The sequence below is a fragment of the Bacteroides sp. DH3716P genome (assembly GCF_025914115.1).
Classification (GTDB): domain Bacteria; phylum Bacteroidota; class Bacteroidia; order Bacteroidales; family Bacteroidaceae; genus Bacteroides; species Bacteroides ovatus.
Window position 1 is genome coordinate 4,951,296 of record NZ_CP083673.1, and the last position, 57,671, is coordinate 5,008,966.

Annotated in this window: 35 protein-coding genes and 1 pseudogene (1 of these 36 only partly in view); 4 read left to right on the top strand and 32 right to left on the bottom strand. The window is 41.4% G+C overall.

All coding sequences use genetic code 11. The annotated features are described in order from the left end of the window. Positions 1 to 64 precede the first annotated feature (64 nt). The 6 genes from KQP79_RS18670 to KQP79_RS18695 form a co-directional block, all read right to left on the bottom strand. The gene (locus tag KQP79_RS18670) at positions 65 to 1,138 is read right to left on the bottom strand and encodes a DUF1735 and LamG domain-containing protein (RefSeq protein WP_264386543.1); all 1,074 of its coding nucleotides are present in this window, start codon (positions 1,136 to 1,138) and stop codon (positions 65 to 67) included. Between the two features lie 17 nt (positions 1,139 to 1,155). Next, positions 1,156 to 2,274: a glycoside hydrolase family 18 gene (locus KQP79_RS18675; RefSeq protein ID WP_061447594.1), complete on the bottom strand. Its 1,119-nt coding sequence runs from the start codon at positions 2,272 to 2,274 to the stop codon at positions 1,156 to 1,158. 27 nt (positions 2,275 to 2,301) lie between these two features. Beyond that, positions 2,302 to 3,861, bottom strand: a complete 1,560-nt coding sequence (locus KQP79_RS18680; protein ID WP_004313866.1) for a SusD/RagB family nutrient-binding outer membrane lipoprotein — start codon at positions 3,859 to 3,861, stop codon at positions 2,302 to 2,304. A 25-nt stretch (positions 3,862 to 3,886) separates the two neighbouring features. Then, positions 3,887 to 7,168: a SusC/RagA family TonB-linked outer membrane protein gene (locus KQP79_RS18685; protein WP_004309566.1), complete on the bottom strand. Its 3,282-nt coding sequence runs from the start codon at positions 7,166 to 7,168 to the stop codon at positions 3,887 to 3,889. 183 nt (positions 7,169 to 7,351) lie between these two features. Beyond that, the gene (locus KQP79_RS18690; RefSeq protein ID WP_004309565.1) at positions 7,352 to 8,341 is read right to left on the bottom strand and encodes a FecR family protein; all 990 of its coding nucleotides are present in this window, start codon (positions 8,339 to 8,341) and stop codon (positions 7,352 to 7,354) included. A gap of 52 nt (positions 8,342 to 8,393) precedes the next feature. Beyond that, on the bottom strand, positions 8,394 to 8,939 hold the full coding sequence (locus KQP79_RS18695) for an RNA polymerase sigma-70 factor (protein ID WP_008642840.1): 546 nt from the start codon (positions 8,937 to 8,939) through the stop codon (positions 8,394 to 8,396). A gap of 244 nt (positions 8,940 to 9,183) precedes the next feature. On the opposite strand from KQP79_RS18695, the gene KQP79_RS18700 reads away from it, so the two are divergent. After that, complete coding sequence (locus KQP79_RS18700; protein WP_008642838.1) at positions 9,184 to 10,251, top strand: M20 family metallo-hydrolase; 1,068 nt, start codon at positions 9,184 to 9,186, stop codon at positions 10,249 to 10,251. Between the two features lie 120 nt (positions 10,252 to 10,371). Here KQP79_RS18700 and KQP79_RS18705 read toward each other — a convergent pair whose 3' ends face one another. Next, complete coding sequence (locus KQP79_RS18705) at positions 10,372 to 11,565, bottom strand: TlpA disulfide reductase family protein (RefSeq protein ID WP_008642836.1); 1,194 nt, start codon at positions 11,563 to 11,565, stop codon at positions 10,372 to 10,374. An 83-nt stretch (positions 11,566 to 11,648) separates the two neighbouring features. After that, positions 11,649 to 12,668: a DUF2059 domain-containing protein gene (locus tag KQP79_RS18710; RefSeq protein ID WP_015532198.1), complete on the bottom strand. Its 1,020-nt coding sequence runs from the start codon at positions 12,666 to 12,668 to the stop codon at positions 11,649 to 11,651. 337 nt (positions 12,669 to 13,005) lie between these two features. Between KQP79_RS18710 and KQP79_RS18715 the strand changes: the two genes are divergently transcribed. Further along, the gene (locus KQP79_RS18715; protein WP_015532197.1) at positions 13,006 to 13,473 is read left to right on the top strand and encodes a hypothetical protein; all 468 of its coding nucleotides are present in this window, start codon (positions 13,006 to 13,008) and stop codon (positions 13,471 to 13,473) included. A gap of 239 nt (positions 13,474 to 13,712) precedes the next feature. Here the strand turns inward: KQP79_RS18715 and KQP79_RS18720 are convergent, their stop codons facing one another. Further along, positions 13,713 to 14,348 (bottom strand): HU family DNA-binding protein, encoded by a 636-nt coding sequence (locus tag KQP79_RS18720; RefSeq protein ID WP_015532195.1) that lies wholly within the window; start codon positions 14,346 to 14,348, stop codon positions 13,713 to 13,715. 333 nt (positions 14,349 to 14,681) lie between these two features. Here KQP79_RS18720 and KQP79_RS18725 point away from each other — a divergent pair, with 333 nt between their 5' ends. Next, a complete protein-coding gene (locus tag KQP79_RS18725; RefSeq protein WP_009039179.1) occupies positions 14,682 to 16,025 on the top strand; it encodes a VapE domain-containing protein in 1,344 nt (447 codons plus the stop codon). A 182-nt stretch (positions 16,026 to 16,207) separates the two neighbouring features. On the opposite strand, the gene KQP79_RS18730 is transcribed toward KQP79_RS18725, so the two are convergent. The 15 genes and pseudogenes from KQP79_RS18730 to KQP79_RS18800 all read right to left on the bottom strand — a co-directional run bounded on the left by KQP79_RS18730 (position 16,208) and on the right by KQP79_RS18800 (position 41,095). Then, positions 16,208 to 17,296, bottom strand: a complete 1,089-nt coding sequence (locus tag KQP79_RS18730) for an acyltransferase (RefSeq protein ID WP_015532194.1) — start codon at positions 17,294 to 17,296, stop codon at positions 16,208 to 16,210. A 26-nt stretch (positions 17,297 to 17,322) separates the two neighbouring features. Continuing rightward, complete coding sequence (locus KQP79_RS18735; protein ID WP_032851060.1) at positions 17,323 to 19,377, bottom strand: beta-L-arabinofuranosidase domain-containing protein; 2,055 nt, start codon at positions 19,375 to 19,377, stop codon at positions 17,323 to 17,325. A 141-nt stretch (positions 19,378 to 19,518) separates the two neighbouring features. Continuing rightward, positions 19,519 to 20,649 carry an aldose epimerase family protein gene (locus tag KQP79_RS18740; protein WP_015532192.1) on the bottom strand — a complete coding sequence of 377 codons (1,131 nt, stop codon included), beginning with the start codon at positions 20,647 to 20,649 and terminating at the stop codon, positions 19,519 to 19,521. A 143-nt stretch (positions 20,650 to 20,792) separates the two neighbouring features. Next, positions 20,793 to 22,154: pseudogene (locus KQP79_RS18745) on the bottom strand (glycoside hydrolase family 125 protein); the annotation flags it as partial. A gap of 104 nt (positions 22,155 to 22,258) precedes the next feature. Beyond that, a complete protein-coding gene (locus KQP79_RS18750; RefSeq protein WP_055235146.1) occupies positions 22,259 to 24,550 on the bottom strand; it encodes a GH92 family glycosyl hydrolase in 2,292 nt (763 codons plus the stop codon). Positions 24,551 to 24,562: 12 nt separating this feature from the next. Then, on the bottom strand, positions 24,563 to 27,040 hold the full coding sequence (locus tag KQP79_RS18755; RefSeq protein WP_055235144.1) for a glutaminase domain-containing protein: 2,478 nt from the start codon (positions 27,038 to 27,040) through the stop codon (positions 24,563 to 24,565). 55 nt (positions 27,041 to 27,095) lie between these two features. Continuing rightward, entirely contained in the window at positions 27,096 to 28,355 is a 1,260-nt protein-coding gene (locus KQP79_RS18760; RefSeq protein ID WP_004309550.1) for a glycoside hydrolase family 76 protein, read from the bottom strand. Positions 28,356 to 28,587: 232 nt separating this feature from the next. After that, positions 28,588 to 30,054 (bottom strand): DUF4972 domain-containing protein, encoded by a 1,467-nt coding sequence (locus KQP79_RS18765; RefSeq protein ID WP_055235270.1) that lies wholly within the window; start codon positions 30,052 to 30,054, stop codon positions 28,588 to 28,590. Between the two features lie 22 nt (positions 30,055 to 30,076). Continuing rightward, positions 30,077 to 31,219 carry a DUF4972 domain-containing protein gene (locus tag KQP79_RS18770; protein ID WP_008642816.1) on the bottom strand — a complete coding sequence of 381 codons (1,143 nt, stop codon included), beginning with the start codon at positions 31,217 to 31,219 and terminating at the stop codon, positions 30,077 to 30,079. A gap of 25 nt (positions 31,220 to 31,244) precedes the next feature. Beyond that, the gene (locus KQP79_RS18775; protein WP_055235142.1) at positions 31,245 to 32,567 is read right to left on the bottom strand and encodes a glycoside hydrolase family 76 protein; all 1,323 of its coding nucleotides are present in this window, start codon (positions 32,565 to 32,567) and stop codon (positions 31,245 to 31,247) included. Positions 32,568 to 32,590: 23 nt separating this feature from the next. Next, on the bottom strand, positions 32,591 to 34,510 hold the full coding sequence (locus KQP79_RS18780; protein ID WP_055235139.1) for a RagB/SusD family nutrient uptake outer membrane protein: 1,920 nt from the start codon (positions 34,508 to 34,510) through the stop codon (positions 32,591 to 32,593). An 11-nt stretch (positions 34,511 to 34,521) separates the two neighbouring features. After that, positions 34,522 to 37,953, bottom strand: a complete 3,432-nt coding sequence (locus KQP79_RS18785; RefSeq protein WP_032849544.1) for a TonB-dependent receptor — start codon at positions 37,951 to 37,953, stop codon at positions 34,522 to 34,524. Positions 37,954 to 38,111: 158 nt separating this feature from the next. Then, complete coding sequence (locus KQP79_RS18790; protein WP_055235268.1) at positions 38,112 to 39,314, bottom strand: FecR family protein; 1,203 nt, start codon at positions 39,312 to 39,314, stop codon at positions 38,112 to 38,114. A 113-nt stretch (positions 39,315 to 39,427) separates the two neighbouring features. Beyond that, entirely contained in the window at positions 39,428 to 40,000 is a 573-nt protein-coding gene (locus KQP79_RS18795; RefSeq protein ID WP_055235137.1) for an RNA polymerase sigma factor, read from the bottom strand. A 105-nt stretch (positions 40,001 to 40,105) separates the two neighbouring features. Next, complete coding sequence (locus tag KQP79_RS18800) at positions 40,106 to 41,095, bottom strand: glycoside hydrolase family 43 protein (RefSeq protein ID WP_061447597.1); 990 nt, start codon at positions 41,093 to 41,095, stop codon at positions 40,106 to 40,108. A gap of 165 nt (positions 41,096 to 41,260) precedes the next feature. On the opposite strand from KQP79_RS18800, the gene KQP79_RS18805 reads away from it, so the two are divergent. Next, on the top strand, positions 41,261 to 42,364 hold the full coding sequence (locus tag KQP79_RS18805; RefSeq protein WP_061447598.1) for a family 43 glycosylhydrolase: 1,104 nt from the start codon (positions 41,261 to 41,263) through the stop codon (positions 42,362 to 42,364). A gap of 1 nt (position 42,365) precedes the next feature. Here KQP79_RS18805 and KQP79_RS18810 read toward each other — a convergent pair whose 3' ends face one another. The 8 genes from KQP79_RS18810 to KQP79_RS18845 form a co-directional block, all read right to left on the bottom strand. After that, positions 42,366 to 45,314, bottom strand: a complete 2,949-nt coding sequence (locus KQP79_RS18810; RefSeq protein WP_061447599.1) for a glycosyl hydrolase 115 family protein — start codon at positions 45,312 to 45,314, stop codon at positions 42,366 to 42,368. Between the two features lie 27 nt (positions 45,315 to 45,341). Continuing rightward, positions 45,342 to 46,907 carry a sulfatase gene (locus KQP79_RS18815; RefSeq protein ID WP_061447600.1) on the bottom strand — a complete coding sequence of 522 codons (1,566 nt, stop codon included), beginning with the start codon at positions 46,905 to 46,907 and terminating at the stop codon, positions 45,342 to 45,344. 150 nt (positions 46,908 to 47,057) lie between these two features. Then, a complete protein-coding gene (locus KQP79_RS18820; RefSeq protein ID WP_061447601.1) occupies positions 47,058 to 49,115 on the bottom strand; it encodes an alpha-glucuronidase family glycosyl hydrolase in 2,058 nt (685 codons plus the stop codon). A 37-nt stretch (positions 49,116 to 49,152) separates the two neighbouring features. Beyond that, positions 49,153 to 50,325, bottom strand: coding sequence for a glycoside hydrolase family 76 protein (locus KQP79_RS18825; RefSeq protein WP_061447602.1), 1,173 nt, complete (start codon positions 50,323 to 50,325; stop codon positions 49,153 to 49,155). A 39-nt stretch (positions 50,326 to 50,364) separates the two neighbouring features. Then, positions 50,365 to 51,285, bottom strand: a complete 921-nt coding sequence (locus KQP79_RS18830; protein WP_004322406.1) for a DUF1735 domain-containing protein — start codon at positions 51,283 to 51,285, stop codon at positions 50,365 to 50,367. 26 nt (positions 51,286 to 51,311) lie between these two features. After that, a complete protein-coding gene (locus KQP79_RS18835; protein WP_061447603.1) occupies positions 51,312 to 53,096 on the bottom strand; it encodes a RagB/SusD family nutrient uptake outer membrane protein in 1,785 nt (594 codons plus the stop codon). A 13-nt stretch (positions 53,097 to 53,109) separates the two neighbouring features. After that, positions 53,110 to 55,872, bottom strand: coding sequence for a SusC/RagA family TonB-linked outer membrane protein (locus KQP79_RS18840; protein WP_128858241.1), 2,763 nt, complete (start codon positions 55,870 to 55,872; stop codon positions 53,110 to 53,112). A 26-nt stretch (positions 55,873 to 55,898) separates the two neighbouring features. Beyond that, on the bottom strand, positions 55,899 to 57,671 hold the 3' portion of the coding sequence (locus KQP79_RS18845; protein ID WP_061447609.1) for a RagB/SusD family nutrient uptake outer membrane protein. 117 nt of this gene lie beyond the right edge of the window; only the last 1,773 of its 1,890 coding nucleotides appear in the window; the start codon falls outside the window, past its right edge; its stop codon occupies positions 55,899 to 55,901.

A 57,671-nucleotide genomic window follows, 5' to 3' on the forward strand; every position in this document is an offset into this window, starting at 1 on the left:
TTGCTAACTCGTTACCACTGTTTCTCAAATACTCAGTTAAATGTTTATTCTTCAAACGGTTATATTAAACCGTTGAAAATCTAAAATAAGCAAACAAGGCATTGGAGTGAGGATCGGTCGCATACAAGTTGTTGGCTATTTCCCGCTGAGATAAAGCCCGCTTCCATAAGCGGAATTCACTCATCTGAACATCTGCTTTCAAATATTCGGTATTTCCGATTTTACATTTCGTTTTACTGAGATTCGTCACTTTACCCGGTACATCTATCGAATTATCCAATTTTCCGTCAACATACAGATACAACTTGCTGCTTGTACATACCCAAGCTATCTGATACCATTTATCCTCTTCAAACAACGTTGCACTGTTCATCTGTAAGCCTTGCGTCTTTATCTGCAAACGGTTTCCTTCAATGGGGGCATCACCAAAACGAGTATAAATCTGCCCGTCCGATTCGCCCAAACTGCTTGAACCATCAAAAAGGGCCTGATTATTCAATTCCCCAACCTTCTTCCCAAGTTTGCTCATATTGACACAGAACTCTAAAGTCCATTCGCTTAAAGATAAATCTTCAATCAAACTGAAAGCAACATTATGTCTAGAGTTGAAAACCGGGACTGAAGTCACAATGGCCGGGTCAAGCAAATAAAGTATAGTACTTCCGGGTTTCAAGACCTCTGTTGTACCATCTTTACTCTGAAGTGTCAAAGCAATGGCGTATTTATTTCCGCTATCTTTCATTTCCTGCGTCAAGGGAAGAATTTCCAACCCTGACGATTCCGAAAGAACCTCCCCCTGCTTTATCACAGCCTCTTTCCCCTTAAAATTATACTGTTCGGCAGGAAGAAATTTATAGGATGTATAATTAACTTCATTATACTTTGCCAATAATTCAGCATCTTCCACAAACTCAAAGTTATAGTCTTTCTCTGCCGGATCGGAAAGACGCACATTCAAATTGGCTGTCACCAAATCTTGATCAATAAACACTTTTAATGCAGTATTCGGATTCGTACCAGTTTGTGAAATATAGGCCTGATTATGTAACACCGAATATTCGGCATTATCACAACCGACAAACAGACATGTAAAGAATAATAGTCCGATTATATTTTGTTTTAATAAATATCTGTTCATTTTTTATTCGTTTTTATTTACTTAATACTTGGATTCTGAATTTGTATGGCTTTACGCAACGCCGGATAAGTTTCGCTCCCTTGTGCATTCACTTTATACTCATATTCCATATGGTAAGTTCCTACACCGCCTTTGCGATATTGTATGCCACCAACCGACGGATTCCAATAAGCAAAACCACTAAGTGAATTTATCTCCGTGCCGTCAGGAAGTATAAAAGCCGCCCCACCAGTCTTGGCATGATCCTCAAAATTCTCACAGATAATAATCTTTTTCGCAATCTCTCCAGCTGTCGCCACATCTTTAAAGTGGGCATACTGTTTGTCGAAGCGAGCATCCAGCCGACTGTTGTCTTGCTTATAATAAGTTGTATACGTTTGCAGAATCAGATAATCAAAATGGTGAAACAGCTCAGCAGGCAGTGCATCCGGTTCACCATCCACAACCAGCATTTTTCCCGTACCAGACTTCGGGCCGACTCTCTTCGACATCGTTTCCACAAACTTCGCGATTACTTGACCGTTATTTTGCCAAAGTTCCTTATTGGTAGGAAACGGATGCTGTACATTCGGTTCAGCATCGAAATCGAACCCATCATAATTATACTTTTCGATCGTATCACACAAGGCGTTCGCATATTTCTCCACTGCAACCAACCGATTCTCCAGTGAATAGTCCCACCCCCAGAACTTATGTCTCCAGTCTTCTATAGATGTACCATTGTTTATTTCCTCCTGTGGCATCGGCGGTGTAATCTGGTCGCCAATATCAAGCACCAAGAAACAGAACAATACCTTCGTTCCCTTTTTTTCTTGCACATAACGTAAATCTTCCATCATAGCAGGTGACGGATTCTTCCAGTTTCCCCACAATGACACAAAATCTACACTATCCGGCAATCCTTTTAAGGAATTCTCATAAGAAGCACCGGTTCCCGTCCAGTTACCATACCATCCGAACGCAACCGGATGGTCACTCTTTTTATATTCACGCAGACGGGCATAATAAGCCTCATCCTTATTAGATATAGTCAGATTCGCAGGATCTTTAATTTCCGTATCCAACCAATCATCACAGGCCGTCAAAGCAAATGATATTCCTAAAATTCCAAAGAAATATTTATATAATCGTTTCATTTTTATAGTTTTTTACATTTAGATTTCTTACTTGTTACCGCCATTTTGCCACCACATCCTTGCAGCATAATCATCTTTCCCGCCTAACATTTCAACAGCTTTCCGATAATTTTCCTGATTATTGCCATTCATCTCTCTCGGATCAAACGGAATACGATTCGGCACATCCAGATCGTATCCATTGGTGGACTGAGCCACAGGAAATACGCAAGGATAACCGGTACGACGTATTTCATTCCATCCTTCCTGACCATCAGGAAACAAAGCAATCCATTTCTGTACAATCAGCCTTTCCATTTTTCTTTCGGGGGAATCATTATCATCCCACTTCACCGTGATTGTACTGACAGGTGCATGATTGCCTCCATATCCATCCGCAGCATCATAATAATACTCTTGTGTGTTTTCCGAATTTTCCAAGTAGTAATATTCCTGGCCGGCCACCCCCCATTGTTCAAACGACAAACGAACCGCCTGATTATAAAGCGCACCGGGAGTTCCTCCCATATCCCAACCTAACATCGCACCTTCAGCCCGGCAAAATGTCATCTCGGCAGCCGTCATCCACATTCCCCTTGAGTCTTCCTCAATATTGGCAGCAGAATATTTTTTCATAGCAAGGTCCTTATTGGTCACGTTGGCACCTGCACGGCAACCCACAACCGAACGTCTACCATATTCTTCCGTATTTTTAAAATACTGATAAATACGCGGGTCGCCAAAACCATTCATATAACTTTCCAAATCGGCACAGGCACGACTGTCTCCCCAGTCGACAGAAGTCTTATACTGTCCATTGGGAATATATGTTATAGCGCAATTGTCCTCGTTCTGTTCAATAACTCCCGCTTTATACGCTTCCACAGCAATTCGCTGAGCTTCATCCTGATTGACAAATCGCATGCGGATGGCCATACGCAACTTCAACGAGTTTGCAAATTTACACCATTGATTCATTTTACCTCCATACACCTTATCCGCATCCGCTTTCAAAACCAATCCCGGATTCGTCTCCACCAAAGGAGTTATGATGGAAATTGCTTTATCCAGAGTCTCTATGAGATGGCTATACACTTTCTCTTGAGAAGAATAAGCATTGGCATCTTCTTCCACCCCAATAGGAAGAGGACCGTATGTATCAGTAAAACGCAACATTAACTGCGCACGTAAAATTAATGCCAATGCATACATGGGGCCCTCTTCTTGTGTGAGGACAGCCACAGCATTAAATGAAGACGTCGCTTTGGCAAACACATCCCGCCACGGTACGATTTTCCAATCGTCCGATGCATTAAAACAAGTATAATTCTTCACCGAAAAATCCGGCTTCACATAAGTCATGTAACGCCCCAAATAATTACCAATAAGATCTTCCGTATTTTGATAAGTATTCTCCTGTTCAGGAAAAGCAAAGTTCTGCAACTCTGTGATAAAAGAGGAAACCGCATAGTCGTCTCGTCCAAGCTCTTCCAACGAAGTCTCATGTCCCGGACGGTTAGCATCCTCAAACCCCGCAGTACAAGAGGTAATCCCGAATAGAACAAATGAACCGATCAACCAACTTCTCACTATATTTATTTTCTTCATCATCTTTCTTTTTTTTAAGTTAATATCAAAGTTTCAATTTGATGTTGAATCCCAGGGTACGCAAACTTGGTTGCATAAAATAATCAAACCCTTGATAATAAGTCCCTGTTGACGCAGTTGATTCCGGATCAAACGGAGCCTTCCTGTATATCATAAACAGATTATTGGCAGTCACTCCCAAGGTCAGTTCTTTACTCTTCAACCATTTTCTAGGTAAAGTATAGCTAATATGAGCTTCCTGTAAACGTACATTGGTCGCACTGTAAATATATTCGGACCATATAGGGTTGTCTCCACCTACTACCGCATAATATCCTTCGGCTGAGATTTTTCCGGTATTTACTGCTATACCACCATTATTTCGTGCTTCAGCACTCACCGCTGAAACGCCATACTCATCCAGAATAGCCTGTGTCTGTGACATACATATACCTCCCAGGCGCGCAGTCAGGACAAATCCCAGATTCACACCTTTCCATGAAAAATCATTTGAAAAACCAAGATTGCCTTTAGGCAATACCGAACCCCGGTATTGTGGATTGGACAAGTTGGTCTGCATCACATTCCCGTTGGAATCAAGAGCGATATTCCCCTCAGCATCACGCTTAAAGTCAGTATATGTATAAATATCGCCCATACCGCCACCTTTTTTCAGGACTACTCCGCAACCACTAAGTCCTGCCTGCCTTACCACCTCGTTAGGATTCTCCAACAGTTCTACTATTTTGTTACGGTTCATACTGTAAGCCAATGAAGAGCTCCATGTAAAATCCGCCCAGGATTTAGTATATCCCACCGATAATTCCAATCCACGATTCCTGATATTACCTGTTTGAATATATTCCTTATTAAAACCTGCAGCTCCAGACGTAACATCCCGCAACAATGTCTGTTTGCGTGTATTGGATTGGTAAACAGTCAAGTCAACAGACAAAGCATTTCCAAACAAGCGTGCAGTGACACCTGCCTCCCATGAATCCGTACGTTCCGGATAAAATTTCTTCGGAAATTTGTAAGTTACTGTTTTATAAGTTCCCAAAGCGGGATTATATTCATACCTCCATGCCGATGACAGATTAGGCTCAATAGCCGAACCGACAGACGCCCACGAAGCACGTACTTTCAAATAATTAATCATTTGTGGCATCTTCGCCATTTCCGAAATAACCGCAGATACCCCTACAGAAGGATAGAAGAATGATGTTTGTGCGGTTCCATGCAAAGCTGAGTCCCAATCATTACGACCGGTCAGAGTCAAGTAAAGCATACTTCTATACCCCAACTCGGCACTGATAAACATTGAATTGATATAATGTTTGTAGCTCTCAAAAATAGGACGATTGTCATTGGTTGCGTTTCCATAATCTATAGCATTCGGTGTAAACACATTAGAAGGAGCTTTCAGACCTCCCTGAAAACCGGTAACATCATATTTCAAACGGGAAAATGAAGCACCCATATTAGAAGAAATGCTAAAATTCTCCCCTAATGTCTTATTGATATTAAGCATCAAGTCTCCATACAATGTCTGATCATTAATCTTATCATAGCCATAAAAACCGTAATCGGAAGGTGCAAACAACTTTAATGTAGAGGCATACCGTTTATCTTCCTGCTTAGTGGCAGCATCATCCCAGCGCAAACGCCCGGTAACATTCAGCCAGTCTAATATTTCATATTTCAGGCTGGCACTCACCATATAACGATTCCGGTCATTAGTGCGATTCATACGGTTTGCCACCCAATAAGGATTCTGCATCTTAAGAGCATCTCCATAGTTCCAATTTTGCACATATATCTTACGAACAGGATCATATACCTCAAATGTACGGATTGCATCAAAACTTTCTCCCCTCGGGAAAAGATAAAGAGAAGTCAAAGGGTTAAACCACTGACCTTGAGCCATCAGATTTTTATCTTTCTCACGAATATAATTAAAGTTAAAATCACAAGTCATCTTATCATTCAAGAATGAGGTGGTATTACGAAACGTAAAATTATACCGATCATATGAGTTATTAGGAATAATCCCTTGTGCATTCGTCGTACCCACAGAAAGATATGTCTGATTCTTGCTAGTACCTGCTGTCAGTGAAATATTGTTTTGAATATTAGTACCCGTATTAAAGAAATCAGCCGGTTCATAAGTACCGAATTCCGAAGTAGCTTTATCTCCCCAAGTTTTTATCTCCCCCGGACGATTCACATATTGGTCCTGAAACTTTGGCATTACAAATGGATTGGCAAACTGTGAACTATTAGAAATCGTGACGGACACTTTTCCTTCTTGCCCCTTCTTAGTAGTAATCATAACCACTCCCTGAGCAGCAGCCGAACCGTAAAGAGCGGCAGCAGCCGGTCCGCTAAGCACCGAAATAGACTCGATATCTTCCGGATTGACATCCGCAATACTTTCTGTCCCCGGCTGATTCGCATACATCATTGCATCCCCCTTCAATTCTCCCTGGCTTCTACCAGTCACAGGAATACCATCAATAACATAAAGAGCCTGATTACTTTGGCTGATAGACTTCGGACCACGCATCACCACACGGGCAGCGCCGCCCATACCAGCTGAGGAAGCATTGATATTCACTCCTGCAACCTTACCGGACAATGAATTCATGAAATTGGCACTCTTCACAGTAGTGACAGCATCATTGCCCACTTTCTGAACATTATAACTTAATGCTTTCTCTGAACGCTTAATTCCTAAAGCCGTAACGACCACTTCCCCCAGTTCCTGAGCTCCATCCTCCAAAACAATATTGACAATATTTTCTGTAGCATGAGTCTCTTTTGTCTGATAACCTACGTATGAAAAAACAAGAACAGGCGTTGCAGTCTTAGTTGTTATTTTATAATTGCCATCCAAATCGGTCACCGCACCGTTAGTTGTTCCTTTTTCAATCACTGTAACTCCGATTAACGGTTCTCCTTTCGCATCTACAACATTGCCGGATATATTTCTGCTTTTAGCCTTTTTGATATTTTGTTCCGGCACAATCATTATATAATTATCTTTTATCAAATATGTAAAACCTGTTCCTTTAAGAATTACTTTCAAAGCTTGCTCCAAAGGTTGTTTTTCAATATCTAAAGATATTCTATTCACAGGAAGTTGAGAATCATTATAAGAAATAGACATGTGGGTTAACTTCCTGACTTCAGCCAATGCTTCCTGTAGTGAAATATTTTTTCTTTTTATTGTTATTTTACTACTATTCTGAGCATAAATCGCTGACCCTACTAATAGCAGACAAATTATTAATATACTTTTTCTAATGTTTTTCAGATATAAATTCATATCTTAGCAGCGTTTTAGTGTTAAAATCATAATATTTTCTCAAGTCAAACAAAGGTAGTAAACTATTTTTTACACCATTTTAATACTAAACTTATTTCATATCCGGAGTAGGTGGGGCCTTCTCCGGATATTTTTCTACATAGGCGGAGTAAATTGAGCGTTAAATAATAAGAAAAATATTCATTACCAAATTATATGGCAGGCATTGTCTTTCAAACGATAATCAAATTGGCCGACAACCACTTGCATCACTTCCAAAACTTCTTCCAGCCCTGCATTTTCTTTAAACACAAAGTTGTAGCGATCCTGATTACGTTTCTTCGTAGAAACATAAAACATAATTCCAAAATGACGCTCCAATGTCTGTATAATTTCAGCAATTGTGGCTTTATTAAATACAATTTCCCCTCGTTGCCATGCCGTTACATCTTTCATGTTGGCAGTCAGCACTTGGCAGTCAGCTGTACATTTATTATACACAACCTGATATCCGGGAGTTAAAACATAACTAATCGTATCATTACAGTCCACTCGTACTTTCCCTTCGATCAAAGAAGTGGTTATTATATCTTCTTCCGGATAAGCTTTCACATTAAACTCTGTTCCCAAGGCAGTTATTGCCATATTTGATGATCGCACAATGAAAGGTTTCTCCGGATTTTTTGCCACTTTAAATTCGGCTTCTCCCATCAGATAAACCGTTCGGGTCTTGCCCTCCAGATTTTCAGGATAAAATACATATGAACCAGAATTCAGACATACGGTAGTTCCGTCCGGAAGACTGATTGTCTCTCTGGCCCCATTATTCACATAATGTTCCACCATTGCGATATTGTCCCTGTCAAAATGATTATAACTTACCCACAAAGTAGTTGTCACAGACAGAATGACGATAACAGCAGCTGCCGCAACAGATTTCCACAACTTCCAACGATTTACATTTGTAACCATTGGAGTATATTCAATGCCGATTTTATCCAATACCTGCTGAAACGAATGCTCCATACCGTGTCCAAACTTTCCTTTCGTCTTAAACCATAAATTATGAAGCGCCATTTCTTTCTCTTCTGCAGAATCAGGACTAATCATCCAACGATGAAATCTGTCGATTGTCCGCTTTGAATAATCAAAGTCAATAAAAGAGCGTAGCTGTTTTTCCAATTTACTTTTCATCTATACCAAATCAAGTGTTACATATAAGAGACAACTTGCCAGACATACATACTTAGTCTAAATAGAAAAAAAATAAAAATAAAATGATTTTTTTTAGATCTTGAAGGGCTTTATAGATATGTTGCTCAACTGTACGAACCGAAACATTCAACTTCTCAGCAATTTCCGGTGAAGTCATCCCTTCCTCTCTGCTCATTAAAAAAACACGCCTGCGCTGTTCCGGCATGCGTTCAAGAGCCATCTGAACAAAAAGCTCAAGTTCATGAGCACAAAATTCATCATCCGGCGTAGGCAATCCCAGTTCCGCCATTCGCATTTTTTCTGCTGCAACATCCAAGTAGTCATATTCAACAGCCTTATGCTTCAAAAAATTATAGATATGGTTTCGTACAACTGTATATAAATAACTATCCAATTTTTCACGTTCTAACCATAAATCCGGTTTCTCCCATAGCTTAACAAATATATCTTGAGCTATATCTTCTGCATCTTCTTCTGATTTTAACAATTGCCATGCGAAAGTTTTTACTTTGGGGAAATTCAGATCAAAAAACTTTTTAAAACGAAGAACTTTATCTTCCATTCGTGTGATAATCATCATGTATATCCATTAAGATTAACAAGTAAAATATAAAACCCTTCAACAAAGTTAATTATTAAATAATTTATCAACAACCTTTTTCATAAGAAAAGAATCAAAAAAAGAAAGATTTCAATAGTTTTCCGGACCTAAGCAACTAATAATCAATAGATAAGAATTAATTCATTATTTTTATTTGAAACAACTGTGCAAAACGACTATCTTTGTGCAAAGATTAAGGTATAGATAAAAGATTTGCACTATGAAATATGATATTCCGTATATGACAACAGAGGCTGTAAGCCTGCTTAAATCACTGATTAGTATTCCTTCAATCAGTCGGGAAGAAACCCAGGCTGCGGATTTCCTGCAAAACTATATTGAAATGGCAGGTATGCAGACGGGACGTAAAGGAAATAATGTGTGGTGCTTTAGTCCGATGTTTGATCTGAAGAAGCCGACTATTTTACTTAACTCCCACATAGACACAGTGAAACCGGTTAACGGTTGGCGGAAAGATCCGTTCACTCCACGTGAAGAAAACGGTAAGTTATATGGATTAGGAAGTAACGATGCCGGTGCCAGCGTTGTTTCGTTATTACAGGTGTTCCTGCAACTATGTCGTACTTCGCAAAAATACAATCTGATTTATCTAGCCTCTTGTGAAGAAGAAGTCTCAGGAAAAAACGGAATTGAAAGTGTATTGCCGGGACTTCCTCCAGTCTCATTCGCTATCGTAGGAGAACCTACAGAAATGCAACCTGCCATTGCCGAGAAGGGATTAATGGTACTAGATGTGACCGCAACAGGTAAAGCAGGCCACGCAGCACGTAACGAAGGAGACAATGCAATTTACAAGGTGTTAGACGACATAGCTTGGTTCCGTGACTATCGTTTTGAGAAAGAATCACCCTTGTTGGGTCCCGTGAAGATGAGTGTCACTGTTATCAATGCCGGTACACAACACAATGTGATTCCCGATAAATGTACTTTCATCGTCGATGTCCGGAGTAACGAGCTTTACTCAAATGAAGAATTGTTTGCTGAAATCAAAAAGCATATTTCCTGTGAAGCCCAAGCTCGTTCATTCCGTCTCAATTCTTCACGAATCGACGAGAAACATCCGTTTGTTCAAAAAGCTGTGAAGCTAGGACGCGTTCCTTTTGGTTCTCCAACATTGTCCGACCAGGCACTAATGTCCTTTCCATCAGTGAAAATAGGTCCGGGCCGTTCGTCACGCTCACACACGGCAGAAGAATATATCATGTTAAAAGAAATAGAAGAAGCTATTGGACTTTATTTAGAGCTATTGGACGGGCTTCTGATTTAAGCCATAGCTATTCATACTTGCTGTAAGAAATCCGATATAACTGTCACGGCAGGTATGAATTGTCCACCAATACGAACAAATTCATCCAGATTAGCAAATCACGATACTATAATACAACAATCATTCCAACAGATTAAACAATGTCTTTTCCAGCTTCTTACTTCTTAAATCTTTTGCAACAACAATGCCCTCCGGATCTACAAGAAAAGTTTTGGGTATTGCATAAATACCATATACATCAGCAGCATCCACATTCAATACTTGTGTCCAGTTCATTCCGAGTTCTTCAATAGCAGTCCTCCAAGCTTTCTGTTTCTTATCTATAGAGATACTAATCACCTCAAATCCCTTAGAAGCATATTTCTCATAAGCAGCTTTCACATTGGGCATTTCATTCCGGCACGGACCGCACCATGAAGCCCAAAAGTCTATTAACACATACTTCCCCTTACCTACATAGTCGGACAACTGTTTTATCTCTCCAGCATTGTCTTTCACCTTAGCGTTCGGAAAACGTTCGCCAATCTTTATCTTAGCGTCCATTGCCTGCCGTTTCTTTTGTTCTTCACGCTCCTCCGGAGTCATTTTCTTTTCACGCTCGGCCTCAAAACGCCGGGCCATTTGCCTCATTTTTTCTAATTTATCTTTCACCAATACATGCTGCGCAAACACAGAAGAAGCCTCGCTCATCATATCTTCCAATAGACTGTGATATATAGACACTTCTTTTAAAGATAACAGAAATACTCCCACCAAACTGTTTTGGTGTTCTTCTACAAAAGCGCGAATCGAATCCCTCTGTGCCAAATCTATCTCCACATTTCTCCGCCATATTGCAGCAAATGCAGTATCCCGTTTCAGTGCTTCTCTAAAACTCTCTCCGGATTTTTGGCTCATGACAAGTGAAATATTACTTTTCACTATTTGTTTGTTATTATTTATCACCGACTGCATTCCTTTCCAAGCCACATCCAAAGTATCATTCAGCGGCGTACCTCCTACGGTCCTCGTGGTAAGATTGATCACAATCTTTCCTTTTTCGAGAATCAACGGATAAGTTTCTCCATCCCTATCCTTAATAAGTGCAATATTCGGTGTCTGACGTACACCAGAAAAAGAGAACTTTCCCTTTTTCACTTTTGCACTGTCGAGAACGACTTCTTTGGCTTTTTCTCCATCATCCATCAGACACAAATACAACAACTGATTATTCAATTCCTCATTAGCAATACCTTGGATAGAGAATTTCTCTTGGGCAGAAGAAAATATAGCAATAGCACAAAAAGTGCATAAAATCATAATTCGATTTCTCATATAGAATAAATTTATATCAAAAACAGTAAACACTCATGTTCAATACCTGCTATTATCATTTCAAATTCTGATAATCATTTAAACTAATAATAGATCTTCTTATTTTTCTTATCGGAAATGGTCTGATAATCTTTCACCTTTATATTAAAATATGATTTAGACTTTCCATCATCATTAGAAGGCAACTGTTCTTTATCTTTTTTGTGTGGCAACTCAAGAATATCTATTTCTTTCACACTCTTCTTCAGTTTCGGGAATAAAAGACTGATATAAATATATTTATGATTAAATCCTTTGACAGCCAACAGCCTCCCTATCGGAGCTCCACCATCATATCCCCGCACATTATACTCATCGCCACTTTTCTTATCGATAATCTTAAATCCCGGACTATAATACAACCATTGCCAATCCCAATAAATAGGTTGTATGAATGTCACTTTAGTATCATTCTTTCTCCTTTCAATCGAATATAAAGAAGGACTTGTAGACATCCCATTTTCATACGCTTTCTCATACACTTCTTCAGGAACTATAACTATACTATCGCTTGGAAGCATATAGGCTTGTGCATATAATTCTTTATCACGCTTCTGCTTTTGCTCATATTCTTTCAACCGCTGTTCACCTCTTTTTACTCGTTCACTTTTCTCCGGCATTACCTCTTTGGACATCTCTGTATGGAGTTGCTGCACTAACAACGGCGTTGTCTCACGCATAACAATCAATGAAGCCTCTTTATATTTTTTACCTACGGGAGATTCATAAAATGCAGCAACAGCTTTTAATTCTTCCAATGTTAAATGCTTCTCATAAACAGGCATATACATTTCAAACACCTTATTCTCTACTTTCTCTTTCCAGTTTTTAGAGAACTCATTCCAATAAGCCTCATCCTTTTTCGGCGCATTCAATTTCATTATAGATGATAATCTCTGGAGAAAGTCATCCGTAGTAGTCGAAGTACCAGAAAAATCCATGATTTTCTTCAACGTTTCTTTGTACTCATCTGTCGCATTTGTATTTTGTGCAGAAGCTGGTAAAATTAAAGTAAACAGTGCAATTATACACATCGTTACTTTAGGAAGGAAAATGTTTTTCATAATTATCTAATTTCATTTATTTTGATTCCATGTTTTATTTTGCATTTTTTACAAAGATACACATTAAATCTATATCATTTAATAGAATAGTACAATCAATGAGGCTACTATCCGGCTGCCCTGCAATGTATAGATAAACGAAATATCCCCTATTCATCGCTAATTATAACATTCATTCCCCTCTCTTATCAAAATGGCTTTGGACAATTCATTTCATCTTTTGATATGATATTATTATCTTTTTCTCACATACTTCGTTCATTTTTCGTAATTAACGCTATCTTTGCAATAGGTCGCTAAATCTAAATAAGACTTTCAAAATACATAATATACGAATATGAAAAAGATTTTATTTTTATATATCATTCATCTAGGATTTGCCCTACAACCCATACAAATTCAAGCTTGTTGTCTCGACAATGAGGCTGTTCTCGCCAATGGGACTGCCATTATTCTACAATCACCTAAAGTGGACAATACCAAAACCATTCAGTTCATCAAAGATTTCTACGCAAACTACGTTTTTGGAGCAAAGAATTATGTTCCGGCAGTAAAAAAGCATTGTACAGCCAAATTGCAAAAGCAGCTGAAAGATAACTACGAGTATGACAGCGAAGGATATGCGATATGGAACTTCCGAACAGGTATGCAAGACGGACCAAGCGACATATCTAAAGTAACATCAGTAACTGCATTGGGAAATGGTTTATACAAGGTCAATTTCATTGATATGGGAATAAAGGGTAACCGTACTTTGAAAATTATCGACGTAAACGGGACACTGAAGTTCGATGCTATTAAATAATCCCCTCTAAGCAGATATATTATCAATTTAACAGATAACTAAAAAAGCCTTACTATTCAATCAAATAATGAAAGTAAATCATCTATAAGACTACATCTTTCACCACTTTCACCTTCTTCCCGAAACCTCCATCCAGAGCAGGAAAGCGGGTGAAAGCGACCATGCAAAAGCCCTTCTATCACGCTTTCACCATTTTCACCGACACACTTCAAATCGACGCTTACTCAAATCGTTTCCATTTACCGCCGGAGCACATCACGAGATACCCCGTAATAACCCGCTGCAGCCACATAAATCGGCTGCATACGTTTGCCGATATTTCGCAATTTACCTTCTTCCAGCAATCGCCGGAGATGACGATTCGCCGTAGTCCGTGTCATGCAGCATACTTCCTGAAAATCATAACGAAGCATTACGTCATGATCGGCGAAATATTCCTTCAGCCGCATATCTATCTCCACCTCCGACAAAGACTCCGAATGGCGCGCATACTTACTCCGGCTGGCTTTGGCACCTACCAATTCACCCCGCAGGCGAGCATCCGGACGGAAACCGATTGTTTTCAGTTCCATCTTCGACCATTTGTTTTTAGTACTGCGGGTCACCTTTTGCGTGCTCCTCAAAATAGGGGCAAAATAGCCTAGCCCCTCGATATGTACCTCGCGTCCTTCACGTAGTTCTTCACCACAAATTTGGGCAAGCATCTCGAACGCATTTTTTACATCACCTACAGAAAGCGAACTGCGTCCGTGAATCATCCGGCACAGTTTATCCGTTCCCACCTTACCATTCAAAAAAATGCGGGGATGCAAACCTTTCTCTTCCGAATCATCGGACTCACCGGGATTCTCATACCAATCGTAAAGTATAGCCATTAGTAGTTAACGTTTTGATAGTGAATATATTTCATGTAAAAACTTTAAGTTTATCATCAAACCACTACCGTGGTTCATTTAAATCACAGTTGTTATCCAAGTAGATCACTTTTGTCATTTGATTAAACCACGAAAGTGAATCAACAATAACTCTTCGTCAAAGATACGATAAAAAATAGAGAAAAGGACGATAAGAAGCCGCCTTCTTCAGTCAAGTAGAAATTTATATTTTTTCCGGAGAAACACTTGCAAACCGGTATCATCCTATAGTACATTCGCAGTATCAGTGCTGAACAATAAACCGATTTTAATCACTTAAAAATAGAAAAAACAATGAATGCAATAACATTGATATGGAGACAGGTATTGAAGGAACTAAAATTGTTTCAAATGAAGGAAAACAAAGAAGATGCAGTTGAGAAAACAGACAAAGAGCCACAGAAAACGCTAAAATGTCATGAAGATAAATATACCGTTCCCCTGCCGGACACAGCACCGCCTACTGGAAGGGAGAAAGAGACAGAACGAAAACAACCGGTCCGATTAACCCAAGAGGTACGTACATTCCTGCAAAAACAGTATGATTTTCGTTACAACCTATTGACGGAAGAAACGGAATATCGTCCTGCCAACAAGCGTGCCGTTCCTTTCGAACCTGTAAGTAAGCGGGAACTGAACACTTTCTGCATGGAAGCACACGACCAGGGCATATCCTGCTGGGATAAAGACTTGAGCCGTTACATTTATTCCACTTGTATTCCTAAATACCATCCTTTCCGGCTTTACATGGAGGAACTGCCCGGCTGGGATGGGACAGACAGACTGGAAGCTTTGGCGCAGCGTGTCTCTGACAATCAGCTCTGGATAAAAAGCTTCCATACCTGGATGCTGGGACTCACCGCCCAATGGTTAGGCATGACGGGAATACATGCCAACAGCGTAGCCCCCATACTTGTCAGCAGCGAGCAGGGACGACAAAAATCCACATTTTGCAAGGCACTGATGCCGCCGGCACTGTCACGTTATTACATGGACAACCTGAAACTGTCTGCACAAGGAAAACCCGAAAGGTTACTTGCCGAAATGGGACTTCTGAACATGGATGAATTTGACAAATACGGAACGCAGCAAATGCCATTATTGAAGAATCTGATGCAAATGGCAAACCTGAATATCTGCAAAGCTTATCAAAAGAATTTCCGCAACTTGCCGCGCATCGCTTCTTTCATCGGTACAAGCAACCGTTTTGACTTGCTCACCGATCCCACCGGTAGCCGGCGATTCATCTGCATTGAAGCAGAACATTTGATCGACTGCGAAGGTATCATGCACGATCAGATCTATGCCCAACTGAAAGCTGAACTGCTCTCCGGCATCCGCTACTGGTTCACAAAAGAAGAGGAACGGGAACTGCAACGCCACAACGCCGCTTTTTATCATCCGTGTCCGGCAGAGGAAGTCTTTCATGCCTGCTTCCGGATAGCTAAAGATGATGAAGAGGGAAGCGAACGGCTCTCGGCTTCGGACATATTCAGAAGACTGAAAATGTATAACCCCGCTGCCATGCGTGGAAGTAATCCGGCTACGTTCGCGCAAGTTTTGCTTGCGGCAGGTGTCACCCGCAAACATACCAAATATGGAAATGTGTATCTGGTGAAACCGATGAAAGCGGCATAAAGCTTCTGACAGAGGAAGGATTCACCCGTAAGAGACTGGGAAATAACAGTTTACAAAGGGGTGAAAGAGGTGAAAAGAGAAAGAGGACATTAAGAGGGAAATAGGCTATAAACAGTAAGATTTTGAATAGAAAATCAGAAAAGACTTGATTATCTATTCAAAATCTTATTGTTTCCGGATATTTATCCTACTATCCATTTACTGCCCGGTATAAACGAGATTATCTTAGTTGTTACCAAACAACAGATAAACGTAACCACTGCGATACATGGTATAGCGGCAACAGTGGGAAGCGCCAATGTATCTTTGAACACAGTCACCCACAGTCCGAGCCAGAATATGTGCATAAGATACATACCATAGCTAAGTTTCGATGTTTCCGTCACTAACTTGGGAGCTTGCGGACGTTTGATACATGTAAACATAAGGAATGTACCCGTTGTGAGAAGCACACAGTTAATCGTACAGAAAGCCCATCCTATTTCTATTACAGGTGTGGAATGGAGTTCGCCGGGTATAGCCTGCACATAGAATGAATAAATAGTCCATACAGCACCGATTACCATTAAAATGATTCCTACAGTGAAACGTTTGGAACGGTTCCAGGTAAGATGTACACGAATGTAATGTGCCAGAACAAGATAGCCCAAATAACCGGAGAAGTACCACAACATGTGGTATTCATTCCAGAAACATTGTCCCCACACTTCACCGCACCAACGATTGAGATAAGGCATACAGGTTGACAACACGAACAGCCCTATAAAGAAACGCTCTTCTTTAGCCGTGGCTTTTCTCAACCATGGGGATATAATTGGGATAAACAAATAAAGGCTTATCAGAGGATACATAAACCACAAGTGTCCGGCTAGCGTCGGAAAATTCAGGAATATCCGCGACAAGTCCTTCATAGATGTTTCTCCGTCTATCTGTCCCCACAGCATAGGTAGAGTGCTGTACAGTATCATGAATATGAAAAACGGTGGAAGGATGCGAAGACAGCGCTGGCGATAGAATTGCCACATAGACTGCTCTTCCTTCATCGGTGCAAGCAGGAAGGCAGAGACTATCATGAACAGGGGTACTGCCATACGTGAAAAACCGTCGTACACTGATACCCATAGCCGGTCTACTTCATTTGCCAAAAAAGACTGCGGACCTGCCATATCAGTGGCTCCGGGAGCACAGTAGAAATTTTCACTGGCATGAACAAGGATGACGAGAAAGCATGCAAACACACGGATGTAATCTAAAAAAACAATACGTTTCATTTATTCTAAGTTTTCTAGTTATTAATTTATTCTTTTGTGTTCGGGAACGCAGAGATTCTCAACCGTGCCGCACCCATAGGGATCAATGTTATTTCTTCTTTATCACCTTTCACCGCATCTTCTTCCGGCAATACGCCACACAGTCCTGTTTCGTCTATCTTCCATTCAGGAACCGGACGACCGATAGCTTTTACTTCCAAAGGTACACTGGCTACTGTGAAAGGATAGTTGTCAGCCGGCCAAGATTTACGGATTACCTTGAAATTCTTCAAAGGTTCTTTCTTATCCAATACCAACGAATAATTCCAAGGGCTATCTGGATAGATTTCAGTAGTAGGCCATTTCTTCGAATCAGCACCTTTCTGCCATTTTGAATCACCGATAGCTGTTTCTCGACTGTCTTTCTCTACATATTTCTCTGCAATCTTAAGAGACAAAGTCAAAGGTCCGTAATCTACGCTTACGCTGTTTTTATTCACCTGCCAGGTACGCATAGACAAAGACATCGGAAGAGTCAATTCCACACAATCACCATTCGCCCACTCGCGATTGATGCAAAGATATTTTCCCGCTACAGGAGCTGCACTTACCTTCTTGCCATTCACCCGCACTTCCACCTTTTGAGTCCATGAAGGAATACGAAGATAAAATGGAAAAGCGACCTTTTCATCGGTAGAAACAGTGAAGGCAATGCCTTCTTCAAAAGGATAATTTGTCTCTTCGTGAAGAGTGATTTCCTTGCCGTCACCCACTTTCACTGTAGCTTTGCAAGCTGCATAAATAGCTGTTGCCACTCCGTTGTCGGGAGTTGCCAATACCAGATGTTCGGTGAAGTAAGGCCAGCCCTGTGCATGATTATGTTGGCAGCAACGACTGCTGAAAGGATTCATCGAAAGGAACGGGCCACGATTGTCAATGCCCGGATGATGGTTCTTCGAATCACTGATGGCATGGTTCGGACAAGTGATATAACGCAATGCCTTGAAATCGGGCATCACGGCAGCCGGATAAGAGTTGAACGCTACTTCTTCACAGTGTTCAGCCCACATGGGATCTCCTGTCATGCAAAGCATGATTTCATCGGAAGCCATTTGTTCTACCAAACCGCAGGTTTCCACTCCCTGTCGGGGATCGATATATCCCAGACGAGCATTTTCGTCCGCACCGAACATACCTCCGGGAACCTGTCCAAAAGTACGCCGTATCAGATGATGGACATTATAAGAGGCTTTCAGCATCGCTGAATCTCCGGTCTGCATATAATAAGTGGCAGGTTCACGGAAACATTGGGCGATATTTACATTGTGCCAGTTAGGTAAGGAGGTGGATTTCGTCCAGTCGGCTGTGTTACGGTGAATCTTCTCGGCTAATTCGAGTAGGAAAGCATCCCCAGTATGGTTGTAAAGCCAGTAGATACTGATGATGTTATCACCGCCACGGCTTTTCTCCCAATAATCTTCCAGAAGTTGGTCATCGGGAACAGTCATCTGCCACTTGAAGTAATTCGTCATCAGGTCAATGACACGCTGATCTTGAGAATACTCATAATAAGATTGCAGACACCAGAGCATAATCATCTGTGCCCAAAGTTCGCGTTTGCCGTTACGTTCATTGACCGGACCGAAATAGCCATCCGGCTGGCGACTGGCAAATACACCTTCAATCCAATATTTGGTTTCTTCAATCATCTTCGGGTCATTCAGGATATATGCTAGATTGCCATACCCTTTGAGCCAGTAAGGAACTTCCTCCCAGCCGTGATCGCCACCAGTTGTCAACCAGGCATTATTATCCTTTTCCAGCCAAGCGCTGATTTCTCCCAAATGTCCGGTCAGACCGTCACGTTGCAACTCCAGATACTTCTTCACCCATCCTTCGGGCTGAATACTACCTACCGGCAACTTTATAAAATTCAACGGTCGAAGCGGAGCGCGATACCCGATATAATTGGTATTGACGGACTGTATGTCCGGTCGGTCCACTACCGTCACCGTACCACAAGAAGAAGCAGGCGCACAAGCTGTAACCGCCACTCCAAGCACTATCGATGCAAAAAGTCCTTTCGTTTTATTTTTCTTCATTTCGTCTATTCTACTACTTCCGGAAATCATCCTAATTTCCCTATGAACCCAATTGAGCACTAACAAATTACATTAAAATAAAGAACGGATAATCTCTAATCAGACAACCCGTTCTTCAATGGCATGAACTGCCTTTATAACCTATTTATCAACAGAGAATTTGAAGATACATTGGCTTGTATACTTTTCGCCCGGGCGAAGTACAGCCGACGGCCATTCCGCTTTGTTCGGAGTATCCGGATATTTCTGTGTTTCGAGACATACGGAAGCACGTTGGTTGTAAGTAATGCCTTTCTTTCCTGTCAGTGAACCATCGAGGAAATTACCTGCATATACCTGAATACCCGGTTCATTAGTATAAACGTCGAGTACGATACCAGTCTTCGGTGATTTCAAAGAAGCGCATTTACGGGTTACGTCGCCTTTCGTGTTCAATACCCAGTTGTGATCGTAACCATTGCCATTTTTCAGCTGTACGAAATCATAGTCGTTGATACGTTCGCCTACCGGAGTCGGGGTGCGGAAATCCATCGGAGTTCCTTCTACCGGAACGATCTCGCCAGTTGTCATGAAGGTACTGTCCACCGGAGTATAATAGTCCGCATCCACCATCAACAAATGACCGGAGTTGTTGCCGGCATCGCCTTCAAGATTAAAATAAGAGTGGTTGGTCATATTTACAATCGTCGGTTTGTCTGTTTCCGCTTCGTATTGAATATCGATGGCATTATCGTCCGTCAGTTTCATCAACACTTTACAAGTGATGTTTCCCGGAAAACCTTCTTCACCGTCTTCTGCACGGTAAGTCAACTGCAATTCCTGCGGATTCAGCAATTCGGCATCAAACACCCGGTATTGGAATCCTTGCGGTCCGCCGTGCAGACAATGACCGTAGTTATTGCGGGGAAGCTGATATTCTACACTATCCAAAGTGAACTGTCCCTGATTGATACGATTGGCATAACGTCCGATAGTGGCACCGAAATCCGAAGGCTTGCTGATATAGTCCTGAATAGAATCGAAACCGAGAACAACGTCACGCATCTGTCCGTCTTTGTCGGGAACCATCACTGAAACAATACGTCCACCGAAGTTCGTGATACAAACTTCCATGTTGTTCTTGTTACGCAAAGTGAACAAATCAGTCTTCTTTCCATCTACTTCTGTCTGGAATTTACTCTGCAATAAACCGGAATCTGTAGCCTTTTCAGCTTTCGGAGTACAAGCTGCCATTAAAAGGGCGGCAACTGCCCATACACATAACTTTTTCATGATACAATTGGTTTTTAACTATTAGTTTTCAGCTATTCATATTTAGATGCAGACGACGCGGATAACACGTTTTTTCTGATTTTGCACCAGAAAAAGAACCGCATCATCCGCGTTATCCGCGTTCAATTTACTATGTCAGCATATTACTGTATACTATTCAATAAATCTACCTTTCCTTCATTAACCAACTTCAAAATCAACTCACCGAAAAGAGTATTCTGCCAGGCAAACCATGCACGGGTAAAATTCTTCGGATTATCCTTATGGAAAGATTCGTGCATAAAACCGGTACCGGCATCGGTGTCCATCAACATCTTGATACAGGTTTTGATTTCGGCATCATTCTGACTTGTGAAGGCTTTCATCATAATACTCATCGGCCACACCATATCATAACCGATATGCGGTCCGCCGATTCCTTCGCCTGCCTTGCCTTTAAAGAAGTAAGGATTGTCCTCACTCCATACAAAACGGCGGGTATTCTGATAAATCGGATCGTTTACATTCACATCACCCAAATAAGGCATCGCAAGCAAACTCGGCACATTGGCATCGTCCATCAGATGATGATTTCCAAAACCATCTACCTCGAAGGCATAGATTTTACCATATTTAGGATGATTATACACCGCATATTTCTTCAATGCTGTTTCCACTTCCTGCGCCAGGTTCTTACATTCTTTGGACAAAGCTGTCTTCTTGTTTACCTTCTCCAAAATCTCGGCTGCCTTACGCAAAGAAGATACGGCAAAGAAATTGGAAGGAACCAGGAATTGAAGCGTAGTAGCATCGTCCGAAGGACGGAAACTGGAAACAATCAAACCGACTGGTTTCACCGGTGCTCCCAGACCGTCATTGCTCACAGTATCCAGTGCACGTTCCGTCTTACGTTGGAATTTATAAGGACCTACTCCGTCTTTGCGTTGTTGCTCTTTGAATGTTTTCAGTACATTAGTGATTGCCTGAATCCATTCTTCGTTAAATATGCTCGCATCTCCGGTAGTCTTCCAGTAATGATAGGCCAAGCGCAACGGATAACACAAAGAGTCTATTTCCCATTTACGTTCGTGCAACTCCGGTTTCATGTCCGTAAGGTCACTCATCCAATGACCGTCAGGAATAGCGCCGTCATTAAAAGCATTCGCGTACGGATCGATATTGATACATTTGAACTGGCGGAGAATAACACCTGCCAGCATTTCTTTCAGTTCGGGATCCGAATTAGCCAATTGTACGTAAGGCCATACCTGTGCACCGGAGTCGCGCAACCACATGGCGTGAATATCGCCCGTATATACGAACGTATCCGGTTTGCCATCGCTTCCTTTACGGAAATGTACGGTTGTATCCAGTGTATTCGGGAAACAGTTGGTAAACATCCATGCCAACTTCGCATTCTTTAAAAGTTTCTGTACACGGAGAATCTCCTTCTCTACCGCATTGGAACGGAACAAACGATTGGATATTTCCGGGCGGTTATCTTTCTGAATGGCATCCGCCAGACATACATGCATTTCCGTCATACGGTTGGAGGCTTGCAGCTCCCCGCCACAGAGAAGCATACCTGCCAGCATACCTGCGCTGATATATTTGATCTGTTTCTTCATGATTACTTCTTCTTTTTAAATTCGTTAGAGAAAGAATAAGGGAAATCGGACTCTTTTGTACCACGTTGCTGATTGGGTTTCGCGTCCATCTTGAAAGAAATGCTAGCGCCATTCAACAAATCCTGATGAGTCAGATAGTTTTTGGTATATTCTTTACCGTTCAATGTCATTGATGAAATGTAACGCTTATCGTCTCCGTTATTCGGAGCGGAGATAGTCACCGTCTTTCCGTTTTCCAGATGCAGCTTCATCTCCTTGAAGTAGGGAGTACCCAAGACATATTCATCCGTACCCGGACATACCGGATAGAATCCCATTGCCGAGAATACATACCAGGCAGAAGTCTGGCCGTTGTCCTCATCACCGCAATAACCGTCGGGAGCAGGAGTATAAAGTTTGTCCATCACTTCACGAATCCAATGTTGCGCTTTCCAGGGTTGGCCGGAATAGTTGTACATATAAAGCATGTGCTGAATCGGCTGGTTGCCATGTGCATAGTTGCCCATGTTCATAATCTGCATTTCACGGATTTCATGAATAACGGCTCGATAATAACTTTCATCGAAAATCGGAGGCAGGATAAATACAGAATCCATCATCTGGTTGAATCCGTCTTTACCACCCATCAGGTCGATCAGACCTTGAGGATCATGGAATACCGACCAGGTATAATGCCAACTATTACCTTCCGTAAAGGCATCCCCCCACTTCAACGGATTAAACGGAGACTGGAATGTACCGTCTTCATTCTTGCCACGCATCAGTTTGTATTCGGGATCGTAGAGATTCTTATAATTCATTGCACGCTTTGCGAAAATTTCAATCTCTTTTTTCGGTTTCTTCAAGGCTTTACCCAATTGATAGATACACCAGTCATCGTATGCATATTCCAGTGTACGGGCTGCATTCTCGTTAATACCTACATTATAAGGCACATATCCTAATTTATTATAATACTCATGTCCTAATCGTCCGGTAGAGCCAACGTTCGGATGCACTGCGTTCGCTCCGTGTTTCACAGCTTCCCACAAGGTTTCGATATCGTATCCTTTCAATCCTTTCAGGTAAGCATCGGCAACTACGGAAGCGGAGTTGTTTCCAACCATGCAACCTCTGTGTCCCGGACTCGCCCATTCCGGCAGGAATCCGCTTTCTTTATAAGTGTTCACCAATCCTTCCTGCATCTTTGTATTCATGGATGGATACATCAGGTTAAGGAATGGGAAAAGACAACGGAACGTATCCCAGAAACCGGTATCGGTAAACATATAGCCCGGAAGCACTTCGCCATTATAAGGACTGTAGTGCATCACGTCTCCTTTGGCATCTATCTCATAGAAACTTCTGGGGAACAATACCGAACGATACAGGCAGGAGTAGAATGTACGCAAATGGTCGATATCATCGTCTTTCACTTCGATACGTCCCAGTACATCGTTCCATATCTTGCGGCCTTTCGCTGCAATCTGTTCAACATTGTCCGTACCCAGCTCTTTCAGGTTCAGTTCCGCCTGTTCAGGGCTGATAAAAGAGGAAGCTACACGCACATTTACCTGTTCGCCCTTGCGGGTTTTGAAACCGATCAGTGCACCGGCATGATTGTCTGTCGCTTCCAGTTTGTTGGTGTCAATCACACCACTGGCTACGGCAGCCGTATAAGTAAACGGTTTGTCGAATACCAGTACAAAGTAGTTTTTAAAGTTGGCAGGAACACCACCGCTGTTTTTAGTGGTATAACCGATAATCTTGTTCTCCGAAGGGATTACTTTCACAAACGAACCTTTATCAAAAGCGTCTACCACTACATAAGAGTGGTCGTTTTCGGGGAAAGTGAAACGGAAAGCAGCCGCTCTCTCTGTCGGAGCAATTTCGGTCACTACGTCATGATCGGCGAGATATACTTTATAATAATAAGGAGTAGCCGTTTCAGCTTTATGAGAGAACCAACTGGCACGCTCATCCTGATTAAATACTGCCTTACCGGTTACCGGCATGATGGCAAATTGACCGTAATCATTGATCCAAGGACTTGGCTGATGGGTTTGTTTGAATCCTCTGATCTTGTCAGCGTCATACGTATAGGCCCATCCATCGCCCATTTTACCAGTCTGCGGAACCCAAAAGTTCATTCCCCAGGGCAGCGCAATGGCAGGGTAAGTATTTCCGGTAGATAATGCGTGCTTTGACTGCGTACCAACCAGCGGACTAACATAGTCCACCGGTCCGGTAATTGTTTTTGCAGTCATAGCCCATGCACTAAGTAACGTAAAAGCGAATAGAGCTAGTTTCTTCATGGTATTTTTGTTTTATTTAATCAGTTTTCCTTCAAGCATTTTGATATAATATCCACCTACAACGGAACGTGCCTGGAAGCCTCTTTGATTCGGTTCGTCTGTAAATACCCAGTCGGACATCGGAACACGGTTAGGTGTAACGTTCATAAACAGATATACGGGTTCGATAAATTTCTCAAAGGTAGCTTTGTCATTTGCCAATGTAGCTGTCCACATGATCCAGTCGGTCTTTGTGTATGTTTCACGGTTATCCAACGGAAGACCATATTTATTTTGCTTCGAAAGATAGTAAGCTATTTCCGTTTCTGCAACATTTTTAGGGAAGATTTGCAGATTCAACAGTTTATCCCACACCAAGTTATACTTCTGGCTCCATGTTCCCGGTTTGTCAAATGTGAGACGATAGTGGTCACCATCATCAGCCATTTTCACCCATTCGGCAGCCATTTCTTTCGCTTTCTGTGTGTACTTTTCAGCCACGTCTTTTTTACCCAGCATATCTGCCAGATAACCGTATGAAGCAACACCCATGATCGCTTTGATAGAAAGGTTGGCATTGTGTGCAAAGTGTCCTGCAAAGTCATCGGTACAAAGTTGGTTGGCCGGATCAAGTCCGTACTCTACCAGATAGTCTGTCCATGTAGTCAGAGTTTCCCAATGTTTTTGTGCGTAATCTGCATTACCTTCTACCTTTGCAATGGCAGCAGCCAACACTACCATATTACCCGATTCTTCTACCGGCATATCACCGCCATAAGTCTGGCCGTTAGCCAATGGATAAGTACCGACATCATGTGCAGCAAATGGTTTCGCCCATTTTCCGCTTTCGCTATAATAGAAGATATGGTTCATGGTAGCTTTCACCAATTCCGGATTGTAATATAAAAGCAGCGGAGCTCCCGGATAAGTCAGGTCGACTGTTCCGATGGAACCATTACTGAAGTTCTCCTTAGAAAGGAACACCAAGTCACCGTTCGGAGCCTGTACCAGTTTATGTGCAGCCAATGCCTGACGATAAGCCAATGCACAAAGTTCAGCATATTTACGTCCACCGGCAGCAGTAGCTTCTTCCATCAGTTTCTTGTCGAAAGCAGCGCTGTTCTTCATTTGTGTCTTGTATTCTTTCTCCGCTTTCTGGAATTGGGAAACAATCGTTTCATTGCCCTCACGGTTCCAGTAAGGACGCAGGTTATCACCAAAGTATTGGATAGAATAAATATCATCATATCCGATCAGCAGATGGCCATCAGCTTTTTGTGTTTCGCCCAATGAACGTACCAAAGCCAGTTTATCATAACCGTTTGTGGTAGAAGCTCCTAACTTATTATCAAGAAAGCTCTTACGCAGTTCTCTGCCGTCACCGATTGCAGATGTGCTGTTTTTCTTTTCAGCTGCCAGATAGAAATGTCCCCAGTCGATACGAACATCATCACCTTTCTTCTTCAGAATCCCCTGATTGCGGCTTCCGGTACGAAGGAATAACAAATCACCATCAGTAAAATTGTCAGCAACAGACTCCTGGTGAGGTTGGTCGATTGCCCATTGCGGAGATGCTTCGAAATACAACTCTACCTGATGTTTCTGACCGTCATTGGAAGCTACTTCATAAGAAATGTAGTTGACCGGACGTGACAACAAATCCAGATTATCCATAAACATAGGAGCGGTAAATGTCAGTTTCAGATCTACCGGACCACAAGTAAATGTATAATAAGTCTGCATAGGCTGCACGTCTGCAGATGTTTGTTGTGCTGTTTGATGGAAAGAACGGTAACCGTCCAGTTCTACCAACAATCCGAAATCCAGTAATCCGTTTCCTACACGGTTACGGCAATAGCCGGCAATCAGATTCTCACCCGGTTTCAAAGAAGCTACCACTTCTTCGGGCAGTTTCACTCTCTCGTTCTTTTTACAAGCATTACCTGTATCTACCACTTTGATGCCGTTGATATAGATAATAGCATCATCGTCATGAGAGAACTCAAGATATACATTCTTTCCTGTCAAGTCTTCCTGAATATCAGCTACCCGGCGTACCCAGATAAATTCTTCACCCCATTGAGTCTTTGCTGTATGTTCATTCTCCATGGTTCCGAAGGCAGCTTCGCCTTCTTTCCAGGCTTTATCATTGAATCCGGCATTCTGCCATCCGTCAGCAGGCTGTTGAGTGGTATACTTTCCTGTCCAGCTACCTTGTTCGGATGTCTTCACCAAAGGTCTTAGTTCCAGCTCTTCCGTTCCCATGAAACGGTAGGTTTGTCCGTCTACTTTTGCAACACCAAGTAAAGAAAAATCCTTGCCTGTCCAATGTTTTACAGGACTGTCGTATAGATTGTCCGTAGTAGACCATGCACTAGTATAAGGATCAATTGTCACCAGCGGATATGCCGGAGCACGTAATTCATTCTTCTCGTGCTGTTCTACCTGGGTCTCACAGCTACAAAATACAGAAGCTGTTCCCAGTAACAGCATCATCAGTTGTTGTTTCATAATTTAAATCACCTGTTTATTTAATCTATTTTACGCAAATTCCGTCGTTTTCTATTTATTTTTTAGCCGGAAACAAAAGCATCAATGCCGGTATACCGGAAGCAGAATAACTGTCGATTTCCGCACCTTCCGGCAACTTTTTATAGTATTCGCCTCCACATACGTTCCGTGTCTTATCTCTGTTTGCCCAACCTGTTTTGATGGTACGTTTCAGGAACGGGAGATATTGGGTTTGTCCGCAATCATACACCAACCATGCCATGTATTCCGCAAAGATGGCAGTATAGATACCCTGTTCAATACCACCTTCGAAAGGTAGCACTTTATGTTCTGCAGACATATCTTTCACTGTATAGTCTGCTGCCAGAATAGCATTGTCCAGATAACGTTTCTCTCCGGTCGCTTTATAAAGCAATATGGAGGCTCCGATAAAGGTTGCCTGATTATAGACATGTGCTTTCCATGCGGGATTGCCATTTCCATGACGGCTATCGGCAATCTTTCCTGTTACTTTATCCAAGAGATTTTCCACTCCCCATTCATAGATTTCTTTACCTTTGGCAAGATATTGAGCTTTCGTCTGATAATCCGGCCGTTTGTCGGTCGATTCTTTTCTATTTTCAGGCACGTTATTGTAGAGGGTTAATGCTGCAACAACTGTCGGAAAGTTGATACAGGCCATCTTTCCATCACCGAATTTATTCGGTTTCGGATTTTGAATGGGTTGCCATTGCCAGAACATACCCCCGTTTTCTTTGTCATACGAACCGGTATCACCGACTTTTTCCGAGCCATACCATACCCGTTTGAAACTAGCTTCCGAGAGTTTCAGATATTCATCCACTCCAAAAAGTTCGTAGCCGCGTGCTAGGCTGATAGTCCACCACATGATGTCATCGTAGATGAACCAGCCGGTATTTTCATTGTTATCATCAAAATCGAACTGGCAATATTGCGCTTTGTTCCCTGCGAATATTTTCTCGCAGAGTGTTTTATAATAACTTGTCTTCTTTCTGTCTTTCTGTGCCTTTGCCAGTTTATAGGCATTCATTGCCATATCCCAATAAATAGGCTGACACCAGATAGCCGCTGCTCCATTGCCACGGTCAACAGCACTTGGATAGGACGAATTTGTCTTGTAAATATATTTATTGGAGTCTAGTAGTGTATTATTAAATCCTTCATAAGCTGCCCATACATCTTCGTTCGTATACGCATGCTTCTTCTGGTTTGCTTTTCCTGAATTGCCGACTGCCCATGTGGTAGTTGATACTCCCAATAGTAGTGTCAGAGCCAAAAGAATTTTGCCTTTCATGATAGTTTATAAGTTTATAGTATTTTTCCTGTTACAAAGATTGCAGAAATAGCTGAAAAAAAACGATAATATTTATTCAATAAAGAACAAATACAGACCAAAACACTTTTCTACAATAAAAATAAAGGATTAATAAAGGGGTATTGGAGAATAATTTCCCCTCACTCTGTCCTTATGACAGAGATAAGGGGAATATTTAATCTACCTATTGAAAACTCATCCCGGTAAACAATTATTTGTTATCTGTAATGTCTGTGGATTCAATCCATTGCCAGTTATCACCAACTAATGTCGCCGTATGGCCTTTCAAACCTGTTATTGTATTGGTAGCACTTTGAGTAGGCTGATCACCTTTCACTTCAAAATCCCAAGCATCTACCAAATCCGGGTTATCGGCACTTACACCTTCTTCATTACCCATATAAGAAGCATATACCTGATTTTCTGTCCGATTTGTTTTCCAGATACGGATCTTCTTTATGTAACCGGAGAACCATTCGTTACGATTTCCATTTTTGTCCATCATACAGAATCCGGTCATGCGAATCTGATTAGCTATGGATTGTTCATTGATATACGTTCTCCAGGACTCACCCACACGAATAGGATCTCCTTGTCTCGTACCGTCAATCATGGAATAACACTTCACATCTGTCGGAGTATCAAATCCCGGCAGTCCCTTATCCCTGAACAGGAATGCATAATGCGTCCAACGATCTTTGGTCCAGTTGTCCGACTTTTTCCATCCCGGTTCCCATTCTAGAGGATTTGTATGATTATCATCTTCCCAGTGAGCAACCATTGTCCTCAATAATCCTTTCGTACGATCCTGGGCACGCCATCCGCTCCAATAAGGATCGTTTGTCATGGTAGAAAGGAAAGTACAGTTATCTTCTCCCTGCTTATTGCAATATTCTTTGATATTTACCCAAAGTTCAATCGTGAACGCCTGATTGTCATCCTCTCCAAACTTCACATAATCCTCACTATAACCAAAGTCTATATAGGAACCGGCATTTCCATCTACAAACAGATTCCAGGTAATCTGACTGTTATCCGGCCATGCAGAATCTTCTACCTCTTCTACTTTCTTATCGGCAGCAGCAATAGCCTCATCATAAATCTCCTGCGTCATATCTGTGATGGAACCGGATTTGATTCTTTCAGCCAGACTTTCCAAGTCTTTAGCTGCACTCTCCAAAACCGACTTATTTTCTACCGGATATTGTCCCTGATGATTTCCCCACTTCGTTTCATCATTTACGATTGCAAGTATTTCATCCGCCTTAGCCAGTAAATTATTGATATATTGCTGTGCTTCCGGAGACAGATTGTAATATTTTGAATTTTTAAACTCGTCAATCGCTTGATTTACCTTTGCTACAGCAGTTTCCAAAGTTGTTTCATCCAGTTCTTCGCCAGCTTCTACCCGTGTTATCAGTGCATCCAACTCGGTAATAGCGGCATTTAATATATCCTTTCCGGTTTCAGGATATGTCCCGGGAGCAGTTCCGTAGGTTGAATTCTTCAATAAATAGTTCAATGACGCACGATTTTCCTGCAAGATACTCAACTGTGTATCTGTTATATACTCGTCTTCAATATCGTCACAAGCGGTAAATATCCCTGCCAGACTAGAAATCAGGAGGAAAGAGAGGAGCATTGCTCCCTCTCTCCATTTATTAGTTAAACATTTCATGTTTTTCATCGTTTTTACATTATTATTCAACAATACGTTGCCACTCGTAAGTACCGATAATCTTAGCAGTATGACGGCCTGTCAGGTCTATTACTTCATTACCCGAACCGGAAGGTTTGGTCATGAAATCCCATGCTGCCGCCAAGTCTGCTTCTTTACCCGTCACTTCAGCCGTTCCATTATAAGAATTCTGAACATATTCGTTATCCTTTGCGCTTTTCCAGATACGGATTTTCTTCATATAACCGGCAAAGCCTTCTTCAAACAGATTATCACTGGTACGCATATAACGTCCGAAAGCGGTCATCGGTGCATTATAGTTGGCATAGTTGCTCGAATTATAGAACCTGTTACCCACGCTTCCCTCGGTTGTTTTCACTTCTCCGTTCACATACAATTTCGCACGAAGCTCCGGACTGCCCGGCAAGCCTTTATCACTGTACACAAACAAGAAATGTTGCCATTCTCCATCTTCCGGTGCCTTTAGTGACGGTTCACAGATATTTCCTCCTGTTTCGCCCCAAGTTGCACGATAAATACCACCGTCCGCATTACGCCAGTACATCATCCAGCCATTACGCCATCCGTCACCGCCCATATAAGTTGACAGGAACACATTCTGGTCTTTTCCACCACCTTTGGTTACTTTCACCCAAAACTCAACAGTAAAGGCTTGGTTTCCTTCGGTTCCGAAATTGACATATTCTTCGCTACGTCCGAAATCGATATAAGAACCACCATCACCACGTCCGTCCACAAACAGTTCAGCCGGTGTTGTTTCAGCGTCTTCTGTACGGATCGTACTCTTGAACTGTTCTATAGACGCCTTGGCTTCTGCCACATAGCGTTGTTTCTCACTTTCCGACGGAGAGGGTTGCTGATATTTGATTAAAAGTACCGCACGATTGGCATCATCTATCGCATCTGTCAGAATTGCCCGGCTTTCGGTGGGGTACTGTCCTTTCTTATCTCCGTAGTCTGAATTTTGCTGCAAATCGGTCATTTCAGCAATCAATGCATCCAGTTGGTCGATATAGGTATCTTCTATTTCAGGAGCCGCGGTATACTCGTCATGCGTTTCTTCAGAACAAGCCGCCAATTGAAGTGTCAGTACCATGCATAACACATAATACCACATTTTCCAATTTGAATATTTCGTATTCATTATTCTTCTTTTTTATGGGTTACAATTATTTATCTGCCGGAAACAACAACATCAATGCCGGTATTCCGGATGCACTATAGCTGTCAATAGTAGCGCCTTCTATCTGTGCCTTATGATATTCGCCACCACACAAATTACGTGTCCGGTCGCGATTAGCCCAGCCGTAATTAATGTTACGTTTCAAGAACGGTACGTACTGGGTCTGGCCACAATCATTCACCAGCATGGCCATGTATTCCGCAAAGATAGCGGTATAAATACCCTGTTCCACGCCACTCTCGAACGGCAGTAAATCATACGTTTCGGACATGGTATTCATTGTATAGTCAGCTCCTAAAATTGCATTGTCCAAATATGTTTTCTCACCGGTAGCTTTATAAAGCAATAACGAAGCTCCGATAAAAGTGGCCTGATTGTATACATGGTCCGACCATGCCGGATTGCCTTCACCATGCTTGCTGTCGGCAACTTCTCCGGTATTGCTGTCTACCAGATTCTTCACAGCCCATTCATAGATTTCTTTTCCTTTTGCCAGATAAGCTTCCTTCGTTTCATAATGCGGACGGGTAAAATCACCGTACTTATTACTCCAGCTTTCCGGATTCGGATCAGCCACACGATCGGCAGGAACGTTGTTGTAAAGGGTCAATGCAGCTACCACAGTCGGGAAATTGATACAAGCCATCTTACCATCGCTGGCTGCATTTTCATTCGGATTGCCGATAGGCTGCCATTGCCAGAACATACCTCCACCCAAATTCTTTTCAGGATCTGCATAAGAACCCGTATCACCTACGCGGGGAGAACCGTACCATACACGTGCAAAACTTGCTTCTGCCAGACTGCGATACTCTTCCACTTTAAATAATTCGTAAGCACGTGCCAAAGTAATGGTCCACCACTGTATATCATCATAGATAAACCAGCCGGTATTCTCATTATTATCGTCGAAATCAAAGTTTACATAATGTGCTTTATTTCCGGCAAACAAATCATCACACAACTGCTTGTATTTGTTTTCTCTTTCCGTATCCCCTTCCGCTTTTGCACGTTTATATGCGTTCATAGCCATATCCCAATAGATCGGTTGGCACCAGATAGCAGCAGCTCCGTTATTACGGTCAGTAGCAGCAGTATAAGCGGTACTTGTTTTATAAATGTTCTTATCGGGATCCAGCAAGTTATCATTAAATGCTTCATAGGCAGTCCAGGTATCCGCATTGGTATACTCCGGTACAATCTCGTAATCCGGGGTATATGGCTTTGCCTGTTTATCCTCATTGCAAGAGGACATACAAAGGACACCGGACATGAGACAAACTGCAGAGAAAATATATTGTTTCATCATAATTTCTATTTTATAATCAGTATTTAGAATCCTGTATTCTGAACCAAGTTTTTATCAATATCAATTTCGCCCTGTGGTATGGGGAAGAAGTACTGACGGTCAAAAATACGCTTCACAATCTCCGTACGTTTGAAGAATTCATTTCCGTCATAATTGACATTCATACCGTGAATTGCCTTGTTGAAATACTCATTTACCAATCCCCAGCGACGTACATCAAAATAACGGCAGTTTTCGAAACTCAACTCAATGCGTTTCTCTTTACGAATCAGCTCCATGACTTCTTCCGTTGTAGTCGGTTTAGGCAGATTGACTGTTTCACCGTATCCCGGAATACCCGCACGCTTACGGATCATGTTCATATACGTCCAGATGTCTTCATGAGTCGGGCTGACATGCGCAAGTGCTTCGATATAGTCAAAATAAATATTAGTCAGACGCAAGAGCACACAAACCAAGTTCTGGTTACGGTCGCCGGAATCCATTCCTTTGCGCACCAAATAACCTGTACTTGTATAGTCATTGCTACCTTGTTCTTTACCACAACTTCCGCTATAAGTGAAATCTACTATATAATCGCCTTCTGTTCCATCAAACCATTTTGAATTACTAAAGGTAATGTCTACATAAAAACGAGGTTCACGATTAACATACATCATTCTGGTTCCTGCCGGTGCATATAAGGTACCGTCTGTTCCTTTGTATTCTGTTGTAGAGACTCCCTCTTCTACATAATCGGATTTTTCGTTGATAATCGGAGTGACTCCGTCAGCACTATAACCGGAAATAGGAGATTCTCCGTTTGACATGAAATAGGCATCTACCATTTCTTGGGTTGCTCCCAACAAGCTACCACCTCTATAATTAGTCGTATTACCGGATCTATTCGGCATACGGTCGTACTGCATGGTTCCGGCAGCATTATCCAAACGATAGAAAATCATTTCTTTATTGTTACCCATTTCAGAAAACAGGGTTCTTACTGCACGGCGATAAGATTCTGTCGGGCTGAAGCCTTCCGAGTCCGGACCGGAAACAGAAACACCGTCCTTATTGGTATACATCAAATGATAACGACTTCCATAATTAGAGAAGAAAGTGTTACATTCATTAATCACTTTCTGCCAATTAGCACGTTTGGTAGCTTCGTCCGGTTTGTTAGGGAACAGTTTTGTTCCGTCCGTATTAGCCAGGTCTGAATAGTAATTGCACTCACCATTAAACAACCAGCTGGCACGATAAGTCAATGCCTCGATGATAAACGCCTGTGCAATCGCCTTATCAATACGGCCATATCCGGACACTTTGTCGGTAGAAGCATCGTCCAGTAAACCATCGTTTTGCGCACCTTTCAGTTCTGATACGATAAAATCGAAACACTCGTCTACCGTATTACGAGGGAGTTGCAACTCATCGCTCGGAGTATCCATCGGGAAGTCCTTTTCAAGCAAAGGAACCGGACCATAAGTACGTACTAGATAAAAATAGTAGATCGCCCGCAAAGCTCTTGCTTCCGCTTTCCATTGATTTCTTTCTGTAACAGTCAGCGGTGCCTGATCTACATTTTCTGTAAATACTGCCGCTTCATGAATACCTGAAAACCAGCTCTTCCAGCGATACAACACCATCGTTCCTTCCGTCGCATCGATAGAGTTGTTATTTATCAATTTCCCTTTATTGTCATTTGTCCACTCTGCTTCGTCGCTGGAGCCTGTCCAAGGACCGGGAGTACGGTACAGACTTGTTTCATGCACCTGACGTTGGTTAAATTCATCCGGTAAGAATGTGTATACGTTCGAAAGATACCGCAAGGCTCCATCTCTGGTTGTGAAAATCTCCTTGAGTGATAAACGGTCATCAGGCACCTGGTCAAAATAGTCATTACAAGATGTCGTCAAGAGACACGCCAGCAAACTAACGATTATATAATTATATTTTTTCATTATCTTTTTGTTTAGAATGTGAAATTAATACCAACTGAATAAGAAGTCGTATTCGGATAAGAAGCACCATTATCGGTATTCAACTCCGGATCCCACAATTTGAAACGACTCAAAGTGAACAGGTTAGTTCCCATTACATATACAGCCGCATTCTTCAGATGAACTTTATTCACCCAGGGTTTAGGCAGATTATAAGAGATCTGCAATGTCTTCAAACGCAGGAAGTTCATGTTACGTACCCACCAGGTACTTTTCTGGAAGTTATTAATATTACTGGTTGTTTCGCTTCCATAAGACAAACGCGGATAAAAGGCATTCTGATCCGGATTTTCCTCTGTCCAACGGTCGCCAATGTTAGAGTAAAGGTTACCACTACCGCCACCGCCATTAAACGGATTAACACTGCTACCATTCAAAACACGTTCGGCTCCTGCTACGCCCTGGAACATCATACCCACAGACAAGTCTTTCCAACCTACTGTAAATCCGAAACCATAGACAGTTGTCGGCACATCACCACGAGAAATGTAAGTCTGGTCGTATGCGTCTATCTGACCGTCATTGTTTAAATCCTTGTATTTGATATCTCCGGCTTTCACTGTTCCAAACTGTGATGCAAACGGTTTGGGAGTAATGGCTTTATTGGCATCCGACAAAGATTCCCAGCGTGCCATATCATCTATTTCAGTTTGAGTGAACAGCCCCTCGGCAACATATCCTTTCACTCCATTGATGTTGTGCCCATATTGGTTCATCCATTCGTATTTCTGTTCCGGCAATTCTCCCTGAATCCATTTATCCTTATTAAAGGTGACATTACCACGAAGCGCAATTACCCAGTCTTTATTGATACGCTTGTTATACTCGATCGTTCCGTCAAATCCTTTATTTTCTATAATACCGATGTTTCCGTAAGGAGCAGATGTGTTGTATCCCAGGAATGAAGGTATAGAATGTTCACGCTTCAACAAGATGTTTTCACGACGTTCTTTAAACAAGTCGAATACAATAGACAGATCGTCATTAAATAGCTTAAGGTCAATACCCAGGTCTTGTTTACGAGATTCTTCCCAAATCAGGTCAACAGCCATATTCACTGTTTCATAACCGGACCACTTAGTTCCATTCGGTCCGAATTTATAACCATAGTCTCCATTTTCTTTCATCTGATCCAGATACATGAAACGACGGTCGGAAACTTCGCTATTACCCACTTTACCATCCGTATAACGTATCTTCAAGAAAGAAACTGCCTTCGACAGAGGTTGCCAGAATTTCTCATTTGAAACAACCCATCCTACACCAAATGCAGGGAAAGTTCCGAAACGATGTTTAGGTGAAAAGTTCTCGGCACCGTTATAACCGATGTTGAATTCTGCGAAGTAACGGTCTTTCCATGAATAAGTGGCACGACCGGCAATACCCATCATACGATACGGAATCGCATCTTCCAATGTCCCTTTCGGATATAATAGTTTGGATTGCTGATTGAACAGGAATAACGCACTAACACGATGATCGTCGTTGAATGTCCGGTCATAGTTCAAGGAAGCCTCCAAATAGGTCTTTTTGTTACCACTCGTTTCCTGTTTATAGCTTAACACGTTACTTCCTTCATAAATACGTTGCAGAATAGGTTGTCCATTCATATCGTAAGGAACACTAGTGTCCAGGAAGTTGTAGGTAGACTCTGCACGGTCCTGATGTACATGTATCTCATTGTATACGTCAAATGCATACATAGCAGTCAGTTTCAGTCCTTTCGTAAGCATATCCAAATCCTGTGTGACGCGCAAATTAGAGTAAATCTGATTTTTCGTCAGGTTGTCATAACCACGACGTGTAGCCTGTGAATAAGGGTTGTTAAAGTTATTATTGGTTGAAGTTCCCGGCACAAAGGCTTCTCCATTAACAAAGAACATCTTCGGATATTCAACCGGTGAGATAGACATTGCCGCATTATACAAATCGGCAGAAGAGATGGCCGGATAGTTTCCTTCTCCCAGATAACCTTGCGCACCGATCTCGACCTTAGTAGTAGGAGTTACGTCGATATTCAAATTGGTAGTAAAGTTATAACGGCTATATTTCATTTTAGAATCATAGGTGTCGATATTCTTATCAGTCACCGTCATACCTGTCTCATTAAAGTAGCTGACTGATGCATAATAAGCGACTTTCTCGCTACCACCGCGTACATTTACATTCACACGGCGATTATGTCCCCAATCATTAAAGATTTCTTTCAACCAATCCACATTCGGATATAGATAAGGATCCTTACCAGCAATCGTGTTACGTATCTGATCTTCTGTATATTTCGTAGCAATACCGTCATTACGCATTGCCTCGTTGGCTGCATTCATATAAGTGATACCATCTGCCAAATCAACCATCTTCGTGAAACGGGTAAACGATTCATAATAATCCGCGCTCACTGTCGGTTTTCCTACCTTTCCCGGTTTGGTTTTAATCAAAATTACGCCATTGGCACCACGTACACCATACACAGCTGTTGCTGATGCATCTTTCAGCGTTGTCAACGATTCAATATCTTCCGGATCGATGTCATTGAACGAACGTTCCACTCCATCCACCAATACTAGCGGAGAAGAAGTGTTGGGAGTGGAAATACCACGAATCCAGATATCAGCAGCATCTTTTCCCGGTTCTCCTGTACGTTGTACAGCCACAACACCCGCCAAACGACCTGCCAATGTAGTTGTTAAACTGGCAGAAGGCGTCTTAATATCTTCCATCTTCATGGAAGACTGTGCACCGATATTACTTATTTTACGCTGGGTACCATAACCCACAATAACAGTCTCTTCCAATTCGTTGACCTGTTCTTCCAAGGTGACATCATAAATGTTGGTCGAAGCATTGGTTCGTATTTCAGAAGTTTTAAACCCGATATAGGTAAATTTAAGCACTACGCTCTTCTTGGTTACGAATATCTCATACAAACCATCCATATTTGTAATCGAACCGTTTGCATCTCCATCCACAGTAACGTTGACCCCAATAAGCGGCTCTCCTTTTATATCAGTGACACGTCCGGATATTTTCCGCTTATTCTGTTGCTGTTCGGTTGAAGCAGGGGCTTTTCCGGAAATAAATATTTGCCTGTCAGAGATCCGATAAGTACACGAAGTACCTTCGAAAAGTTCAGAAAGGATTTCTTCTATATTTTTATTCTTACTGTCGATAGATACCTTACGTTCTAAGTTGACAGCGTCATCTAAATAGAAGAAAACAAATTGACTACTTTTCTCTATTGTTTTAAGCACTTCTCTCAACGTCGAGTTACTCATGCTGACCGAAAGGGTCTTAAATTGAGAATAATTGTTGTAACTTGCGAAAGAGTAGTCTATTCCGAGAAGTAAAAAGCACAGGAATAGCCCGAGAACCTTACTCTTTCGTTCTCTAATTGCATTTTTCATATTAAACATGTTAAAAATTTCTCATAATATTATTTTCTGTATATAAACATTCATAGGCACACAAGTCCCATCTGGATGATAGTTCGTATCATCCACTCTCTTCAATAATTACCATAAAATACGGGAGTTAGATTAGTTTATTATCTTATTTTTTATATCTATTTCTTTACTACTCGATACGTTTTATATTGTTCATCATAGGCATAAGAAATTGGTGCAACAAAGGTTAATCCATTAATAACTGTTTCAAAGTTGTCTTTCAAATCGATTTTTCCGGAACATTTTATTTTACTTAGCGCTGGGTCAAATTCTACATTCACACCATAATAGGTAGACAGGCGTTGCAAGACTATTCCCAAATCGGCACTTTGGAAACAATAGAGTCCATTTATCCACGATATTGCCTGTTCTACATCTACTTGTGATATATTTTCCTTTCCATCGGCAGAACTGAACATCTGATTAGGAGCCAAAATCGCTTTCGGAGTCCGGGCTGTTTCTACCTGAACACATCCTTGCGCTAGCACTACACTTCTAATCGCTTCCGACTCATACGCCGTTACATTAAATTTAGTACCAAGCACCCTGACATTCATATCTTTAGTCCGCACATAGAAAGGGCGGTTTTCATCTCTGGCTACTTCTATGTAGATTTCTCCGTCCACATAGATTTCACGTTTATCTTTTTCAAACTCTACCGGATAAATCACTCTCGTGCCGGCATTCACCCAGACTTTAGATCCATCGGCAAACGTCAATACCGATCGCTTTCCACGCGGAATGACCAATTGATTGTAAGCTGCCGATTTTTCCTTTTGTATACTTTCCTGATTTGTTTTGATTTCTACGGAATCATACGTAATCTCCGTTTCTTTTTCTTTCAGGCTCACTACGTTATCTTCCGCCAAAATCAATAGTGTTTCTTCCGTCAGAGGCAAATCAGCTTTGGTATTCACTGCAAAAGTGGCAATATCCGGATCCAGCACCGAAGAATAACTCTTTAATAAGAAGAAACATCCCACAAGAATAGCAACACTGGCCGCCGAGCTCAATCCTATTAAGAAATAGTTCTTACGTTTCGCCTTCTCCTTATTTATATTGGTTGCCTGAATACGAGTCCATAAATCATCCGTTTCCTCGTTTGAAAGTACTTCTTCTTTCTCTTTTGAAAAAACCTCCAAATATCTTTTTGCTGCTATATATTCATCTATATTAGAAGGATTCATCTGTTCAAATTCATCCCAGAACTTCTGTGTTTCTTCCGTAGGATGATTCATGGAAGAAATAAAGAAATCATTCTGAAGGAATTCTTCAAAAGTATATAGGGAAAAATCTGTATGTTTTTGTTCAGAGTTCATCATTTTCATTGTCTTTACGTATGAATAACAGTTGTACTTTCATTTTATACTCACCTTTTCCGAAGTTTTTTCCACTTTTTTTTGATAGGCAGGAAAAATAGGCTGATTATTCTCTCTTATTTTCTCTTAAATAAGTCCCGGATACGTCCCAAAGCCCGTTGAATGGAGTTAGAAACAGATTGATTATTCATGTCTGTCACCTTACTTATTTCATCGATACTCATCTCTTTGATATATCGATAATAAATAATTTCACGCTGTCTGTCCGTCAATACAGACATCATAGTATGTACGGTTGCCTGAACTTGTTTTTCCTGTTCATTATTAATATATATAGTTTCCGGAGTGGAGGGGGATTCGTCAACCGTCTCTTCTCTCTCACCTATTTCATCAAACGAAAGAGAATCTGTTGTTTTTTTTAGCGCATTAAAAAGAGTGTTTTTCAACGCTACCGTCAAATAAGCTGCAATATTATCTGTTGGGGCTAACTTTGCACGATTCACGTGGATTTTCACAAACACATCATGTATGCAATCTTTGATTAATTCTTTGTCTGAAGTATATAATAGTCCGAATCGAAACAGATCTTGCACCGTTCGATTATAGATTTGGGTATACGCACTCGAATCTCCCTCGAGAAACCTTTTCCACAAAAGGGAGTCGGAAAGAGTGTGTATATCTGGCTTCATTATAATAAGTATGTTTGATTTACAAGGACAAAAATAAAACAATAAATCAAAAAAAGCCCATCTTTATTAAAATATTAATTACGGACGGGCTGAACTTTTCAGATTTTACTTAAATGGGCTTGCCTTTACTCCCTCGAAAGTCATCTTTATGGGTTTTATTTTTCCATCTTTATCAAAGTACATACGGTCAACGCAGGTCACACGAGCGTTTCCATCCGTTTCACCCAATGGATGGCGATGATAAATGATGTACCATTCATCCTCTCCCGGCCCTTTTACAACTGAATGATGGCCGGCACCTGTTCCAATATTGGGATCTCTCTGTAATATTTTTGCTTCTCTTTTGAAGGGTCCGAACGGTGAGTCGGCAATGGCATAAGCAACACAATAATCCGGTCCGGTCCAACCGCCTTCCGACCACATAAAATAGTATTTTCCGTTACGTTTCAACATAAAAGGTCCCTCTACATATTTTTCGGGGGTTACTTCCTTATAAAGGGTACCATCTTCAAACGGTACGATACTCAACAAGTCCGGGGCCAGTTTCACCATATTACAATGTCCCCAGCCACCATAATACATATAATATTGTCCGTCATCATCTTTGTAAACAAACTGATCGATCGGTTGCGCACCATTTACAAATTTATCAATCAGAGGTTTGCCTAACGCATCTTTAAATGGTCCGGCAGGATTGTCGGCCACAGCTACACCAATACCGCCCAGTTCATTATTGCTTTGAATATCATTCGCACCGAAGAATATATAATATTTATCATTCGCATGAATCACGGCAGGTGCCCACAAAGCACGTTTAAACCAACTAATATTCTCTTTTGATAACACTTTCGGGTGCTTTGTCCAGTTCACCAGGTCTTTAGACGAGAAGGCATCCATGAAAGTCTGTTCGTCATAAGGCGCCGAATACGTAGGATAAATCCAGTATTCATCCCCAAATACAACTCCTTCCGGATCGGCATACCATCCCGGGAATACAGGATTGCCACTCGTCTTCGGTTGTTGATTGGCTTTTTGTCCAAATACAGACTGGGAACAGCAAATAATACTAAGAAGGATAAGGTGCTTCAGTTTCATACAATATCAATTTTAAAGTTCGTGCTGCAAAGATGAGAAAAAACAACTAGAAAATTCAATAAATACGAACCAATTAAGGATAAATACTAACCAATCTGCAAAAAAAAGATGATTTATCAAGATTTTATGCTTTCTTTGCAATATTATTATTAAGTAAAAAATACCATGAGAAGCAGATTGTTATTCCTAACCGTACTTTTAATAATTATTTGTGTATCCTGTCGACCCAAGAAGAAAACAGAGCCGGAAAAGAAAGCCGTAACAGGAGCTACTTATACAAATCCGCTACGTGAAAGAGGAGCAGAGCCATGGGCTGTTTTTCATGAAGGAAAATATTATTATACGCAAGGCTCTGAAAGTAGAATTATGCTTTGGGAAACCAGTGACATAACAAATTTGAATGATAGTCTTAGAAAACCTGTATGGATACCAACCGACCCAAGTAATTCCCATCACTTATGGGCCCCCGAAATGCATCGCATCAACAACAAATGGTATATTTACTTCGCTGCAGACGATGGCAACATGGACAATCACCAGATTTATGTGATCGAAAACGAGGCTGATATTCCTACAGAAGGTAAGTTTGTCATGAAAGGGCGCATACCGACCGACAAAGATAATAACTGGGCAATTCATGCGAGTACTTTCGAACACAACGGACAGCGTTACATGATTTGGTGCGGATGGCAAAAACGAAGAATTGACAGCGAGACACAATGTATTTACATCGCTTCGATGAAAAATCCGTGGACTCTTTCTTCTGACAGAGTCCTGATTTCCAAACCTGAATATGAATGGGAGTGTCAATGGGTTAATCCCGATGGCAGCAAAACAGCCTATCCGATCCATGTGAACGAAGCACCTCATTTCTTTCAGCCGAAGAATAAAGATAAAGTATGCATTTTTTATTCCGCCAGCGGTAGCTGGACTCCCTATTATTGTGTAGGATTACTAACAGCAGACGCCAATGCCAACCTGTTGGATCCTGCTTCCTGGAAGAAACATCCGATACCTGTATTTCAGCAGAAACCGGAGAATGAAGTTTTTGGCCCCGGCGGCAGTTCTTTCGTCTCTTCACCGGATGGAAAGGAATGTTATATGCTTTATCATGCCCGTCAGATACCGAATGATGCTCCGGGTGCAATGGACTCACGTACTCCCCGCTTACAAAAAATAGAGTGGGACAAAGATAGGATGCCTATATTGGGAATACCACAAAAAGAAGGAGAACCCATGGCAAAGCCATCTGGTTCTCCAATCAATTAGACTAATTACATTTTGTACTTTCAGGTCCAAGGTATGAACGTTTTAATCCTCCCATGTCGATGACTATTTTTTGAATGACAACTCCAGGATCACCACAACGTATCTGTAGAGTGTGTTTGCCCGGCTTCTTCACATACAAAGTAGATTTATTCACTCTACAATTCTTTAGCACACTATCATACCAAACTTGAGAATACTCAATAGCAGAAGTAGAAGGAGTAGAAATAGAACCATCATCTATACGGACACTATACTTTGTGTCCGAATTAGTATGTTCCGGCAATTTATAGTCTCGTTCTGCGTGCAAAGGGAATGTAGGTAGAACATAGGTATACACATCATAAATCCCGGCATTAAACGTATAAAAATCATATTCCACTCTAGGTACATCACCAGCACGATACATCTGTAAGGGAGATATAGGATTCCCTAATTGCAAAGCATGCCCTTCAACCCCAACCCCGGGAAGAATATTCATTTTTATGTCATTACTCTCAAACTTACGATGAAACCCTGCAGCCGGAATAGAGACATACCCATTCTCTTCCATATACACTCCTTGCATCTCATCACGCACAGGAGACGCCGGATTAAAAACAGAAACCAATACACATTCTTTTTGATCATTAGACCTAAACTCCACAGAACCTTTAATACTCTCTCCAATCGGAACTTTCTCCCAATCAACAGATACCCTAATTCGGTCCTCTGTCGGAGTTTTCCCAGCTTTTTGAGACACTATAATCCAATCGTCCGAAGACTTTGCAGTCCAACTCAAATCTCCACTTCCTTGATTATACACATCGACCCAATGGCTTTTACGGGAAAAAGTGTTATAAACAGGCAAACTATGATAGCTTATCCCACCTTTATCCAAAATTTCACTTTCTGCCTGAAGAGCCAATTTAGGAGCACCAACCGGTGTATAACTTTCTTCCATCAACGGGAGCATAAAGTAAGAACTGGAACCTTCATAATTCTGTTTCAAAGACATCATATATTTCCATTTCCCGTTCAACAAAGAATTATACCCTTCAGTTATGATTTGCAGACTATCATGGTAATTCTTTACCTTCTCCTTTATCAAATTGGCGGCGGCACGCTGCTGACGAACATACTGCCGATAATATTGTCCTTTTATAGTCATGTGGTTCATCAGTTCGGCACCTTTCACCGGGTAGTATAATAACTGATAAAAAGCCGGCTGACTGTCTTTATCCAAAGATGCCAAAAGATTTTCCGCTTTCTTCCCAATACGGCTATATTCGTTCAGACGATTTTCTGCTTCATTATAATTGGCAAAAGAGAACTCCGTATCCGTACGTTTCTCTCCCCCGCCCCAATAATTATTCCAATATCCCCAACCCATATATTCCGGTTTCCGGGAAAAGGCCAGATTGATATGCGAAGAAGTGATATCTTCAAATACGCTATAATACTGCTCCCCAAACATCTTTGCCAACCAACGGGCGGGATAGGTAACCACATTATTCGCATTAAAGCTATCTATATCATAAGCCATATCAAGGAATAAAGAGACTTGCATTTCGGCTCCTTTTAAATCACCGCAATTAGCCAGCCAGATACGGTCTGCCGTCGTATCATAAGCCTTTCGGAGTTCCTCATACATCAGAGCCGGGGGAGTAGTGCTGTACCACAAATAGCTATGGGGAACTCCCAGATAAGAGACATGGTAGTAAACACCTGCACGCCCGGAGCGCTTCTGTTCATGCAGGCCACTTAAGCGCTTCATATAGCCGAAGTTATCATCCGGCCAAATAATGGTTACATCATCCGGCAATTCCAATCCATTCGAATAGATTTCCAACACCTCCTTGTATGGAGTAAATGCCTGTGGAATTGTTTCAACCGGTCGATCAAAATGTTCTGCAATCAAATTACGCTGGTCTTTCAACGCACTCTCCAGCATTTTGACCTTTTCTTTCATGGGGACATCACCTCCTCCCATTGCCGCATCATGCAATCCTCTCAAAGCCAATGTATATACATTCTCATAAGCACAGTTTTCCTTTACACGGTTTCCTAGAACTTCATTAATTTTATCCTTATTTTTACCATAATCCCAAGGCCCCATCGTTTTTGAATTCCATTCACTAGCTGTATTTAACAATAATGGTTCGCAATGACTGGACCCCATTACAATAGCAAAAGTATCTGCCACCAACTTATTTTCAGGTATCTTATAAAATGCGGTCGACACCGGATGCATGGCAGGAGCCAGATGATTGGCTTTCAACCGTAACAACAATTCGCATATTTTGGCATAAGTACGGGGACCTATATTGCCACGCTCTTTCTCAAAAGTCTTAGCGGCCCAAGGTTTCAGTCCCCAATCTTCATCATTCAGAAAAACGCCTCTATATTTGACGGAAGAGGTCTTGGAAACAGAGGTGGGAGCATCCACATAAAGTGTTTTATGTTTCTTCACAGGGACATCCGCCCACCAATACCAAGGAGACACACCTGCCATTTCCGAAAGAGAAAACAAACCGTAAGAAGCTCCTCGCCTGTCACTTCCGGCTACAATCAACGCTTTATCTACTCCTGGAAAAGGATGATTAACTGTCTGAATCAGATAACGTTCCCATGCTCCTTCCAAAGGAGATATATCTATTTTCCCATTGGAGGCTAGCTGACGAATTGCCTGATTTTTTTCAATAGTACCGACAATCACCACTGTTCTTCCTTTCTTCCATTCATCTGCCAATTTTAATCTCTGTCCTGTGACATTTTCAATATCAGACACAAACAGTTCGGCAACCTTCTTTACAACCGGGTAATCATTGGCATCATAACACACGGTCGCCTTTATTTTCGATGCGACTAATGGGAAAGTATATTTACTATGTTTTACATTCTCATTCACAACCACTTGTGATTGCAGGGCAGATGCCACTACCAATAATATTAATAGCGAAAAGATTCTCATTGATACAGTAGTTCTAGTTATTCAGTTCTATTTCTTTTTATCTTCAAAATGATAGTTATATGGATTCCGCTTAAAATGATAACGATTTCTTGGCACCGGCAATGGGTCTTGTACACGCAGTTCCCAAGTCATCAATTCTTCCAGCAATTCCATTTGTTTGGAGGCATATTTCTTTTTATTATAAAGATTATTAATCTCGGAAGGATCGGCTTTCAAGTTATACAGTTCACCACGACCATAATTGTCGAGTACTAGTTTCCAGTCATCTTTGCGAACCATACGTTCAGTTCCGCTTTGTGTCCAGGTATTCAGTTCGTCAAAGTGAGCTATTTTATTGGGTTGCAAAGCCCCCTCTTTAGCAAATGTCAACGGTTCATCCCGGGTGAAATCTTCACCACCGAATCCCTGTTGTACAATTACACTCGAAAATTCTTTCTTGGGGTACGATTTACCCGTCAACATCGGCCATAAACTGCGTCCTTGCACTCCAAGAGGTATATCTGCACCAATTGCTGTACAAATAGTAGGAAATACATCAGCAATAGAAACATGTGCATCCATAGGAGATTTTTGCGGATGAATGTTATATCCTGCCCAAATCATCGGAATACGGGTCAAACATTCAGGCACTCCTGCACCTTTACGAATCAAGCCATACTCCCCACAATAATCCCCATGGTCTGACAGGATTACAAAAATAGTATTTTCATAAAGCCCGGCTGCTTTGAATCCTTCAATCAGACGTTTGGTCTGGTCATCAATCAGACGAAGCATTCCTAAATAATTTCCACGCAAACGAGGAAGATCTTTTGCCAGGTTCGGGCAGGCTGTATCTTCCAATTCCGCCAAAATCTCATACTTATTTCCTTTTTTAGATAAATCGTTCCGGCTAGTCAAAGTTGCCGGTATCTTTTCTGGAGAAAACATTGAGAAATAAGGCTCTGATATCTGATATGGATTATGCGGTTCAGGCATTGAAACCCACATAAAGAATGCGGAATCTTTTTGCTGCTCCGCCCAAGCCAAAGCTTTGGTAACCATTTTCACCGGATTCTGCGCTTCTGCCGGGAAAGGGGTGGCTTCCAAATATTGACCTCTCGCTTTATTATTCAGAAAAAATGCAAAGTCCTTATCTTCCTGCGTATCACGCTGATTCTTTCCCCAATGAAAATATTCCTCACAATAATCAAAATCTTTCCCTTTCACATGCGCATGGTTCTTTCCCAGTAATGCCGTCTTATATCCTTGTTCTTTAAACACTTCGAGCATATCTTTCTTATAATACATATCGGGAGTGTTGTGGTTCGTACGGACATGCGTAGCAGTCGGATAACGTCCTGTAAACATGGAACAACGCGCAGGCATACTAGCAGGAGCTACCGTATACGCCTTATCAAACCAGACATTACTCAATGCCAGTGAATCGACAAAAGGAGTGACAGCCATCGGAAAACCTTCGCGACCACACAAATCAGCTCGCTGTTGGTCAGTCATGATGATAACAACATTGGGTTTGGGTGTTTGTGCCGACATTGGGATGATATTTATCATACCAGAAACAGCAGAGATTGAGAATAAAACTTTTCTATTCATAACATAATATCGTAATAAGTTTAGTAACAAGAAGTGTATGAATTACTCACACCCAAAGTTCGGCAATCTTTCCAATAAGTTACGAAAATAGCCATTCAATAAAGAACAAAAAATAACCATTTTCACATCAAAACTCATCCAATACAGATTTTACTTATAAAGATCAAAAAAATGAATAGCAACATTGTAATATGTTTCAGCATCTCTCCGTTCTTTCAAAAGACTTTCCATTACCTCTGCAAATCTCCGGGAATCAATCTTATGACGAATTGATTTCCAAAGCCGGATATTTTTATCAGCTTGTTCTATTCCCAGTTTTAAATTAGCGGTTAATTCTTCACGAAGAGTCAAACCGGATTTCATTCTATGCTCCCACGATACATTATGAAAACAGAGCAAATACAGTTCAGGGCACAGATTTATATCATTAAAGATTGAACGATTAGGCCTCCAATATTGAGATACATAATCAGACCCATTGACAGTACGATCATTACCAATACTTTCTTTACTAATTTTCCACTCTTTATTGGCACGTATTCCGAATCCTGCTTTATAATGACATTTTACCAGAGTAGTTAATCCAAGGCTATAAGGCGAATGACTACGAACAAAGCGATCCCAAGTCGGCATCATCATTTGTTCAATAACCTTTAGAGTTTGTTCGTCACAATTCCAGGTAGACTTTATCCATTCAGAAGTTATTTTTTCTGTTTCTTCATCGGGATTCCATGCTAAACGCCCAAAAGCAAACCAGTTGGCTTGCGCAAAGTGGTGTCCTGTCCAATTCTGTAAATCTCCAGTATTTGCCACACCTGCAATTGCACGAAAGGGATAAGAAGCAGTCCTACCTGTAATAATACTCTTCACTGTACTTCCTCTTCCTTCACTATAGGTATCAAAATCCAAGAACTCCCTCCACATAGGCAATAAATAAACCAGATATGTAGAATGCCCTGTATATTCTTGAGTAATCTGGAGTTCCGGCATCAAAGAAGTATATTTCATACTCCCAAATAAAGGTTGGGCAGGTTCACTCGGTTGGAAATCAAGTGCCCCGTTTTTCGTCTGTAAGACCACATTGTCATCAAACTTTCCATCAAGCGGAAGAAACTCTTTATAAGAACGTTTGATACGATCTTTATCAATCTCTGGATTATAAACAAAAGTGCGCCACATCACAATGCCTCCATGAGGTTTTAAAGCACGGGCCAACAAATTTGCTCCTTCTGCATGAGTACAATGATAGTCTTGAGGACCGGGCATACCTTCCGAATTGGCCTTTACTAAAAATCCGCCAAAATCAGGAATCAGCTCATATATCTCATCAACTTTCGCTTTCCACCACGCTTGTACATGAGGATCTCGCGGATCAGCTGTATCAAGGTCACCTATCCCTCCCCATTGCTTCATCACATCCGGAGTTGCCGACGGTTTTAAAGGTGCTGCAAAATTAGCTGTAAGATAAACCCGTATATGGTATTTACGAAAAACATCTGCCAAGGCAGCTACTTTCTTCAAATAGTCCCTGCGCAAAATACGAGGATCGGCATTAACGTTATTCAACACGACTCCATTTATGCCTATAGATGCATTAGTACGGGCATAGTCAGTATATCTACTATCGACTTTCTCCGGCAACTCCTCCCATTTCCATAACGACTTACCAGCATATCCCCGCTCTATATTTCCATTTAAATCATCCCAATGATTAAGTTGTCGAAATTCCAATGCAGGTATCTCTCTTATATTCAGTTGTACAAGTGGTTCACCACATTGAATCAATCGAATCAGATGGAACGTGCCATAAAGAAACCCTGCATCGGAATAGGCTTGAAGTGTTATCCTCTTTTTACCACTACGGATGATATATCCTTCCTTACCCAGCCTTTTATCTGTACAGAAACTCATCTGAATTCCAGCCTCTTCACCACGAACAAAACCTGGTGTAATTTCCAGCAATGCTTTTAAAGCACGCTCCAATTCCTCTCTTATTACTTCATCATACTGGCTTCCCGCCAAACGAACCTGACTGGCATACCGAATAGCAGCTTGCTTCAATCGGGAATTGGAGCCGGATTTGTAATTCAACCAAAGTTCATATCCTGTATCAACGGTAGATACTGCCTGCACCTGCCCATAAAGATGACTAATACAAGAATAAAAAATGAACAAGATAATGCAAGAACAACGGAACCGATGATTCATAAGCTCGATTTAATTATATTGGGCTACAAAGATAACTTTATTTTTCCGGAGTCACCATCATTCGGGCAACTCCTTCCATTAAAGAGCTACCACTTGCCTGTGCCCCCATGGATGCAATTTCATTGGAAGGAAACATACTACCCCAATAATAATTGCAATACATAGCAGGATATTTTCTTCTATCCATATTTTTCCACAATGCTTCGGCATTGTCCAACAAAAAAGTTTTAATACGCTTTTTCACAAAATCAGAAGTATCATCATCCAAAGCCAAATTTACAGCATAAGGCACAAATACCGCTTTAAAAATACTTCCATCCATATTTGTTCCTTCATCCCGCAAAATCCAGTTTTGCAAACAACGATCACTAGTCATTGTATAGTTTATTACCAATTCAGCCTTTCTCATATATTCCCGTTCCTGCGTAATATGATATAATTGTCGGCATGCCTCTCCAAAAGTCCCCTGTGTATATGTCAAAGGAGGCTCTTCCACTCTTCCGTCACTTTTCAGTAAACTACCCACAATATATTTATATAACATTTTCGCATCTTCGAGATAATTTTCTCCTCCAAACTTCCTATACAGCTTGGCAGCAACTAAACAACCAGGAGAGTTTGTACAAGCATTTCGGCTCTTATCATCGCTTTTCCAAGGCAATCCGGTTCCTTTAGCATCTGTCCATGCCCGGGTTATAATATGTGTATCATAAATATTTTTTGCCATATTTATATAAACAGCATCACCGGTAGCTTCCGACAAATGTATCAACGTAAGGCAAATCCAACACATATCATCCGTAAAAGGATTCAAAAATCCAGTTTCATCACTGTCACTATGATGATAATTATTCGCCTTATTATCAAACCATAATTTGAAATAATTCTTGTATGTGGCAGCCAATGCCGGATTCTTATCCTTTATACGCTCATAAGAATATATAACGACATCCATCGCATGTGCCTGTTGCCAATAAATATTATACGAGCCTCCACTCACATCTTTCGGTGATTTCCAGAAAGTTCCTTTTTCTTTATTCATAAACTGCTCAATAAGAACATAGGTACAACTATCAGCAGTAGCCGACCAATCAATAACAGGATCCGTCTTCACTACTTCTTTTACTTTTAATTTTTCCCATTCCGCTTCTGCACTACAGCCAAAACAAATAAAAGAAATGCATAGCACGAGAAATACATTTTTTTTCATCTTTGCTTAATATTATGTTTCAATCATATCTATTACTCATCACCATGTCTCAACGCGCAAATCATAAAGCGGATCCTGACGTAGAACCAATTTTTCTACTACATGATAATATTTGCCCGCTTTCTCATAAGTATACTCCAAATCAAATTGAGGAGCGCGTTTAGTGACATCAGCAACATATTCATAGTCTCCTTCTATTTTATAACTTCCTGAAGCATTGCTGATAGCCGCCTTTCCATCCACACCAGTTACTGACACATTCTTGTCCGCATCCATTGAGAGCGTTACACTACCAACCCCCTCTTTTTCATTACCAACACCAGGACAAACCACAATGCGCGGAGCCTTGCTATTAAAAGCAACGGTACTACAGTTGATGATATCATACGTATCACCATAACTTACCGGTTGTCCTATGGCAATCCCTGAAGCATCCACCTCTGTCACCTTTCCCATCCGATAATAAGTTCCGGCGTAAGTGCTAATGTATTTAATAACAGCAACAGTTGTTTCAGCTCCCTCGCGTAAAGCTCCCAAAGAGTTTTCTGTCATACGAAATGGCAATACATAGTGCGCTTCCAGACAAAGCGGATCGTTATAAAATGCCTCCGTAAAATCTATACGGACATCAGCAACCGGAAGATTAGACTTACGTACACGAAAATATTCCTGGTCAGATAATGTATAGTAATTACTTGGAAGCAATACTTTGCCAGTCTCTTCTACCAATGACGGATCAATCTCAAATTTTGCCCAATCCGACATATCCACTTCACGTTTACCACCGATAGATACGCCTATATATATAGGCATATCTCTATCAGCAATCACTGTACGCAAGGGGTTAGCCACAGCAAAACCCATATTGGGAGTTTCATAATCGTTAGTATACTCATCATAACATGAGGTAAAGCTAACCAGCACAACGAACGATACGAATAAAAACTTTACTAATTTCATGTGTTTATTTTCTTTTAATTAGATTATTACCAACCTTTATTATTTTTCAGATTCGGATTCTTCTGTAATTCATCATACGGCAAAGGAAGATAGTAATAGCGGATATCATTGAGCGGCCGTTCCTCCACCAATTTTACTTCAAAATTTTCGCTACTATCCTCTTTACGAGTAACCTCCATACCTAAAATTGATTCATTTAGTGGCAGCAACCAACGACGTAAGTCCCAGAAACGTTGGTTCTCGAAAGCAAACTCGATCCGGCGTTCATTCTGAATCAGTTTCCGAAAACTCTCCGGTGTACCAGCCATTTCATCAAGATAGGTCGTATTCGTAATCCCTCCCGATTTCTCACGAATCACACGAATGACATCATACGCAGACATGGAGCATCCGGGGCCTGCTACCTTCGGCCCCCACACTTCATTGGAAGCCTCAGCAAAGTTCAACCAAACCTCTCCTTTACGCAACATCGGATAATAATGACGTGAATCTTGCTCTTCCAACGGTTTCAGGAAATTAGCTACATCCGCATTGATAAACTTTGCCAGATAATATCCCGAACGACTGGCCTTCACATCCAAATAGCCGGAATCTTTACCTCCGGGTGTTACGTCAATATAAGATGCATTAGCTCCAAACTGACGTCCTTGGTAATACAGATTCACTAAAAAACGGTTATCGCGTTCGCAATCATAAGGATTATCCTTATCGTATAAAGAACGAGGATCATCTATCGGGAAACCATTTTTAGCAGGAAATGAAGCAGCCAGATTTTGGGATGGAATAGTTTGTGCATTCCCATAATAGTAAGGAGGATAATGCCTTGTTTCAATATCATGACTGCGACCTACGAATGTTCTAAAAAGAAATTCTGCAGATTGTGCATCACCGCCGTCATACAATTCATTGGGTATCAACGCAGCATAAGTAGCCATCCCTTGCATCTGGAGCACCTCATACGCATAGAGTGCTGCACGTTCCCATTTTGCTTTATAGGCAACCTGATCGATAATCGTATAATCCCCCATACCATTCAATTTTACGACGCGGTCAGATTGATAAGCCGGACTCGCCGCATACAGCAATACACGCGCTTTCAATGCAGCAGCAGCCAATCCGGACGCTCTACCAAAAGATATATCGCCCAAGATAGCATCCCCTCCCGAATAGGTTAATGGTAACAGAGACATAGCTGTTTCACAGTCATCGCATATCTGCTTTACACAATCCTCATAAGTATCACGTTTAAAATTTTCAGGATGGGCAGATTCTTCCGGAGTAATATACTGGGTCACAATCGGATATCCCAGCACTTCTCCATCATCGGTTTTTCCTCCATACATTTGTAATAACTGAAAACTACACCATGCCCGCAGAAAAAGTGCCTCACCTTGAAGACGACGCTTGGTTCTTTTGTCGTTATTTGCATTTGCTACATCATAACTCACGTTATCTGTCAGCCCTTTATCCAAGAACAAATGAATCCGTTGAAGCTGATCATAGCAACTGCTCCAATTGCCAAGAGGATTAGTAGAACGACTAAATGCCCCCTGACTGGCACGATACACCTTAGAGTCATAATTCCGGGTCAGTGCATTATCTGTAGCAGCATCCAGAAAATTGCCGTCCCAAGCATCGGGCGCAATCATGACATCCTGATAAACAGATAACAAAACACCTTGCGCCATATCCGCATCTCTCCATGTATCACTTTCCGACCATTCGTTTGTAAGCTTAGTGTCAAGGTCGGCACAAGCACTGATGATGCCACCCAATAGCATCATACTAAATATATATTTCAATACTTTCATAATTGCATCAACTTTAGAAGTTAATAGATACTCCACCTGTAATCGTGCGGTACACAGGATAATTGCTGATACCGGCAAGCATCTGTTCCGGATCAAGTTCCTTAATACCCGACAATACAAACAAATTAGCTCCCCTCACAAAGAATTTATAATTCTTGCCTATGCCTTTTTTCGAATTATTATTCAAGGTATAGCTCAATTCAACATTCTTGAGACGGAAAAATGAACCGTTCTTTGTCCAAAACGTAGAGTTGCGATAATTATTCACTCCCGAAGTGGTAGTCAGGCGGGGCTGCGTACCAGTAGGATTATTTACCGGATGATAACGGTCCTCAGCAAGCACGGAATAACCATCAAGTCCTTTGTTCCAGTAATAAGTGCTAGTCAACATTTGAGTGACTCCGGTTGTTGCCGTACCCAATATATAGAGTCCGAATCCCTTGTAGTTTAAAGTTACATCCACTCCCAACGTAGTCTTCGGGAAACTCTGTCCGATACGTGTCTGGTCATTATTATCCACCATTCCGTCATTATTCAAGTCAGCATAAGCAATATCTCCTACCTGATAGTTCCCAAAACTCTGAAAGGGATGCCCGGCAATAGCCACATCTTTTCCGAATAAACCTTGTGACTGCCAGCCAAAAATGGCACTGGTAGGTTGTCCAATACTCTTTCGATAGTCTTCGATATTACTTAGTTCATTCGTTTTACGAAGTTTATTTTTAGTAAAAGTAATATTAAGCCCAAGATTGTACGTAAAATCTTCACCTACTTTGTCATTCCAGTTTACACAGGCATCAATACCTTGATTCAATACCTCACCTATGTTTTCAGAAGGAATGAAATTTCCTCCTATCGTTGCATATTTAGCAGAGTTGATACCAATTATATTCTTACGTAACTCACGGAAGTAATTAACCTCACCAGACAGACGATTATTCAGGAAACGACCTTCAATACCGATATTCAGTTCATTAGAATACTCCCATTTCAAGTCAGGATTACCTAAACGAATCAAATCGGTTGTATTGGCCCCCGTACTAGGTTTGAATTCCTCCTTATCCCCTTGTCTCCAATTTGTTCTATGGAGAAAAAAGTCAGTATCCCCTGCATATCCTAAATGACCGTAGCTCACCTTCATTTTCAAAAGATTTACAGCCTTCATATCCTTTAAAAAAGATTCATTAGATATTATCCATGCACCTCCTACCGAATGAGCGAAGAAATACTTATTATCTCCCTGAAATCTGTTAGACCCCATTGCCGCCAATGTAGCTTCAAGCATATACCGTTTGTTATACGCATAATTGGCACGGAAAGTGAAATTACCTTCTTTCAAATCTTGTGAACTACCCGTAGCTTCCTCTGCCGTATAGCGAAAAGCAGCATTTGCTCCCATATCATGCAATCCAAACGAACGATTATATTTTACACGCGCATTCCATCCGAAATAGCGATAAGTGCTGTTAGACGCAATAGACTGTTTCTTTGGCAAATTCAGTTTCTTACGTTCTGTAAAACGTATTTCCTCATCTCCAGCAGCATTCAGGTAACGATCAATAGAATAAGTGGGATAATCATTCCGTAATTGTTGACGCAGATAACTATAATTATCAAAAGTAATATACGCTTCCGCAGCCAGTCCTTCCACAAACTCATTCAAATCAAAATTAAGACCGAGGTTAGTCTGGCTATTGACATAACGTTCCGACGTATTACCGCCATAGAGCATATCCGAATAAAGATTGCTTGACTTACGTGAACTGGCTCCAAATAACAACGACGTTTCATCTGCCGCTATACCATTATGACCATGTATATCCTCAGCCGAAATCATAAAAGGATATTCATTAGGACGGAGTGTCGATATTTCACTAAACATCCCGCCACCATCTTTAGCTCCCCAGTCCTTTTTTTCCACACGGGCAGCCACATCTGCCGAAGCCGAAAGGAAATCGGTAATACGTATATCCAGATTACCACGGGCGTTCACCCGATTCAAGTCAGACCGATCGCCTACTTTTTCCAAACCGGAACTTCCTGTATAACCTACCGTAACGGCATATTTAGCTCTTGCATTACCTCCACTCAATTCCAGTGTCGCTTTACGGAACGTACTTGAGCTGCGCAAAAATTCCTTATAATAATCAACATTGGGATGAAGTAAATCATTCACCCCGGTAGAATTACGATACCCTTGAAGATCAGCGTCGGAATACAAAGGAAGCAAGCCGTCATTGACACAAGCCTCATTAAAGAGTGTCGCATAATTATAAGAATCAAGATATTCGGGTAAGCGAGTCACAGGTTGTACCCCGTATTCGGCACCAAAACGAATCACCCGTTTACCAGCCTGACCACGTTTAGTACGCACTAAGATAACGCCATTCGTAGCCTGCGCACCATAAAGAATCTTGGCAGATGCGTCTTTCAATACCTCAATAGATTCAATCTCTTCAGGCAATATATCATCTATCGGACGTTCAATGCCATCTATAATTACGATAGCCTTATTAGTTCCGTTACTATGTTGTCCCCGAACATAAAATGTCGAGTTGGCATAACCGATACCTCCCGTATTAGGAATAACAATCAAACCTGCCGCTTGCCCTTGCAATGTATTGGAGAGTTGCAAGTCGGGCATTGCTTTCAGGTGTTCAATATTGACACGACTAACGACTGCTATCGAATCTTGAGCTTTCGTGTCTACGGTAGCTCCCATGAAAAAAGCAATGGACAGCATACCAGTAAAGAATATATGATATTTGTTTTTCATTAACATCAACTATTAAGTGTTTTTCATTACCAACCTGGATTCTGTTTCAGATTGCGAAGAGCATCAACGTCATGTTGAGGAAGCGGATACCAGTAATTACGCATATTAGAAAAGTTACGTACCTCTTTAGTCATTTCAAATTCTTCATACATAAAGCTAGCCGGACGAGTATAGTTACCTGCCTTATCTCCATAACTTCCTACCGGATGGAAGCGTACCCCTTTGAGTGGGAACGGCGCTTTAAACACCTCATGCATAATCATCCAACGACGCAAATCCCACCAGCGATGATGCTCGAACATCAGCTCCACACCACGCTCACGGCGATAAGCTTCACGGAACTTAACTGGATCATTCACAATATCAGAAGGCAAATTTGTAACCCCGATACGTTTACGAATTAAATTCAGCGCTTCTACAGCAGACATATCACATCCTTCCACTTTAGCCGTGGCACTTCCCGTAGCTTCAAAAGAGGCTTCGGCGAAATCCAGATAAAGTTGCGAAACTCTGATAAATACCGTTTGTGCTATTTTACCTATATAAGTAACCGCCCCACTCGTACTTCCTGTATGTTTCTGGTTTGCTTCCGGCCATAAGAATTTGCGACACATAAAACCAGACAATTCACGAGCATTCGTATTAGAATTCGTCAAATACTGATTATAAGCAGAACAACCTACCCACAAACGGATATAATGAGGAGCTCCATCCTTATACGTCCCCCATTCATCACCCGGAATCAGGATATTATTATAAAAACGAGGATCACGGCGGACAAAAGCATGTTCGGGATCAAACTGGTAACCAGATCTCGGATCGTCAATCGGATAATAGATACCATCCTCGCCCTGACGCTCGTACATGTTAGCTGCGTTCAAGGTAGGACATGACATAGCCATAGATTCCGCCCCAGTCTGCCCGGTCATATCTCCATACAGCCAAAATGCACGAATACACATAGAGCGATTAGTCGTACCCTGTATATTACGGCACATCCATATATGTTCCGCCCTCTTGAGTTCCGTATCGGGAAACCAGAAAGTATTCGTATATTCCTCTTTTGTCGCCAACCGGACTCCTGTAAGCGATTCATTTTTTTTCATATAACTGATAGCTGCCCAAGCTGCTTGTGCCGCTTTCTTAGCCCGTTCTTTATCATATTCTTTCACCACTACGGCATCCAGGTCATTTTGCATTAACGGACTCGCGTCATACAGAAGTGCCATTTCTTTGAAAGCTAAGGCAGCCAATTTAGTAGGACGTCCATAATGCATAGCTTCCCAAGTATCAGGCAGCATTGCAATCGCTTTATCTATATCACTAACCATCCATTCCGAACTCTCATGATAAGTTACACGAGGCAAATCATCGTCTCCACCGGCAAATACACGATCAATAATCGGCATTCCCCCATAACGTTTGATAACTTGAAAATAGAACCAGGCACGATAGAAATAAGCCTGTCCCAATATTTCATTCCGCTGTTCTTCCGTCAGTGGAACTTTATCTATATTCTCAATAACACGGTTCACTATACGCAAAGCCGGATAAGCCCTGCCAATCGGAGTTAAGCTTCCATTACCTATCTCGGTAACATTCTCGCTCTTCCCTGTCAGCAACCATGCTCCTGAAAAGAACTTATTAAAAACCGTATTATTATATACTACTCCCATCTCATCAGCCATTGCGCCGACATACGTACGACCGTAACTTCCTGCATCACGGCTCACCATACAGTTATAAGTGTCCAGTTTACTGTATACTTTATCCAAAAAGCCACGTATAGACTCATAACT

Bases quoted from the DNA above. Each gene is read 5' to 3' on its own strand.
- KQP79_RS18670 (WP_264386543.1), bottom strand. From the start codon at position 1,138: ATGAACAGATATTTATTAAAACAAAATATAATCGGACTATTATTCTTT.
- KQP79_RS18675 (WP_061447594.1), bottom strand. From the start codon at position 2,274: ATGAAACGATTATATAAATATTTCTTTGGAATTTTAGGAATATCATTT.
- KQP79_RS18680 (WP_004313866.1), bottom strand. From the start codon at position 3,861: ATGAAGAAAATAAATATAGTGAGAAGTTGGTTGATCGGTTCATTTGTT.
- KQP79_RS18685 (WP_004309566.1), bottom strand. From the start codon at position 7,168: ATGAATTTATATCTGAAAAACATTAGAAAAAGTATATTAATAATTTGT.
- KQP79_RS18690 (WP_004309565.1), bottom strand. From the start codon at position 8,341: ATGAAAAGTAAATTGGAAAAACAGCTACGCTCTTTTATTGACTTTGAT.
- KQP79_RS18695 (WP_008642840.1), bottom strand. From the start codon at position 8,939: ATGATTATCACACGAATGGAAGATAAAGTTCTTCGTTTTAAAAAGTTT.
- KQP79_RS18700 (WP_008642838.1), top strand. From the start codon at position 9,184: ATGAAATATGATATTCCGTATATGACAACAGAGGCTGTAAGCCTGCTT.
- KQP79_RS18705 (WP_008642836.1), bottom strand. From the start codon at position 11,565: ATGAGAAATCGAATTATGATTTTATGCACTTTTTGTGCTATTGCTATA.
- KQP79_RS18710 (WP_015532198.1), bottom strand. From the start codon at position 12,668: ATGAAAAACATTTTCCTTCCTAAAGTAACGATGTGTATAATTGCACTG.
- KQP79_RS18715 (WP_015532197.1), top strand. From the start codon at position 13,006: ATGAAAAAGATTTTATTTTTATATATCATTCATCTAGGATTTGCCCTA.
- KQP79_RS18720 (WP_015532195.1), bottom strand. From the start codon at position 14,348: ATGGCTATACTTTACGATTGGTATGAGAATCCCGGTGAGTCCGATGAT.
- KQP79_RS18725 (WP_009039179.1), top strand. From the start codon at position 14,682: ATGAATGCAATAACATTGATATGGAGACAGGTATTGAAGGAACTAAAA.
- KQP79_RS18730 (WP_015532194.1), bottom strand. From the start codon at position 17,296: ATGAAACGTATTGTTTTTTTAGATTACATCCGTGTGTTTGCATGCTTT.
- KQP79_RS18735 (WP_032851060.1), bottom strand. From the start codon at position 19,377: ATGAAGAAAAATAAAACGAAAGGACTTTTTGCATCGATAGTGCTTGGA.
- KQP79_RS18740 (WP_015532192.1), bottom strand. From the start codon at position 20,649: ATGAAAAAGTTATGTGTATGGGCAGTTGCCGCCCTTTTAATGGCAGCT.
- KQP79_RS18750 (WP_055235146.1), bottom strand. From the start codon at position 24,550: ATGAAGAAACTAGCTCTATTCGCTTTTACGTTACTTAGTGCATGGGCT.
- KQP79_RS18755 (WP_055235144.1), bottom strand. From the start codon at position 27,040: ATGAAACAACAACTGATGATGCTGTTACTGGGAACAGCTTCTGTATTT.
- KQP79_RS18760 (WP_004309550.1), bottom strand. From the start codon at position 28,355: ATGAAAGGCAAAATTCTTTTGGCTCTGACACTACTATTGGGAGTATCA.
- KQP79_RS18765 (WP_055235270.1), bottom strand. From the start codon at position 30,054: ATGAAATGTTTAACTAATAAATGGAGAGAGGGAGCAATGCTCCTCTCT.
- KQP79_RS18770 (WP_008642816.1), bottom strand. From the start codon at position 31,219: ATGAATACGAAATATTCAAATTGGAAAATGTGGTATTATGTGTTATGC.
- KQP79_RS18775 (WP_055235142.1), bottom strand. From the start codon at position 32,567: ATGATGAAACAATATATTTTCTCTGCAGTTTGTCTCATGTCCGGTGTC.
- KQP79_RS18780 (WP_055235139.1), bottom strand. From the start codon at position 34,510: ATGAAAAAATATAATTATATAATCGTTAGTTTGCTGGCGTGTCTCTTG.
- KQP79_RS18785 (WP_032849544.1), bottom strand. From the start codon at position 37,953: ATGAAAAATGCAATTAGAGAACGAAAGAGTAAGGTTCTCGGGCTATTC.
- KQP79_RS18790 (WP_055235268.1), bottom strand. From the start codon at position 39,314: ATGATGAACTCTGAACAAAAACATACAGATTTTTCCCTATATACTTTT.
- KQP79_RS18795 (WP_055235137.1), bottom strand. From the start codon at position 40,000: ATGAAGCCAGATATACACACTCTTTCCGACTCCCTTTTGTGGAAAAGG.
- KQP79_RS18800 (WP_061447597.1), bottom strand. From the start codon at position 41,095: ATGAAACTGAAGCACCTTATCCTTCTTAGTATTATTTGCTGTTCCCAG.
- KQP79_RS18805 (WP_061447598.1), top strand. From the start codon at position 41,261: ATGAGAAGCAGATTGTTATTCCTAACCGTACTTTTAATAATTATTTGT.
- KQP79_RS18810 (WP_061447599.1), bottom strand. From the start codon at position 45,314: ATGAGAATCTTTTCGCTATTAATATTATTGGTAGTGGCATCTGCCCTG.
- KQP79_RS18815 (WP_061447600.1), bottom strand. From the start codon at position 46,907: ATGAATAGAAAAGTTTTATTCTCAATCTCTGCTGTTTCTGGTATGATA.
- KQP79_RS18820 (WP_061447601.1), bottom strand. From the start codon at position 49,115: ATGAATCATCGGTTCCGTTGTTCTTGCATTATCTTGTTCATTTTTTAT.
- KQP79_RS18825 (WP_061447602.1), bottom strand. From the start codon at position 50,325: ATGAAAAAAAATGTATTTCTCGTGCTATGCATTTCTTTTATTTGTTTT.
- KQP79_RS18830 (WP_004322406.1), bottom strand. From the start codon at position 51,285: ATGAAATTAGTAAAGTTTTTATTCGTATCGTTCGTTGTGCTGGTTAGC.
- KQP79_RS18835 (WP_061447603.1), bottom strand. From the start codon at position 53,096: ATGAAAGTATTGAAATATATATTTAGTATGATGCTATTGGGTGGCATC.
- KQP79_RS18840 (WP_128858241.1), bottom strand. From the start codon at position 55,872: ATGAAAAACAAATATCATATATTCTTTACTGGTATGCTGTCCATTGCT.